Below are 55007 nucleotides of genomic sequence, written 5' to 3'. Positions count from 1 at the left end.
CCGTCCGTCAGGCCACCGCCGAGATCGTGCCAGTCGCCGCGCATGGCGAGTGCGGCGGCGCGGATCGAACCGCCGAAGTCGAAGGCGAAGACCTGAGCCCCGGCATAGCGGCGGAACTGCAAGGCCATCAGCGCCAGCAGCACCGATTTGCCCGCGCCAGTCGGACCAACCACCAGCGTGTGGCCGACATCGCCGACATGCAGGGAAAACCGGAACGGGGTCGAGCCTTCGGTCTTACCGAAAAGCAAGGGGGCGGCACCAAAGTGCTCGTCCCGTTCCGGCCCCGCCCACACGGCACTGAGGGGGATCATGTGGGCGAGATTGAGTGTGGAAATCGGTGGCTGCCGGACATTGGCATAGACATGCCCCGGCAGGCTGCCGAGCCAGGCGTCCACGGCGTTGATGGTCTCTACCATCGCGGTGAAGTCGCGGCCCTGGATGACCTTCTCGACCAGCCGCAGCTTTTCGTCGGCGGCGCGCGGATCGGCGTCCCACACCGTCACCGTCGCGGTGACATAGGCGATGCCGGCATAGTCGGCGCCGAGTTCCTGAAGCGCGAGATCGGTGTCCGCCGCCTTGTTCGATGCATCCGTGTCCACCAGCACGGATTGTTCGTTGGTCATCACCTCCTTCAGGATCGCGGCTATCGACTTGCGCTTGGCGAACCACTGACGGCGGATCTTGGTGAGCAGCCTCGTGACATCAGTCTTGTCGAGCAGGATCGCGCGGGTGGACCAGCGATAAGGAAAGGCGAGCCGGTTCAGCTCGTCGAGCAGGCCCGGCATCGTCGCGGTCGGAAAGCCGTTGATGGTGAGAACGCGCAAGTGCTGCGCTCCCAGCCGCGGTTCCAGCCCGCCGGTGAGCGGCTGATCGGCCAAGAGCGCGTCGAGATACATCGGCGTTTCGGGAACGCGGACGCGGTGACGGTGCGTGGAGACGCAGCCGTGCAGGTAGGTCAGTGTCTCGCCGTCATCGAGCCAGCGGCATTCGGGCATGAAGGCTTCGATGAGATGCAACAGCCGGTCGGTGCGATCAGCGAAGCCGGTAATCACCTCACGCGGGTCTATGCCGGTCTTCTCGCGGCCCTCGTAGAGCCAGATCTCGGCGCGCGCGGCGTCCTCGACCGGTGGCAGGTAGGTGAAGGTCAGGAAGTAGCTGGACTCGAAGTGCGCTCCCGCTTCCTCGAAATCCGCCTTGCGTTCGGCATCGACCAAGGCCGAGGCGGCATCTGGGAAACGATTCGTGGGATAGATGCCTGCCGCATGGCGTTGCGCTTCGACGAAGATCGCCCAGCCACTCCCGAGACGACGGAAGGCGTTGTTGAGGCGGCCAGCAACGGCGACCAGTTCGGCAGGCACGGCGGAGTCCAGATCCGGTCCACGGAAGCCTGCAGTGCGTTGGAAGCTGCCGTCCTTGTTGAGCACGATGCCGGTGCCGATCAGCGCGGCCCAAGGCAGAAAATCGGCGAGCCGTCGACTAGGGTTGCGATATTCGGCGAGGTTCATCATGGCCGTGTCCCCTCAGACCGAAAGATGCGCTGGGATGCGCAGATGGCGGCGTCCGACCTCGACAAAGAGCGGGTCGCGCTTGGCAGCCCACACCGCCGCGAAATGCCCGATCGCCCAGATGGCAATACTGACCAGCCAGAGGCGCAGGCCGAGACCGACCGCACCAGCCAGCGTGCCGTTCATGATCGCTATGGCGCGCGGCGCGCCGCCGAGCAGGATCGGTTCGGTCAGCGCCCGGTGAACCGGCACGGTGAAACCCGGCACTTCGCCGCTCTGGTCGCCGACACCCGCCATCAGACCAGCGCCCCGCCGCCAAACGAGAAGCCCCGCCGCCAAACGAGAAGAAGCTGAGAAAGAACGAACTGGCGGCAAACGCGATCGACAGGCCGAACACGATCTGGATCAGGCGGCGGAAGCCACCCGAGGTGTCGCCGAACGCGAGCGCCAAGCCCGTCGTGATGATGATGATCACGGCGATGATCTTGGCGACCGGACCTTCGATCGACTGAAGGATCTGCTGCAGCGGCTGTTCCCACGGCATCGACGAGCCGGAGGCATAGGCGGGTGCCGTCACCACCACGCTGAGCGCGACGACGGATATGGTCAGGGCGAGACGTTGGCGCGCGAGGCGTGCGACTTTGATCACGGAGTTTCTCCTTCCGGGTTGGTGCTGATCGCGTTCGATGCGCCGTCGACGGCGGGCACGACGCGGTAATCGCCGTCCGGGCAAAGGCCATCGACACGGGCGAGTTCGGTAAGCCGGCGCGCGGCACCACGGCCGGAAAGCACGGCCACGAGATCGATGGTCTCGGCGATCAGCGCGCGCGGGACGGTAATGACGGCCTCCTGGATGAGCTGTTCCATCCGTCTGAGCGCGCCGATGGCGCTGCCGGCGTGGATCGTGCCGATGCCGCCGGGATGCCCGGTGCCCCATGCCTTCAGGAGGTCGAGGGCTTCGGCGCCACGCACCTCGCCGATCGGGATGCGGTCAGGCCGCAGGCGCAGCGAGGAGCGGACGAGATCGGAGAGCGAGGCGACACCATCCTTCGTCCGCATGGCGACGAGGTTCGGCGCGGCGCATTGCAGCTCGCGCGTATCCTCGATGATGACGACGCGATCGGAAGTCTTCTCCACTTCGGCCAGCAGCGCGTTGGTCAGCGTCGTCTTGCCGGTGGACGTGCCTCCGGCAACGAGAATGTTGGCGCGGGAGGCAACGCCAATCCGAAGAGCATCGGCCTGTATGGCGGACATGATCCCGGCGGCGACGTAGTCGTCGAGCGTGAATACCGCGACGGCGGGTTTGCGGATGGCGAAGGCCGGTGCTGCGACTACCGGCGGCAACAGCCCCTCGAACCGCTCCCCCGTTTCGGGCAGTTCGGCGGACACACGCGGCGCGCCAGCATGGACCTCCGCGCCGACATGGTGCGCGACCAAGCGCACGATGCGCTCACCATCTGCCGGCGACAGATGCTCACCGGTATCCGACAGCCCTTCGGAAAGCCGATCGATCCAGATGCGCCCGTCCGGGTTCAGCATCACCTCGATGACGGAAGCATCTTCCAGAAGCCGGGCGATGGCGGGGCCAAGCGCCGTGCGCAGCATCCGCGCGCCGCGAGCCAAGCCTTCCGAATTGTGTCGCGAAACCGCCATCTGATCCCCGATCTCGCCGGGGAGAAGTCAGACGATCCCCAGACGGGGCCGATTAAAAGAGCCGGAAATTGGGCTGATTCAACAAGGATTTGGCGGTGTGCGGCTGCAGAGGGGAATCGGCGGCGAATAGGATGGAGAGCCAGGATGGTTCTCGCGAATCTATTCGCGCGCTAAAACGCCCAAGAGCCGGACTGTGGGCTGACGGGAGGTCGGGCACTCAGCGGGCAGACAACTTTCGGGAGCAGTATCAAATTTGCGCCCTCCTGTTCATATCTGGATCGTCTTCGGCTTTTTTCCTGGATACCTGGGTTTGGGTGGCGCAACGATCCGGCGGGGTGGCTCGAAACTCTCCTCGTCCTCGTCTGCACCATCCGGATGGGCCGCGTTTGACGATTGAACTGCGAGAACGAGCCCCTTGTCTCCCTGCAAGGCAGCTCTCAAATAAGGCGCGAGTACATCCGTCTGTAGAGCCGAGGTTCCGATCCATCCCCGGCCAACCATGTCGATGAAGTGCGTTGGGGTGAAGTGTCGCCGACCGAAGGTCTCCGAGTAGACGATTGTGCCGCCCTTCTTGCCTTTAACGACAGGCGTTTGCACCAGACGTTTCCAATAACCGAGTGGAACATAGATGCCAGGCACATGGCCCGTGGCATCGTGAGACAGAAGCTTGCTGCAAAACTTTAGAAAAAATGGGTCCGGACCGAATCGGTAGCCATCGCAGCTTTCGTCTGCTGCGACCGTCGCGAGCTTCGCCGCGGCGGCGTCCATTCGAGTTATCTCTTCGTTGAGCTGACCATCTGGCCTGTACCCACCCTCACCATCCACGCCCGCAAACATCTTGTATTGAACGAAGACAACCGACTTTAGGGTTTCGTTGACATAGATAAGATCAACACCAAGCTGCCTTTCCAACGGGAGCTTGTTCGCAAGAATTATAGTGAGCTTTGTATCGCCATTCGTGAATAGCTTGGCTGGATACCGTTGACGCTTGACGAATTTCCAATCCTCGTTCGCCTCGTCGAGGTCTTGAAGTATGACCAAATCCTCCATTGAGGTCACATCGTCATCCCCGTCAAAGATCGAGGTAAGGGCCGCCGGTGCGTTCTCATCAAGCTGAGGAGACGCTTTGAACTGCTCTTTCGGGATTCGAGCGATCTCTAGGGACGTGACCACCGCATCGCGTTGATACGCCCAATTTGCTTTGGCTTGTGTCGGAGTCGGATCCAATGGAGCCGGCCGACGATCGATTAAGCCCTCAGCGGCTCCACCGTCTACTCTGCGCAGAGCATCCATAATCAGCACGAAGGCGGCGGGCGAAACATGACCGCCGTCTAGTGCCTGCTTCGCGCGCCAGGCTTGCCGACCTTCGATTTTTGCCTTGAGCGTCGCGACCCGGACGGGCTTGGCAAACTGCGTGACGTTCCAGATGTCGAGCTTGTCCCTCCCAGACTCTGCTGGGTAGTAGACGACACTGCGAGCTACATGCGTCAGATAACCTTTCTTGACGCTGATGAAACACAGCATCCAACGCCGTCGCATCGCCGCCGGTATTTTAGGAACCGCTTGGCTGCACGTACCCTGAGCCGAGATATCGTCTTCAAGTTCTTCCAATCGCTCGGACGTGACCGAGAGAACGTACCCATGCTCAGGCACCCAAGGAAAGCGTGCTTCAAGATACTGATCTCCGGGCGAGGACAAAACTTGCTCCTTTTACGATTATTACAACTCACCGGCATAATAAGGGCCACATCCGATGGTAACAGGCAAAATAGCTTCGTCGCCTGATGAATCGGCTGGTCCTTGGTTTGAGGGCAGATGTCGGACACGTCTTCTCTGCGCCTATGTGAACATTGGATACGTCGATTATCCCAGCGAGAAAATAAGCATTTGACGTGATGCCACGGGCCAATACCCTCTGATCCCAGCCAGCAGAGTCGCAATAGAATAGACGAATGTCCGCTTCCAAAAGAGACCGATTCTGCGTTTAATAACAGGCCGGTCGCATAGATATCACGGCCGACACCTTACAGACTGCTATGCCGGCCGTGCTGACGACCGTCTGGAAGCTAAACTCCTTTCCATAGGGCCGTTTGCGGTGAAGTTCATTTGGAAGAAGCTACGTCCCGCGACAGCTCCTTCAGGAACCGATCCCCGGTCGCGAGCCGTCGGCCAAGCGTTTGCAGGAAGCCCTCGAACCGCTCTGCCCCTTTCGCCCTCGCCGAGGCCTGCGCGCTGTCGGGCAACGGCGGAGTGATGGTCAGCCAGAAGCGGATGAACAGCGAGAGCGTCTCTCCGACGATGGCGATGTCTTCGTCGACCCCATCGATCTGGCGGCCTATGCGATCCATGCGGCGGGCGAACACGGCCTCCAATCGCTCCGAAGCGTCGGCAGAGAGGAAGGAGGCAACGGCGGCTTCAATGACGGCGGATTTCGAGATGTTGCGTCGAAGCGCCAGCGCCTCGACCTTCTTCAGGAGGTCGGGGTCGAAATAGACATTCATGCGGGTCTTGTTCTGCATGGCGATCCTCACAATTCGAGGCCATCGGCCGGGTCCATCGTCGCCTGCCGGGCATTCGATGTGATCTGCTGGCGAAGACGGCTGGCCCGGGCGGCGTCCACATCGGGATCGTCATCGAGAACATCGAACTCGCTGAGGGGCGATCGTTCAGGCAGCGCGATCTCCTCATGCTCGGGCAATTCCGGCTCACGGCGAATACCGGCATTGGCCGGATCGACGCTCACACCATTCCCGTTGGCGGATGCTTCTCCAGCCGATGCCGCCGGGATCGCCAGCGCCGACCAATCATCCGCGGACAGTGCTGCCGGCGCAGTCGCTGTCGTCGCTTTCGGCGGCGGCAGGATGCGTTCGCGGAACCGGGCATCCCCGTAATAGCGGGCCTTCTTTGCCCGCACGGGCGGCACACCGGCGACCAGCAGCAATTCGTCGGCAGGCGGGAGTTGCATCACTTCGCCGGGCGTGAGCAGCGGTCTGGCCGTCTCCTGCCGCGAGACCATGAGATGGCCGAGCCAGGGTGACAACCGGTGGCCGGCATAGTTGGTGGAATCGCGCATCTCGGTCGCGGTGCCGAGGGCGTCAGACACGCGCTTGGCGGTGCGCTCATCGTTGGTGGCGAAGGCGACACGCACGTGGCAATTGTCGAGCACGCTGTTGTTCGCACCGTAGGCTTTCTCGATCTGGTTGAGGCTCTGCGCGATCAGGAAACTCTTGATGCCGTAACCGGCCATGAAGGCCAAGGCGCTCTCGAAGAAGTCGAGCCGCCCAAGCGCCGGAAACTCGTCCAGCATCAGCAGGAGGCGATGGCAGCTGACCGAGGTCTTCAGGTCTTCGGTCAGACGCCGCCCGACCTGATTGAGCAGCAGGCGGATCAGCGGCTTGGTGCGGTTGATGTCGGAGGGCGGGACGACGAGATAGAGGCTGACCGGCCTCTCCCCCGTTACCAGATCGGCGATGCGCCAGTCGCAGCGCGCCGTCACCTTCGCCACCACGGGATCGCGGTAGAGGCCGAGGAACGACATCGCGGTGGAGAGCACGCCAGACCGCTCGTTGTCGCTCTTGTTCAACAGCTCGCGCGCCGATGACGCAATGACCGGATGGACACCGGCCTCGCCCAGATGCGGCGTGCTCATCATGGCACGCAGCGTCGCCTCGACAGGTCGTTTCGGATCGGACAGGAAATTGGCAACGCCGGCGAGCGTCTTGTCGGCTTCGGCATAGAGAACATGCAGGATCGCGCCGACCAGCAGCGAATGGCTGGTCTTTTCCCAATGATTGCGCTTGTCGAGCGCACCTTCGGGATCGACGAGGATATCGGCGATGTTCTGCACGTCGCGGACTTCCTTGTCGCCGCGCCGCACCTCCAGCAGCGGATTATAGGCCGACGATCCCGGATCGGTCGGATCAAACAGCAGCACGCGGCCGTGCCGTGCGCGGAAACCGGCAGTCAGGCCCCAGTTCTCGCCCTTGATGTCGTGGATGATCGTGCTGCCCGGCCAGGTCAGCAGCGTCGGTACGACGAGGCCAACGCCCTTACCCGATCGCGTCGGGGCGAAGCACAGCACATGCTCCGGGCCGTCATGGCGCAGATAGTCGCCGTCGAGCCGACCGAGCAGCACGCCATCGGGGCCGAGCAATCCGGCAGCGCGGATTTCTTCTGGCTCCGCCCATCGCGCCGATCCGTAGGTCGCGACGTTCTTCGCCTCCCGCGCCCGGATCACCGACAGGGTGATGGCGACGATGATCGAGATGAAGCCGCCCGATACGGCAATGCAGGCGCCCTCAATGAAGATCGGTGGCGCATAGGCATCGTAGCAATACCACCACCAGAAGAAGATCGGCGGATAGTAGATCGGCCAGCCCGCCGCCACGAACCACGGCGCGCCGAGTTGGACCTGGAAGCCGAGACGCCACGCCGTCCACTCCGTCGCACACCAGATCGCGGTGAGCACGATCGTGAGAACGATGGCGACTTGTCCCCACAGGACGCGGCTTCCGGACATCGGCGCTCCAATCGGCAAAAGAGACGGAGCCGATCAGAGAATAGCCGTTCCAGCCGTGAGCAACATAAAATCCGATGTGTCGCACCACCGGATGCCATGGCGAATAAAAAGGACGCTCAGTGCCGCGCTGATCGCGCCTCGGTCGCCGCCTGTTCCAGTATCTTGCGATAGCCGGTCTTCGTCATCCAGCGAGCGCGATTGAGATGGCTTTGCCAGCAGAGGCGCGTGCGTTCCCCTTCAGTCCCGGGATCACGATGCAGCACGATACGAGCCACTTCGGTCCAGTCGGCCCCATCCATCTCGGCATCGAGCAGCCGCAGATACGTGACGAAGTGTCGTTCGTCGTAGACCGTGATCTCTGGCCCACTGGGAGCGAGATCGTCGACATCGGGATCGAGCTCGGGGCGTATCCGCATCGGATGGCCCTCCTTTCGACAGTACAGCGGCCGGCGAGGAATAGTTCAACAGCTCTTCAATTTTGAGACAAACAGCTTGGTGAACCACGGCTCTTTGCGGCAGCGGGCTGAAATGCATCGTTTGGCCGAGCGGATCTATAGCACGTTTCAGCACGAATCGGAATGATCGTTCCTGGAACGATCATTCCGACGCAGGCTCTCATTTCGCCATGGATCTCAAGGAGGTTATGGCGGTCAATCTGCGTCGGCTGCGCCATGACAAGCAAATGACGCAGGAAGAGCTGGCCGACCAGTCTGGCCTGAGCGCGCGCTATATCGGCGCGATCGAGCGCGCCGACGTTTCCGCCAGCGTTACGGTTCTTGGGCAGATTGCGGAGGCGCTTGGAATTGAGCCGGGCGAGCTTCTGAAGGAATTAGCCAGAGTGCGCTGACCTGCTCATCTCGGTGGCAAGATCGAGCAGATGAATGAGAGTCGGACCGCGATTGTGCGGTGACCAAACCGCGCTGAATCTCGCCCGATCCGGCTCATCGGCAATAGGCCGGAACAGGACGCCGGGAAACGGGACGTAAGACGCAGATTCGCTGGTGAGCGTGATCCCGTCACCGGCAGCAACTATGTGCATCAGCGTGTCACGACCGACATCGCACCGACGAATGCGCGGCGTCTTCTCTCGTTCGACGAGCCTGCGAACGATGTGGTCCAGAACTTGGGGACCGGCACCGGCTTGCCGGACCAAGAAGGTTTCAGGGGCAAGGTCACACCACACGAGACGCTCCGCTCTCGCCAACGGATGGTCCTGTGGCAACACGGCCATCAAGGTTTCCGACCATAGCTGCCGTGAATGGCAGTCGGGCACGTCTACGGTCCCAACTACGAAGGCGACGTCGAGCTTGGCCTCGCGGACCTGACGAGTGATTTCGTCAGCGCGACCTTCGAAAAAGGCGAGTTCGATCTTCGGGTGCTCGTCTCGATACCGGCGGCGCAGATCGGCCAGGAAGCCCGAAGCGATCGAGGAGAGAAGGCCTATTGACAGGTGACCAGTCGCGCCGTTCAGGACCGCCCCTGCAGTCTTGATTGCAAGATCGAGATGCCCGATACCCGCCGCTACTTCCGTGATGAAGTTGCGGCCCGCATCTGTCAGGCGAACCCCTCGGTGGCGGCGCTCGAACAGAACGACACCAAGATCCTCCTCCAACGTCTTGATCCTGGTACTTACGCTCGACTGGCTGACGTCAAGCGCATGCGCCGCATGGCGGAAATTCAGATACTCGGCAACAGAAAGCGTCTGAATCAGCGCCACGAGTGGGATGCGGCCTCTCAACAGTGCATTCTGTTGATCGAAGACATCCTGACCACTGTGCGCTCGGCGTCGCATCACACCTCCTATCCCGCTAAATATCTCGTCACGCGACGTCATTAGGATCGAGCTGCACTCAAAAAGTGGTTTGTCTACCAATCCTCAGATAAACGGGACGAGTTGAAAACGTCGTGTTTTAAAGAGGTTACGGGTGAAGACGAAGCAGCTGTCGAAACTCGGTTTTCGCTCTAGGTGCAGGATAGGTGCAGAGAACGCCGGCTAGAATCGGCGGCAAATGTGCGGGTGTGGTGAAACTGGTAGATGGCCGGTTTCATAATCCGGTTCCGAAAGGAGTGTCGGTTCGATTCCGGTCATTCCAGCCATTGCTTGAATTTTCTGCAAATCTCGCCGAACAGCAGGCTCGGCGGCGTGAAACCAGAGGGGGTGCATCCTCGTCGAGCGTATAGCCAGCTACCCGATCAGCCCATGAACTACGGCGGAGCGAGCCGCTGCGGACTCGCCCCGCGAGACCTGCTAGCTCTTCGCCGGCTTCAGCAGGTCGGACAGACCGACGCGGTGAAGCATCTCAGCGCGAAGTCGGTCAAGCACGGCGAACCCCACGTCGGCGCCATCCTGTGTCGGGTCAAAGTGGACCCGGAACGGCCGCTGGCCGAACGCCGTGTCGACCACCTCGACGATCTTGTCAGCGACGGGCTCGGGATCGGCGTCATCCGGGACGATTGCCGCGAAGGCCTTCTGCACCTGGTCTCCAAAGCCGGCATAGGGACCCGCTTCGTACTCGGCCAAGCGCGCCTCGTCTGCGGGACGCCCTGAATGCGCGAAGTGATTGGTGCCGCGCGTGAACGCCCCCGGCACGATGATCGAGGTTTCAATACCCCACCGTGCCAGTTCGCGAGAATACTGTACGGCCAGGGAATCCATCGCCGCCTTGGCCGCGAAATAGGGCGAGAGATAGGGCGGCGTTCCCCCGGCAGAACTCGAACTGGAGATCCAGACCAGAAGGCCCTCGCGGCGCGTCCTCATGTGCGGCAACACCGCGCGATTGACGCGCTGGGTGCCGAGCACGTTGACGTCATACTGCTGGGCGAACTGCTCGGGCGTGAAGGCCTCGGCCGGGCCGAACATCATGTGCCCGGCGTTGTGCACGACAACGTCGATGCGGCCGCTCTCAGCGATGATCTGATCAACGGCGGCATTGACCGATTGCTCGGACTGTACGTCGAGCTCGATCGGCCGGAGGTCACTGCCGGCGATCGCTGCCAGTGCGGCAGCATTCTCGGCGTTGCGGCCAGCGACGTCGCGCATTGAGGCGTAAACGGTGTGGCCGGCCCGGCCGAGCGCTTCGGCGGTCAGCCGGCCGAAGCCGCTGGAGGAGCCGGTAACGAGGATGATCTTCTGAGACATGGGGAAATCCTTTTCGTCGGTCCGCGGCACGGCGGACGCTGTGGGTTGAGAGGGTGATCAGATGATGCCGCCATTGGCGCGGATGACTTGGCCGTTGATCCAGGCGCCGTCCGGCCCAGCAAGGAAGGCGACCGCATTGGCGATGTCCTCGGGCTGACCAAGGCGTTCCAGCGGGGCGAGCTTCATCAGGTTGTCGACGACGCTTTGCGGCTTGCCGTCGAGGAACAGGGCGGTGGCGGTCGGACCGGGGGCGATGGCGTTGACGGTGATGTTGCGTCCGCGCAGCTCCTTCGCCAGCACGTGGGTCATGGCTTCGACGCCAGCCTTGGTCGCGGCATAGACCCCGTAGGTCGGCTGGTAGAGGCCGACGACACTGGACGAGAGGTTGACGATGCGTCCGCCTTCGCGTAGCCGCGTGGCGGCGAGCTTCATCGTGTTGCGCGGACCCTTGAGGTTGATGGCGATCTGGCTGTCGAACAGCGCGTCGTCACCCTCCGCGATGGTTGCCAGTTTCATGATGCCGGCGTTGTTCACCAGCACGTCGACTCCGCCGAAGGCCGCCTCGGCGGCGTCCCACATCCGGGCAACGGCGGCCGGGTCCGCCACGTCCGCCTGGGCCGTCAGGGCACGGCCGCCGGCATCCTCGATGCTCGCCGCCAGCTTCTCGGCCTCGGCGCTATTGCCGGCATAGTTGACAATGACAGTGAAGCCATCCTTCGCGAGGCGTGTGGCGATGGCCGCGCCGATGCCGCGCGAGGCGCCCGTCACGAGGGCAACCTTGGGGTTCGTCTGATCAGGCATTTCGTATCTCCTTCTGTGCCGTGAACGCGATGAGAGGAATATGCGCTCTGGCATGATCGGGATAATCAGGCTAATGTCGTCAGTTCTATTCAGTCAGAACGAACAATGACAAATGATGGATCGACTGGACGCTATGCGCCTCTTCATCCGGGTCGTGGAGCGGCGCAGCTTCACGGAGGCTGCCCACGACCTGCGCATCCCGCGGTCCACGGCCACGACCGTGATCAAGGCGATGGAGGATCGGCTGGGCGTCCGACTTCTCCAGCGAACGACCAGAACGGTGCGGCCGACGCTGGACGGTGAGGCCTGGTATCGCCGTTGCCTGGCGATCCTCGATGACATCGAGGACGCCGAGGGCGCCTTCGCCGGTGCGGAGCCCAAGGGCATGCTTCGGGTCGAGGTACAGGGCACGTTGGCCCGTCATTTCCTGATGCCGGGTTTGCCGGACTTCTTCGCCCGCTTTCCCGGCATCGAACTAACGATGAGCGAGCGCGACCGTTGGGTCGATCTGGTCCAGGAAGGCGTCGACTGCGCTTTGCGCTACGGCTCGCTGCCTGACAGCGATCTGGCCATGCGGCAGCTCGCGCTGCTTGATCGCGTCACCTGCGCCAGCCCTGACTACATCGAGCGCTTCGGGATGCCCAAACGGCCGGAGGATCTTGCCAACCATCGACTTGTCGGCATTCGGCGCCTGAGCACTGGGGCGCTGACGCCGATCGTGTTTCAGACGAAGAATGGCCCCAAAGCCATCGATATGGTTGCGCCCTTTTCAGTGACTGGTCCCGAAAGCTATCTGCTCGGTGTTCAGCTTGGGCTGGGCCTTGCCCAACTTCCCCGTTTTCATGTCGAAGAGGACCTCGCCAGTGGTGCGTTGGTCGAACTATTGAAGGACACGCCACCACTGCCGGAACCGGTCTCGCTGCTTTACCCACGCAGCCGGCAGCTATCCCCGCGTGTCCGTGTCTTCGTCGACTGGGCGGCTCACCAGTTCGCCACCCGGCAGCGGCCCCAATCATAGGAGCCGCTTGAAGGGATGAGCATCCTCGTCAAGCACTGCGGGGAAACGCCATCGGAAGGTCGTGGAGAATGCGAAGACGGGTAATGCGCCAGCCCTCTTCGGTCTTGCGCAGTTCGGGCCGGTAATAGCCGGATTCGATTGGCGTGATCGTCCCTTGCGCACCGAATGCGCCCGCCGGCCAGCCTGAAGATGGCTCCTTCGCGCCCTGCACAGAGAACACGATGAATTGGGCGTCAAGCGTGGCCCGTTCGCCATCGATCTCCACGATGGCGTCGTGGGTCGTGTGATGACTCCAGGCGCGAGGCGCATGAGGCGCCATCATATGGCGGACCGCGTCCGTGATCGCTTCGCGCCCTTCCAGAACCCCGAGCAGCGTTTCGCCGCCGTCCTTGTCATACAGGATCTCGACGCGGCCCTCTTCGGTAAACAGCCCGGCCATCGCCTCGGGATTCCGATGGTCTGCGGCTCGGACATAGCGAGCCATGACTTCGCGCACGGCTAAAGCATCAGACATGGTCTTTCTCCTTAATATGTGATAATAATCGTCACATATATCCTGAAGAACCAATATGCAACTCCTATTGTCTCATATTATCGACATGGTAGACCAATGAACGACGTTCGGTTTCCGACAGCCCTTCAAGCCATGCTAAGCTTGGCCCTGGCCAAGGCGAGCGGGGTGGAGAGATTGAGTTCCGCCAACCTCTCAGCGGGCACGGGTACGCATCCAACCCTTATGCGCCGACTGCTCGGCGACCTGGCGAATGCAGGACTACTAGTCTCGAGCAAGGGACGCGATGGCGGTGTCGCGCTCGCCCGGCCGGAATCTGAAATCACGCTGGCGGATATCCACGCGGCGGTCACCGGCGAAAAGGGGTTGTGGCGGCCGCGCGAGGATATCCCGCATCGCTGCATCGTCAGCAAACACATGACGAACTATTTCGGGAAAGTGGACGCGGAAGCCGCCGCTGCCGCCCACGCCATTCTTGAGCGCCGGACGTTGGCCATGGCGCTTGCCGAAATCCGGGAGATGGAAGCGGCCGGCTAGAGGCTCCGGAGAACCTCGTCGCAGAAATCGATAAACGCGCGAACCTTGGCCGGCGGATGCTGACGGGAGGGATGGTAGGCGTAAAGGGGAAACCGTTCTCCATGCCACTCCGGAAACAGATCAATCAGATCACCGGTAGCCAAGCGCCCACCGACGCCCCAGCCGATCACCTGCGCAATGCCGGTGCCGGCCAGACATTCCTCCAGCATGGACTTGGGGTCCGTGAAGGTCAGCGGGCCGCTCGTCGGCACCTCGATCGTCTCGTCACCGCGGACAAACTCCCAGTCGAAGGGCTTCCCCGACGCCGGATCGAGGAACTGCAGGCAACGATGCCGGATCAGCTCCGACGGATGCGCGGGGGCGCCGTGCCGATCGAGATAGGCGGGCGCCACCACAGTGAGGATCGGGGCCTCGATCAGCTTGCGGGAGACGAGCGTTGCGCCGCGTGGTTGACCGAAGCGAATGGCCAGATCGATGCCGTCGGCGACCAGGTCGCCGATGTGCTCGCGGGTTACGAACTCCACCGTCAGATCGGGGTAGCGCTCGCAGAAAGTCCCGAGCCGCCCGGCGAGCACCAGCGGCAGGAAGAAGGGATCGATATCGACCCGCAGCCGCCCCCGCACAGCCGAGGCCGCGCCCGCTGCCGCCATCGCTGCGTCCTCGATGGCGTCGAGATGAGGCTTGGCCTCCTCGAAGAAGCGCCGGCCCTCGTCGGTCAGCGTGACCGAGCGTGTCGTTCGATCGAGCAGACGAACGCCGAGTCGTGCTTCCAATCGGCTGATCGAGCGGCTGACGCCGGAGTCGGTAATGCCGATCAATTCGGCAGCTTTAACGAAGCTGCCGCCCTCGACCACCGCCGCCAGCACGCTGACACCGGACAAGATTCGCCCATCGAACGCCATGCGGACTGATACTCCAACATATCCATTTCTGACTTTTGATCAGGAATCATCTGACACAATCGCACTTAATTCAAGGGCGGAAGCGCGCGATATCAGTTGCGAGCCCAAGGCTGGAATTAAGAAAGGAATGGATCATGAGTACGCAAGGCAATCTCCGCACCCTTTTCAAGGGCGGTGCAATTATCACGATGGACAGGACCGTCGCCGCGCCGCCGGTTGGAGACGTACTGGTCGAGAACGGACGTATCGCCGGCATCGGCGCGAACCTTCAGGTGGCAGACGCCGAAGTCATCGACGCCCGCGGAGGCATCGTCATGCCCGGCCTCGTCGACGCTCACCACCACATGTGGCTCGGCGTGATGCGCCGCATGATGCCAAACGTCGACGATCTCTTCGCCTATATCGACGTCGTCGCAGAGCAGATGGGATCCCATTATCGCCCGCTCGACATGTATCTCAGCACCAGGCTGACGGCGCTCGCCTGCCTCGATGCCGGCATCACCACGGTGATCGACGCCTGCCATTCGTCGCGCAGCCCGGAGCATACCGATGCGGCGCTCGACGCGCTCGACGACAGCGGCATCCGCGCCCTGCACATGGTCGGCGCCGCGATGGACAAGAAGGCTTCATCCGCGCACATTCCCGGCGATCTCCAGCGCCTCGCCGACAACTGGAACCAGGGCAACGGTCTGGTGCGGGTAGGCCTGTTCGGCCAGCTCAACATCAACTGGTGGCGGGCGGCTCGCGCGCTCGACATGCGCATCCTCACGGAGTTCATCGGCGATCTGGCCAAGCTCGGGCCGGAGTTCGACGAGCCGGGTCTGCTTGGAACCCACAACATCTTCAACCACTGCACGCGCCTGCCGGAAGAAACCTGGAAGCGTCTTGCTGCCGCTGGGGTGAACGTGACCGTCAATCCGCGCTCAGATGCATTGTTCGGCTTCGACGACGAGGGCTTCGCCTGGCAGCAGGCGATCGATCACGGTCTCACGCCCGCGCTCGGCATCGATCTCGACACCGCCTTCGGCAGCGACCTGTTCGGCGAAATGCATGCGCTCTTCGGCCAGCAGCGCTCTGCTATGCGCTATCGCAGGTTCCGCGGCGAGGAGAATGTGCCGGCGCCGATCACAGTCCAGGCCGTGCTCGATGCCGCGACCGTCAACGGCGCCCGCGCTGCCGGCCTTGAGGACCGCATCAGCACGCTGGCGGTCGGCCGCGAAGCGGACGTGATCATGGTCCGAACCGAGGATGTCGCAGTCTTCCCGGTCACCGATCCGGTCGGAACCATCGTCCAGGCAGTGGAGCGCGCGAATGTCGACACAGTCATGGTCGCAGGCGAGATCCGCAAGCGCGGCGGCAAGCTGGTCGGCGTTGATCTGCCGAAGCTACGGGCTGAGGTCACCGGCTCGCTCGACTATCTGCTCGAGGCCAGCGGCTATCAGCCAGAAGGCTCTCGCAAGCGCGCGATGGCAGCTGCCTGAACTGCCATGGGCGCCGCCTCGCGACCGGGGCGACGCCCCCTGATCCCAACTCATCTTATGGAGGCTGTCATGTCAGCACTCGCCGTCAATGGCGCGCGCCGCCCCGATGCCGCGCCGCAATATCTTTCCCGCCCCGCTCCGGGCATCATCGCAGCACTCTTTTGCGGCTATCTCGCCGTCGGCCTGCCGCTCCCGGTCATTCCGCTCTTCGTCCACGGTAAACTCGGCTTCTCGACCTTCGTCGTCGGACTGGTAATCGGGATCCAGTTTCTGGCGACCGTGCTGACACGCGGTTATGCCGGCCGCCTCACCGACCAATATGGGGGCAAGCGCTCGGCGTTGCAGGGCGCGGCGGTTAGCGCGCTTGCAGGCCTGCTCTATCTCGTTGCGGCCATGCCCGGTCTTTCCCCCACGGTCAGCCTGGCGATCATCATCGTGGGCCGGCTCGCGACCGGTCTCGGCGAGAGCCAGTTCGTAACTGGCTGCGTGTCCTGGTCGATCGCCTCGGTCGGACTCGAGAGCGCAGGCATGTCGATGTCCTGGACCGGCATCGCCATGTTCGCCGCCCTCGCCATCGGCGCGCCGGTCGGCATGCTGCTCTACCAGAGCTACGGCCTGGAGGCCGCGATGATCGCCTGCGTCGTCGCGCCGCTTCTGGCCGCCGCCATCGCGCTTCGCGAGACCTCCTACGCCACGCCTGCCGGTCCCCGACTGCCCTTTTACAAGGTCATCGGTCAGATCTGGCGTGAGGGAATCGGCCTGATGCTGCAGGGCGTCGGCCTCTCCGGCCTTACGGCCTTCGCCTCGCTCTATTTCGCGGCGCGTCATTGGGGCAATGCCGGGCTGGTCATGACCGCGTTTGGCGTGGGCTTCATCTTCGTGCGGGTCGTCCTCGGGACGCTTCCCGATCGGGTGAGCGGCTATCGTGTCGCGCTTTGGTCTCTGGTGATCGAAGCCATCGGCCAGACGATGATCTGGCTCGCTCCGAATGATGTCGTGGCGCTTGCCGGTGCCCTGGTGACGGGGCTTGGCTGCGCGCTCATTTTCCCGGCCCTCGGTGTTGAAGCCCTGAAGCGCGTGCTCCCTGCCAATCGCGGCAGCGCCATGGGCGCCTTCGTCGCCTTCCTCGACATCGCCTACGGCATCTCAGGGCCGGTTGCAGGCGTGATTGCGGGACAGTTTGGCTACGCCGCGGTCTACCTCTTCGGCGCGGGCTGCGCATTGGCGGGGGCGGCGCTCGTCGTCACCGCCCGCGGCCCGCAATCCTGAAACACTCTTTAGAAAAGGAGAAATTCATGTCACGCATTTTCATTTCCGGCTCTTCGACGGGCCTCGGACTGATGGCAGCAGAGTTGCTCGTCAGCCAGGGCCACCAGGTCGTCCTGCATGCTCGCAACAGCGATCGGGCGAAGGATGCCCGCAAGGCCCTGCCGGCGGCTGAGGCGATTGTCGCTGGCGACGTCGCGACCATTGTTGGCGCCAAGGAGGTGGCCGCGCAGGTCAACAAGCTCGGCACATTCGATGCCGTGATCCACAACGCCGCCGTGGGCTACCGCGAGGCGCACCGCCTCACCGCCGATGGCCTGCCTCATGTCTTCGCGATCAACACGCTGTCGGCCTACATCCTGACCGCCCTGATCGAGCGCCCGAAGCGGCTCGTCTATCTGTCGTCGGGGATGCACCACCATGCCGACGCCAACCTTGACGACATCCTGTGGAAGAAGCGGCGCTGGAACGGCTCGGAAGCCTATGCCGAGAGCAAGCTGCACGATGCCATGCTGGCCTTCGCGGTCGCGCGGCGTTGGCCGAGTGTTCTCTCCAATTCTCTAGAACCCGGCTGGGTACCGACCAAGATGGGCGGCCCTGGCGCGCCAGATGACATGGACCAGGCCCACCTGACGCAGGCCTGGCTCGCTGCCGGTGATGCCCCCAAGGCCGATGTGACGGGCCAGTATTTCTACCACAAGAAGCGCAGGGAACCGAACCCGCAAGCGTATGATCCAAAGTTACAGGATCGCTTGATCGAGATCTGCGCCGGGATTTCCGGCGTTGCCCTGCCTGAAGCATAAAGGAGCAGACACATGACACGAACCTGGCTTGTTACCGGCGCATCGCGCGGCTTCGGCAGGGCTTTGTGCGAAGCTGTTCTGACGTCGGGCGACAATGTTGTTGCTACGGCGCGCAATCCCGACCAACTCGCTGACCTTGCGCACGGTCACGGTTCACGGGTGCGAACCGCAGCGCTCGACGTCACCGATGCGGTCGCGGCCGAGGCGGCGGTGCAGCTTGCCGTCTCGGCGTTCGGACAACTCGACGTGCTAGTCAATAATGCCGGCTACGGCGACATCGGCTCGGTCGAGGATACGTCGCTCGACAGCTTTCGGCGTCAAATCGAGGCGAACCTGTTCGGAACCATCATCGTGACTAAGGCTGCCATTCCGCTTATGCGCGAACAGCGTAGTGGACATATCGTCCAGTTCTCATCGGTCGGCGGAAGGATCGGTGCGCCGGGGCGGGCCGCCTATTCCGCCGCCAAGTGGGGCATCGAGGGGTTCTCCGAGGCACTAGCGCGGGAAATGGCCCTGATCGGCGTGCGCGTTACCATTGTGGAGCCCGGCGGGTTCAGGACCGATTTCGCCGGATCGTCCACGACCCTCAATCCGGGCAGGGTCGAATATGATGCCGTCGTCGGCGCCACGGCGAGAATGCAGCAGGCCTACAACGGCAAACAGCCAGGAGATCCGCGCAAGGGCGCGCTGGCGATCTTGCAAGTGGTCGCGTCAGACGACCCGCCGCTTCATCTCGCTCTCGGAAAGGATGCCGTCGCAGTGATCGGACAGGCCGAGCAAGCCCGGCTAGCCGAGTTGGACAGATGGAAGGATCTGAGCACATCGACCGACTTCACCTGACGTCGGTGCCTGCAAATGCGTCAGGCCACCGTGGCACTTGCGGCGGCCTGATGCGCCGCCTTCCATGCTTTCACATAGTCGATGAAGGCTCTGAACGCCGCCGAGGGATGGCGTTGGCGCGGATAGTAGAGCGCCTCGCCCTCGAACGGTGGCGTCCAGTCGGCGAGTACCTGGACAAGTCGCCCATCGGCAAGAAACGGCTCGGCTTCGCGGCGTTCGACATAGGCGAGACCGAGACCGGATACGGCTGCCTTGGCGGCGAGGTCCGTGGTCCCGAGGATAAGTCGGCCGGCGACATCGACTTCCGGCACGCGGCTGTCTTTGCCGAATTCCCAGGCCATGATAGTGCCGCTCGGCAGCCGGGCGCGGATGCATTCATGGGCGAGGAGATCGCCGGGGGTCTCGGGGACGCCCCGTGCGTCGAGATAAGCCGGTGCGCCCACGACGACCAAAGCCTCCTCGATTCCGAGCGGCAGGGCGATCATATCCTGCGGCGCGATTGTCCCCAGGCGCAGGCCGGCGTCGAAGCCTTCGGCGATGATGTCGACCAGCCGGCCCTCGGTGACGAGATCGATGCGGATATCCGGATAGTCCGCCATGAAGCCGGCAATGATCGGCAGCAGCCGGTCGGCACCCCAGGTCGAAGCGTTGAGGCGAACGAGCCCTGCCGGTCGATCCCGTAGCTCATGCACGCCCTCGATCGCTTCTGTGATCTCGGCCAGTGCCGGGCGCACCCGCGCGAGGAACGCCTCACCGGCCTCGGTCAGCGAAACGCTGCGGGTGCTGCGCGCAAGCAGGCGAATGCCAAGCCGCTTTTCCAGATTGGCGATCAGGTGGCTGACCGACGACGGCGACATATTCAATTCCCTCGCCGCGGCGCGGAAGCTGCGGTGGGCGGCGACAGTACTGACGACGGTCAGGGCACGGAGCCCCAAATCCTCCATTGTCCAGATTCCTTCACTACGGTGTCCAAGATTGGGCGGATTATCTGAATTATCATTCCCACATATATGTAGCTCACGTCAACAAAGGAGCTACCCATGTCCCAGACTGTTCTGATCACCGGCACATCGTCCGGCTTTGGCAAAGCCGCCGGCCGCCGCTTTGCCAGCGAGGGCTGGAATGTCATCGCCACCATGCGCAATCCCGAGGCCGGTCAGGCGTTGGCCGGGCTCGAAAACGTTCTGGTGACGCGCCTCGACGTCGAGGATCGCGCCAGCATCGACAGCGCGATCACGGCCGGCATCGCCCGCTTTGGCAGGATCGATGTCGTCCTGAACAATGCCGGCTACGGCCTGTTCGGCATCTTCGAGGGCGTATCGCGCGAAGCGGTCCAGCAGCAGTTCGACGTCAATGTCTTCGGCGCGATGGACGTGGTGCGGGCGGTCCTGCCGCACCTGCGCGCCAACCGCGCCGGCACGATCATCAATGTCAGTTCGGGTGCCGGCGCGATCGGCTTCCCGATGGCCTCTGTCTACAGCGCCTCGAAGTTCGCTCTCGAGGGCTGGTCGGAGGCGCTTTCCTATGAACTGGGGTCGCTCGGGATCAAGGTGAAGATCATCGAGCCGGGCGGCGCGCCGCAAACCAACTTCATGGCACGCATGGGCGGTGAGACCGCGACGGTCGAGCCTATCAGCGACTATGTGCCATTCCTTGACCAGATCGGTCAGGTTTATGGCGGCATGGCTGAAGCAGCCGACGCCGACGCGGTCGAGAAGGTGATCGCGGCAATCCATGAGGCCGCGACCGACGGCACGGACCGGCTGCGCTACGCGCCGACCAACGACATCGCTCCGCTGCTAACGGCCCGGCGCGGTTCTTCCGAGGACGAATACCGCGCACTGACGCGCGGCATGTTCGTCGCCAGCCAAGCCTGAGGAGAGATCATCATGACGCAACGCGCATGGTTCATTACCGGTGTCAGCAGCGGCCTCGGCCGGCTGATGACCGAGCAGTTGCTCGCTCGCGGCGAGCGCGTCGCCGGCACGCTCCGCATGCCCGGAGCGCTGGATGATCTCAAGGCCACCCATGGCGACCGGCTGTGGCTAGCCCAACTCGACGTGACCGACACGCTGGCAGTCCGCTCCACCGTGAATCGCGCTTTCGCCGATCTCGGCCGGATCGACGTCATAGTCAACAATGCCGGCTATGGCGTGCTCGGTGCGGCGGAGGAAGTGACTGATGCACAGATAGATCATCAGATCGCCACCAATCTGGTCGGGTCGATCCAGGTGGCGCGCGCCGCCATCCCGCATCTGCGCGCGCAGGGCGGCGGCCGGATCATCCAGATATCGACGATGGGCGGACAGGCAACCTTCCCTGGTGGCAGCCTCTACCATATGTCGAAATGGGGCATCGAAGGCTTCATGGATGCAATCCGTCATGAACTGGCGCCCTTCGGCATCGCTGTCACCATTGTCGAGCCCGGCAGCACAGGCACGGGGTTTGGCAAGGCGCTGGTGATTGCCGACCCGCTCGAGGCCTATGCCGAGACGCCGGTCGAGCAGATTCGATCGTTCTTCGGCAGCGGCAACTACAAGTCGCCGGGCGACGCTCAAAAGGTCGCCGCGGCGATCGTCGCCACTGCGGACCAGCCATCCCCGCCTCTGCGCCTGGCGCTCGGCAGCGACGCTTATGGCGCCATGCACCGTGCGCTCAGCGAAAGGCTTGCGGAATTGGAGGGGCAGAAGGACACCGCGGCTTCGACTGACGCGCAGTAGAGCACGGTCGCTCTCCCTCAAGCCCCGACTTCATTTCTCTTCCAGGCGGTCGACCTGTTTTCCGATACGTCGGCCGCCTCCATGTCAATGCGAGACAAGACAAGGGATCTGGTTGCCATTGATATGTGCCCCAGAGTCTCCCTCGACGCTGGCACCAACCGGGAGGGCGGCAAGGCGATGATCATGCAGATACTCGGCGGCATACCGATCGGCCGACCAACACGCCCCGAGGAGGTCGCCGAACTGGTCGGCTTCCTGTGCTCGCCGCGCGCCGGTGCGATAACCGGCACGGACTACGTGATCGACAGCGGTACAGTGCCGGTCGCCTGAGCCACAGCTACCTTGGCCCTGGGATCGGACTTGTATGCCGCCGGATGCGATCAGTAGCCCAGCGGCAGATCTTAAGTTGGAATAGCCTCGGACCGTACCGCCGTCGCAAGATCATAGCCCCAATCCTCTTTGTCGCCCCAGGTGCCACGACACCGCCCCGCCGAGGATGATGCCCGATACCTCGCGACCAAGCTGGCGGTCGATGACCGTCCGCCATGGGACGAGCGTGAACTCATGGCTTTTCTCGACGATGGCGAACTTACCGCTGGATAGCTGCGTGGTCCCGGTGAGGGTGCCGGTGACGGTTTCACCGTCGGCAGCGGCACGGAACGGCAGCGATTTCTTGGCCGCCAGCTCCTCGCCCGCGCGGGCGACTTCGCGCTCCTGAAGCGTGGCGATCAAGTTGCGCCGATAGGCGACCCTACCGTCCGGCTGACGAGCGGCATCGCCATGCTCGATATGATGGTTGCGCCGGCGATCCATCGCCTCGCGCACCTGTTCGCCGAACCCTGACGCTGACAGATCCGACTCGCCCGCGCCCGTTAGCCGCCGGTCGAGCCAGGTCGCACCGTCCGATCCGATCTGGCGCTCGAGGTCGAAAGTCGAGAGGATGCGGATATTGGCGCTGCCGTTCCGCTCCGCATCATGCGCAACGGCGCGCGCCTCGAAATCTGCCGGGATGCGCCATTGATCGGCGTCGATGCGCTCCGCGATCCCGGCCCGCCGCAACGCTTCCAGGCGACGGACATGGGCATCGACGAAGCCCTCATAGTCCCCACCCGGCACACGACCGTCGAACCGAGCCTGCTCCAGATGACGGCTCGGCCGATAAATGCCATCTTCGGCCATGCCGGCAATGGCACGATCCGATGGGCGGCCGGTGCTCTCCGCCGGCCCGATCTCTATGATGCTGCCTATGCGGGCGTCCTCGACGCGCTCCGGATCGATGCCGTCGACCACCAGCGTCAGGGTCTCACCCAGTTCGTCGGAGAGATGCTTGTCGATGACGCGGCCGACGATCGGCGCCGCGGGGGCGCCGTCGTGAATCTCAAAACTCATCGGGTCGCGCTCGGCACCCTCGGCCCGGAGCGCCTTCTGCATGGTGCGGATGATGTCGCCGCGTTCACCCATCTCGCGCAGGGCCGGCTCCAGCCGCTCGCTCAACTCCCAGACGCCAGACGCATGTTCGGTGGCGAGGCCCATGTCGCCGAGCTTGCCGAGACGGCGCAGGCGCACGGTTCGGTCGGATTGACTACGCGCATCGTCCGGCTCACGGCGCAGGTCGAGCAAGCGGTTCTCTGCCTCGGCGATCATCGCCTGGTCGATGCGGGTAAGCCGGTCCTGATCGATCTCAGCCATGAGCTTGCGGCGCTGCTCGATCTCGGTGACGGGGCCGAGTTCCAGCGTCGCCAGTTCGCTCGCCCGCTCGCGGATGCCATTGGCGAGATAGTCGCCATTGATGACGAGATCCTCGCCGAGCGCATCGCGGCCGTTGATGATGACGTGGACATGGGGATGGCCGGTGTTGTGGTGATTGACCGCCACCCAATCGAGCTTGGTCCCAAGGTCGGCTTCGAGCCTTCCCATCAGCTCGCGGGTATAGCCGTTCAGGTCGGCGAGATCGGCCGCGTCTTCCGGCGAGACGATGAAGCGGAATTGGTGGCGATCGTCTTTGCCACGATCGAGGAAAGCGTCGCCATCAGCGCGATCCTCCGTCGCGGAATAGAGCCGACCGCGCTCACCATCGCGCGATGTGCCGTCGCGCTGGATATAGCGCAGATGCGCGGCGGCCTTTCCGCTCTTGCCCGCGCCCCGGACAGAACGGGATTTGACGATGACGCGGCGGCTGCCGGGCTGGCGATGGCTCCAACCGTTCGACAGGTTGCGGGCGCACACGAAGGCCGCGCCGCGACCGCGCTGCACGCCCCGGCCGGAGGCGACGAAGCTCTTTCCCTTGGTGGCGCGACCGGAACCACCGCTCTTCGCCGATCGGCTCCGGCCAGAGGCTGCCTGTTGCTGGCGCGAGACCTTCCGCACCTTGCTGAGGAAGCTCTTGGCCTGTCCGGCTTTCCCGCCATTGGATCGGACGCGGCCGGGCTTTGGCCGAAAATGATCGTCGTCTTCCCTCATGGCAGCCGATCCACCCGAAACCGTCGATTTCGGCCAAGGGTGCCGCGAGTAATGCCTGAAATGCGGGCTTTTCCACGCCTCGCGGCACTATGACGGCCCGACGACGGTGCCGCCCCAAACAGTGTGCAGACAAGGGCTTGCCCCCCGGATCGGACCCATGGGGTGCCGTCCGCTTTAATCTTGCCCTCCGCCCTTTGCCCCCTTCGTGCCCCTCCTGCTGATGGATGAGACCGTTGCCAGCCCCATCCGCTGCACACTGAAGTCTCCCGCCGGGCGGACGCGATCACGAGCCTCATGGCTGTCGTCCCGCATCCGCTCGCGCAACGAACAGACCGCCCGACTGCGGCACGATGGCGGACAGGTCGCGCACGGTGACCGCCTTCGGAGTGTCGTCCTTGTGCTCGTCGGACTGCACGGGAGGGACCGTCGCCTTGCTCAATGGCTGCCTGGTGAAAAGCGGAGCACGGGTCCAGGAGAGCGGATCGGCCGACGCAATCATGACCGCGCCAGGGGTCTCGCTACCGCCGATGATCGGCGCGAGGGCGGCGACATAAGCGCGGGTTTCCGGTGGAAGTGGGTGACCCTTCAGCGCCTCCTCGTAGCGCCCGGGACCGGCGTTGTACGCCGCTATCCACTCCGGCGATCCATAGCGATCGAACAGTTCGCGGATATAGGCCGCGCCCGCCACGATGTTGTCGTGCGGGTCGTAAGGATCGTCACCCAGACGGTAGCGCACGCGCAGCTCGGCCCAGGTCTCCGGCATGATCTGCATCAGCCCGATCGCCCCCTTCGGCGAGGTGGCACGTGGATCACCGTCGCTTTCGGCGCGCATCACCGCGCGGATCCAGGTGGCGGGAAGCTCGAAGCGCTGTGCCGCCTCGGCGATGTGATCGCCATAGGGATCGCGCGATGACGGTTGGACGACAGGCAGAGCCTGCGCCAGCGCAATCACAGGAATCGTACTGCCGGACAGCAAGCCTGCGAGCAGGATGATCACCAATCGCGCGGGCGCACTCTCTCCACTGCGACACCAGCCTGCCAGCGTGCTCGCTGCGGTCAAGGGTCCACGCACTGCGCCGATCTTCGATCGCCCTTGACCTCCGCTGCGCGCGCCGGCCGACCGGTCGTCGAGCGGGGCGAAGGGATGAGACGGCTTTTTCGCAAACAAAGGGATGACCGATCGTAAGGAGATCGCGCTCGCGCGCAGGCTGACGGATCGCATGATGTCATTCCCGCTCACCGCGCTTGGGCGCGCGGTTCCAATGCAGCGACCAGGACGCGCCACTATCGTCGTTCCGAAATAGGTTGGCGCGGATCGGCTGCGGCAAGCCGGGATCATCGATGACAAGCGCGATGTAATCCCCCGCCCGTTCGCCGGTACGCTTCCAGCCCGCCCCGATCTCCGGTCCTTCCTCGTTGCCGTGGTGGATGCGGTAGTCCGGCGCGTTCTCAGCATCGGACGGCTCCGCCGGAACGATGGTGATCTCGCGGAAGAGCGTGAAGGTATGGACGCGCCCGACGAAGCCGGTGGTCTCGCGCGTGAACTCGCCAATCTGCGGCATTAGAATCTCCGTGAGCTGCGGTGGAATGAACGGTGGTGCGGTATTCACCGCGTCAGAGCGCGCCAGACGAAGTGGCCATCGCCCTCCTCATCGGTGTAGATCGGCGTCGCCGTGCCGATGACGGCATGTGCCGGGATCAGGCCGAAGTAGCGACCGTCCAGACTGTCGGGAACGTCCGGGTTCATCAGGAAGAGATCGCCTTGCGCGATGTTCCGGCAGCCCTGCCAGACCGGCAGATCGCGGCCCGTGCGGTCGCGATCGAGCGCGTCACCGAGCGGCACATGATCGACCGTGATGGTGCGCCCGGTGCGACAGACTTCGTGTCCCGGCAGGGCCATGACGCGCTTCAACAGCAGCACGCCGCGGCCGATGTAGCCGCGCTCCACCATGAAGTCGGCGAGCGGCTTGTCGGGCAGGAGCGCGACGAGATTGCCCACCTCCAGCTCCGGCGTCGGGGAGAGAGAATAAAGGCCGATCGGAACACTCGCGGATGCGTTCCAGACGAGGCGCAGTGGCGTGGGAATGAACGATGCGATGGCAACGCCCATCACGGAGAAATACGTCACCATGACGTAGCCGAACCGGGTCATGGTCCGGCCCTCCGGCGCAGCAGGAACGCCTGGTGATGATTGACGGTGTAGGCGCGCGGCTCGTGTCCGACGGTCAATCGGTTGTGGACGTGCCGCCAGTGATCGGGCGACGCCTCGGTCGGATCAACGCCGATCGCCTCTATGGCATCGATGTGCTGAAGGACGCGCTCGACCTTGGGCCAGCCTTCGATTCTGAGCAGGATCTCGCCGCCGGGACGCACGAAAGGCAGCGTCTGGCAGGGTTCGCCCAGCGCCACCGCGCGCACGATGTCGATCCGCGACGTGATCGTGCCGAAGTCGTTCGACGCCCACCGCACGAAGGCGAAGACGCTGCCGGGTCGGTAGAAGAAAACACGACGACTGCGGTCGAGCACCTGTTCGCGCACCTTGTCGCCGAACCTGATCCAGTTCTCGAGCCGCTTCTCGATGTGCGTCAGTTCGACTTGCGTGAAAGCGTCGGCGGACTGGGTGCGCGGTGCGACACCGCCATGGGAATGGGAAGCGGTGGCGCCGGTCATGGGCGATCTCCATCGTTGGTCGGCGGGAATTCGCGCGCGAGCAGATCGCGCAGCATGTCGGCCACGGTGATGCCGCGCTGAAAGGCGACGATCTTGATGCGGCCACGCAAGGCCGGCGTGATGTCGATGGTCAGCCGCGCAGTGAAGCGCGCCGCCTCGTCGGTAGGCGGCGCGTCGGCCGCCTTGATCCAGCTTTCCGGGTCGGCGGGCCGGGCCGCAAAGCGGCGACGGATCGGGTGCGCGCTCATGGCAGTACCCTTCCCGTGATCAGCCGTCCGATCTCGGCAGCGAGTGCCACGATCTCGCGCGCGGCCGGACTGTCGGGATCGATTTCGGAGGCGAGCCGGCCGGACTGTGCGGCATCGGCGAAGACGACGCGCTGACCGATGGTGGTTGCCAGCACTGGCGGGTCATGATCGGCGAGCGTCTCAGCGGTCTCGCGGGCGATGATGGTGCGCGCGCCGCAGCGGTTGAGCACGAAGCGCGCCGCCAAGGCAGGTCGGTAGATGCGCGCTTCGGCGAGAAGCGCCAGCATCTCGGCCGAGGCCCAGCCGTCGAACGGCGATGGCTGCACCGGGATCAACACCAGGTCGGTGGCCAGCAAAGCCGAGCGCATCAGCCCGGCGATACGTGGCGGTCCGTCAATGACGATGTGATCGGCATCGCGCGCCAGCTCGGGCGCTTCCCGGTGCAAGGTATCGCGCGCCAGGCCGACGACGCCGAACAGCCGGACGCCGTTCTCACGCGCACGCTGTTGCGACCAGTCCAACGCCGAACCCTGCGGGTCCGCATCGATCAGGGTCACGCGCTTGCCTCTCCCGGCCCATTCGCCGGCGAGATGCAACGCCAGCGTCGTCTTGCCGACGCCGCCTTTCTGGTTGAGGAGCGCGACGATCATGGCCCCCGCCTTCCGGCGGCACCGGCACCACCACCGCGTTTCCCGCGCGCCAACAAAGAAGAGTTAGATTCTCTGTTAGACTCTAGGTTAGCGGTCGAATTTCGTGTTTCGGACCAGAGCGATAACTGCGATCCGTGCGCCCGATCTGCCGACAGGCCTGCGCCTGATGTGCCGATACCGTTTGCGCTTGATCTGCCGATGCCGTTCACAGGCTCATCCACAGGCACTGTGAATTGTTGGACGGGCCGTATGCGGAGCAGTTCTCGCCGCCCCTCACGTTCGATCGACAGGCGATATCCGGGCAAGGGCTGACGGAGAGCGGTCCGGCGCAGATCGAGCGCGAAATCGGAGATGCGCGCGAGGCTGCCGGATTTGGCGTGGAGATGGCCGATCTCGAACAGCCAGCCGTGTCGCTGATGGCCGGCGTGTTTGCGCGCGACGCGATAGAGCCAGCGCTCGATGCCGCCGGTCAGCCGGAAATAGTCCGGGTCGATGGTCAGCACCAACGAGCGGTCGACGACGCCGTTGTAGAACCACTCGGGTAAGACGAACTCCATGCCCTCGACGCGGCCCTCGCGCGTCGTCATCTCCTCCCATTCATTGATCCAGGAGAATTGTCGACGGCGCCATTGCGCGCCGTTGCGGATCGTTGTGGCGATGACGGTCGATTGCAGCCGTGCCAGCGAGGCCTTCAGGAGAAGATACTGATGGTTTCCGGTCGAACGGCCGACACCCCGTAGGAGTTGATAGGGCGTGAAACGAAAGAAGCGCGACGTGCGCAGGCCGTGGTTCTCGGCCGAGACGATCTGTGAGGCGGCCCAGATCAGCACATCGGCATCCCAGATCGTCGCCATGCCGTGCTCGGGCATTCCCAGCACCTGCACCTCGACATCGGCAGCCTTGTAAAGGATCGGCTTGATGCGCGGCGTCTTTGACAACGAGAAGAACGGCCGTTCCATGAGATCGCGCTGATCGCGCGGGCTCGCATCGCCGGTGGCGACCACGAAGGGATCGAGCCGCTGACGCTCGCTCCGGTGCTTACCGTCTTGTCGAGAAGCACCGCTCATTCAGCGCGCTCCCGCTCGGCGGGCGTCAGAGGTCGTGCCGGAAAGACCCGGCCGGCATTCTGATCCGTGGTGGACTTGCGTGCGCCGATGGCCGTCCAGGCCTGCAGGTCTTCGAGCGCATAGATGACGCGACCGCCGATTTTGCGATAGGTCGGGCCAGTGCCGTAGGTGCGGTGCTTCTCCAGCGTCCTGAGCGAGATGCCGAGGAAACGCGCCGCGTCGGGAGTGCGCAGGAAACGCGGCGGCAACCCCGTCTTCGGGTCGAGCATGATCAGGCCTCCGGGTCGGTTCGGATGGCTGCCGGTGACGGCAGCGGGTCATGGCGAACCGTGGCGGAGGAACGGCGACTTGCAGCGTGCCGGAATCAGGGGGTGGCGATTTCGGCACCCGCGGAGACGCGAATGGCGATGATCGCGTGGCAACGTTCAGCGGGACCGCAGACGCGTGGGATAATGCAGCAGTTCACGGTATCCACCGCGCCTGTAGTGGTTGCCATCGGCAACCAGACGGCGCGCCTGGTTCTTGCGGGGATCGCTTTCCCAATCGGTCTTGTTGCCGCGAAAGCCAAGCAGGGTTTCTGCGAGCTTGCGATAGCTGGCACCATCGGTGCGACCGTCGAGGGCGCGCAGGATCAGGATGTGCCGGTCTCGGGTTTGCGCGGGTAGCGCGTGATGGCGCTCGCCGATCGCTCGCCCTGTCAGCGTTCGCCAGAAGCGCAACACCGCTTCGGCGCGATGCTCCAGCAAGGCGTCGAGCGGCAGGAGGACGACATAGGCCGTCTTGGCACCGGGCGGCGGATTGGTGAGCCAGAACTGGTGCTCCGCCCCCACCGGCCGCCAGAGACCGTGCCACGTCCCATCCTCCGCCACGCGAGCATCGAGACCCGACAACGTCGGCAGGCCGATCGTCATGGCGGGATCGTCCACGCTCCTAGGAATAGGTTGAAGCTCAAAGGCGTCAGGCTGCAGCGACGGCACCCAGAACAGCGCGGCCCGGTCGGCGGAGAGAGTCGGGTCTGTCGGGAAATCGCAACCCCCAGCGTTCCGAGAACGCCGTCTGCTCATCGCTGTCGAGGCGTGGCAATCGCCTCACACGATGAAAGTCGCGGCGATAATCCTCATCGCGACGAAGATACTCCCAGGCAAAGCCGGCGGCAGAAATGCTCTTGGCATGTGCATAAGCGGCCGGCGAGCGCCAATCTGTACTCGGCATGGCGTCACCTCTCGTCCAGCATTTACTCGTTGCCGGAAGGGGGAAGTGTTCGCGATGCACCGCCTCAGGCTGAAGTCGTTGTTGTCCGATATGTTGATCGCGTTAGGCGATCATTATTTGAAGATAATTCGGATCAGTTTTGAGGTTCCTTCGCGAGCCGGGCCATGCCCGGCGAGCTGCGTATTTCCTACTCAGTGGAAACCCGCTGATCCGCAAAGATGGATCGGCGCGAAATCTGATCCACGCTTCTGCGGAAAGCCGGGAAGCCGGGTTTCCGACTCCACGGCTTTGCTGGTGTCAGACACCCTTCAGCCATTGCATTCCCTCGGCCAACGTCCACAGAACGCGGTTCAACCCGACGTTCTGGTCGATGCCGTTGATCGGTCGTGTCCGGCTGCGGCGGATGCGTCCATCCGCAGTCTGCCGTCGCCCGTCCAGCCCGCCCCGGATGAGGTTTTCCTGAATGACGTTGAAGGTCTGCCACAGGTTTTGTCCGGCGTCCTCGCGGCGGCGCGGGACGATGATCTGATCCGGGCGAACCGGGCTTTCCTCCTCGCCATAACGCGCAACGAGGCTCGCCTCGGCCAGCACCTGCTGCTCATCCCGCGAGAGCCGGATGTCCTTCATCGTCTCGGCGGACTCGATGAGGCGTGGGAAATCTTCCGCCACCGTATAGACGCCTTCGATAATCCGGTCCTGAATGCCGCCCTTATGGGGGACGCGGACTTCCTCGAACCGCTCTCCAGCAATCATGCTGTTGGTGCAGACGAACCGCAGCACGCCGGCGAACATCTGATAGGCGCTGGTCCCGTCGTGGCTGTTGACGATGATGACTTCCGCCGCTTCGGGCTTGCCGATCCCGTCATCCCGGCGCAGGCGCAGCATGTGCTTGGCGTGGCCATGACGAGTACCGTCACGGGGAACCGACTGCAGCGCGAAGAACGGGAACCAGCCCTCCCGGCGCAGTCCTTCCACGATCTCGATGGTAGGGACGTAAACGTAACGCTCCGACCGGCTGTCATGCGCTTCGCGGGCGAACACTGAGGGGACGTGACGAAAAAGAGCTTCGTTGTCGAGGGCTTCGCGTCCGCTGATCTGGTGAGAGTTGCGGCCGAACCGGGTGGCGAGATGATGATACATGGTCTGTCTCCCTTGGGGCTGGGTTGGAGCGCAGCGCTGCGCTGCAACCCTGGCCGTCGCCGAGACCGGGGTAGCAAGGTGCAAGGGCGGCGGGGCCGGAGGGGGATCACCCGGTCTGCACGGAACGAAGTGAAGGAAGGCCGGGGACACCGGCCCAGACGAGCGCCAGCGATCCCTTGCAGCGCGCGGGGGCGGAGCCCCAAGCACTTCCACGTTAGCGATCGAAGCCGAATGGCGGAAACGCGTAAGGCGTGGTTCCGGCGCAGCCAAGAGCGCGGCCCAAAGGGAAACGCAAATATTCCCGAGCTTCGCGACTATTGGCAAAACGCCTGAGCGCTCCCCATATTCCCATGTCGTAAATGGGGGGTATTTTCGTGACCGACTATCTCGTTACTTATGACTTAAAGGAAGGCGCTTCCAATCAATGGGCAGAGTTCGTCAAACAGGCCGAGCTGGTCGGATTGGTGTATGTATTTCAGGGGACATCAAAGCTCTTTCGGCTGGCTAATACAACGTTGTGGGGTGTCTTTGCCGACACCGATGCCGTCACGGCTGCCTTCGACAAGGCCCTGACCGCAACTGAAAAGGTGATCGGTCGCAAGATCACGTTGGAAAAACGGTTCATCACGGCGATTTCTGACTGGTCAATCAGGTCGGACGAGAACAAGGCCCCGGACAGCCGTTGGACGAAGACGACGAAGTTCGAGACATGCCGGGCGCATCAGAAGAATGATCCGTTCTTTGCTTATTGACGTGGAATGGCGGTGAGCTGGAGGAGGAAAAGCGGTGAAGGTGACGACGACGACCGCCTACGTCGATCTCGACGGCGACTATGGCACCGTCGAGGGTGTGGAAGTGACTTGCGACAGGTGCGGCCATTCCGAAGAAAGTTTCGGCACTGGCGAAAGCTCCCTCAAGCGATGCGCCTATCTGTTGCGCGAAAACTGTCCGCGCGGTGAGGCCAACTATTACCAGGTGGACGCCTAAGCGCTATGACTAGGGCACCCACCGTCTTCCACCTGCCTCGGGCTTCGCAGGTCGTGACGAAGCCCCGCACGCGGCGGGGCTTCGGACGGTGACTGGTCTCAGTCGCCGTTGCGGCGGGACCAGATGAGGTTGTGAGCCTCGCCGCCCTCGTCATCAACCAGGCTGGCGTAGATCGGGGCCGGGAAGCTCGGATCGTCCAGCTTGACCGAGAGATAGTCGCGGCCGGTCTCTCGGGCGGTTTTCTTCCACGCCGCGCCGAACTCGGTGGTGCCAGCGAAGATCCGATAGTCCGGGCCGCGCCCGCTATCGCCCTCGGTGGGGACGAACTTAGCCTTGACGTTGAGGGTCAGGGTCTTGACCGTGCCGGTGATGTCGCCGTTCGCGGTCTTGGTGAAGGTGCCGATGGTCGCCATTGTCGTGTCTCCGTTGCTCGGGCCGCGCCTATCGCGACCTCGATGGCGGTCGTGCGACCGGGGACGATCAGCCCGCACCTGAAAGGCTGGAACGAAGTGGAAGGCGCCCGACGACGGCATTTTTGCCTCGCGATGCAAAGCGCGCTCGCGCGCGGCGGAAAAAAGCTGGTGACGGACGTTGCGGGAGGATGATCGAGGCAGAGCCGGTCTTCGGTCAGACCCATTCCATTCGAGGGCGCCGTGGGCGCGGCTCGACGAAACGATGGAGATACGATGATGCGAGCCGGCTGCCCGTCACCGGGTGAGACCAACCGACGGGATCACTGGCATCGTTGGCCCTGTCCCCGAGACGGCTGGCTGTCCCGACCAAGATGGTGAAAGTTGCGGCCACGGCTTGTGGATCGTCGGCATTCCAGACTGAACGGCTGTACGTACCGCTCCCTTCGGGCTTCGTTGTCGAACGACGAAGCCGGATGAACCGCTCCGGCACAATCCGCTGTTCCGGGCGGTGGCCAAGCTGCGAGAGTGCCACAACCCGGTCCTACCGTCATGTCGACTGAGGTGAACGCCACCACCAATCGGTCGAATGCAGCCCTCGTGCGCCACGCCGCAACTCAGCGTTAGCGATCGAAGCCAAATGGCAGAAACACGCCTCAAACGTGGCTCCGGCGCAATCCAGATTGGAGCCCGTGAAGAGACCCATCACCACTCGCCCTGCTTGCAAAGCATCCTCCGCAGCCCCAAATTATCACAAATAGGGGGAGGCGCTGGACGATGCCAACTTACAATTTAATCATAACCGACGTGACCAGGTACGGTAACCTATTTTGCGTTGCGGGATGGGACATGAACAGCGGCCGAATGATCCGCCCTGAACCGCCAACCGCTAACTCGGCTGCGGAGGCATCGCGCTTCTGGACAGATCAGAACGCAGGCCCAGGCACTTTTTTTGCGGTAGGCAACGTCGTGCGATTCGATGCAGCAATAGCACCGGCAGACTTCGCATTCCCACATGCGACAGAGGATCGTATCTTCATTGCTGGAAACAACAGCGCGATCCTTGGTCAGTTGACCGCTGCGCAAATCGCTCAGACTGTTGCGGCGGGTGTATCCGCATCGATCGACGAAGCCTTTGGCGGCCAGCTACATAGAGCCCATTCTGGCAAAGCCCATGTCGTCGCCGGCACGCAGACATCCTCGTTGGATGCCATTGAAATCCAACCAGACTCCATTTCCTTTTACGAGGACAATCCTTCACCCGGGAAACGGCGGCTGCGAGCGCTGATCGACGAGAATGGCGTCGAGTATGATTTTTCCGTGCCCGCGGATGCAGCGAGAAGCCGCTTCCTCACTGATGGAATCGTAGCGCTAGAAGCTGATGTGGCAGCAAGTCAAAGAATTCACGTTCGCCTCGGTCTCTGTCGCCCGTTCGCAGAGATGCCAAATTCTTGTTATGCACAAGTAAATGGGCTCTATTTTCTATGATGACGTCACTTTTCAGTAAATCCCATTACCCTCCAAGAAGCATATGTCCTCAAGCGGGAGTGCTGGCCTAGAGCCCCCGTCGCTGGTAATATCAATAGGCATTGCGATGGAGATCGTATCGGACGAGCGGTCGTAGCATGGAGGAGGCCAAGTTTGGCGGATACGGCTGTAGAGATTCTGACGATTGGGCATTCGACGCTTCCCTACGAGCGCTTTTTGGCGCTTCTCCAGCGGGCGTCGGTGACGGCGGTTGCCGATGTCAGGACCGCTCCATTTTCTAGGCACTTCCCGCACTTTAATCGAGAGACGCTGCGGGATGAACTGCGCCAGGACAATGTAGCCTATGTATTTCTCGGCGAAGAGCTGGGAGGTCGGCCCAAGGCCCAACGTTTCTTCTGCAACGGCGTTGCAGACTATGAAAAAATGGCGAGGACGAAGGATTTTGAGCGAGGGTTGGAGCGCGTTATTGAAGGTGCGAAAAAATACCGAATCGCAATGATGTGCTCAGAACATGATCCGCTAGATTGCCACCGTTGTCTTCTGGTTGGGCGGGCGCTGCATGAACGTGGAATAGTCGTCCGCCATATTTTGAGTAGCGGAGAGATTATCGACCACCGGCAGATTGAAGAAAAACTGATGGAAATGTCGGGCAAAAGCGACGTTGATCTTTTCGAGCCACCAGCAAGGAGGCTCGCTGCCGCCTATCGCGACAGGGCTTTGAAGGTTGCGTTTTCGGAAAAGCCCGATAACGCCCGAAAATCGGCGACCGCGGAGTAAGCGCCTTGAACATTGTTGACTTGGCGACGATCGGCTTCACTAAAACGACAGCGGCCGCATTTTTCGATCGGTTGAAGAATGCGGGCGTCAAAAAGGTGATCGACGTCCGACTACACAATACTTCGCAGCTTGCCGGCTTCGCCAAGGCAGACGATCTGGCATACTTTCTGAAGGAGATTTGCGGTGCGCAATATGTGCATCAACCTCTTCTCGCGCCGACAGACGACATTCTGAAGGCTTTCAAACGCGACCGGGGCGATTGGACGATCTATGAAAACTCTTTCATGCGACTGATGGAACAGCGCAAGATCGAAGATCGATTTAAGCCCGAGATGTTTCAAGGCGGGTGCTTACTATGCTCTGAGGACAAACCGCATCATTGTCATCGCCGGCTAGTCTGTGAGTATCTGAACAGCAAGTGGGATGGTTCGCTTAAAGTTAGGCATCTTTGAACCTCGTCTAGGTAGTCGCTTTCGGATTCGTCGTCCAGCGCGACCTGATATGGAGATCGCGCAGAGAAACTGGTAATGCCGCTAGCAAAATAGCAAAAGAATACGTGCTAGCATCCGGAAGCTACGGCTCCGCGCGTGATACCTCGGGCAAGAGTACGGTCATCGCAACAATCTCCTGAGCTCAATGCCGCGTTCATCGCTGTCGGTAGCGCGGCGCTGACTCGCGTGCGATGGCATTTTTCAAGTCACAGCGAGAAAGGCCGGAACCGCTCGCGCAATCCCGGCCACTCCTCACTCAGCAGCTTGGGCAAGGGCCTCCGCGTCCGATCCGGCAACTCGCGACGCAGGCCTTGCAGTGCGCAGTACGGGCGGCAGCCAGCCGGTTCCGGCGAGAAGCTGTTCGGCAGCCTGCGCCATCTCTGCCTTTTTCAAACCCGCGATCCGCTCGGCGGCCTCATCACCGACACCTTCCCGCACGGCGTTAAGAATGTGCGCCTTGGTCACGCGGCCGAGGTAGCTCTGCACGGTCGGGGTTCAGTGTGCCGTCATGTCGAGCGTGACCGCGCTCGCCAGCTTTTCCGCTGTCGCGCGGGCATTAGGCTTCTGCTCCCACGGGACCCGAACGGCATTGACGGTCAGCGCGGCGCAATGGGCAAGCAAGGCCATGACGCTCGCATGGTCCAGCCCGGCGACGAAGCCCCACAGGTCCGCCACGTCGCGCGGCATGTCCGACGCCCATTCAGCATGACGATCCGCCAGCGCCTTGGCGGCGGGTGAGTCCTCGATGCCGTCCGCGTGGGAGGCGAGAAAGGCGCTGGTCAAACGGATTTCGAGGCACGACGCTTCCCCGCCGCGATAGAAGATCTGCGCTGCCAGCGCATGGACCACGGCGACAAGCGCCATGTCCGGCTGCTCGCCAAGGGCGAGACGCAGACCAAGGGTACGATGGGCGGTCAGGTCGCGGATGAGAAGGTCCGACAGCGGCTTACCCGCATCCCCGGCGTCCTCGTCGTCCGGCTGGAGTTCGGCGTCCTCGCCGTCTCCCTCGCCGACGATTTCGCCATCCTCCGTGATAGTAGTCCCCTCCACGTCCTCCGGTCTCGGGGCCTCGTCTTCGGCACGGATGAAGCCGCGTTCGATGCGGGCCGCGCCGTCGTGGTTCAGGATGACGAACACGCCACCGCGCGCGATCTCGTCGACGTCGTAGGCGTGACGCTTGGCGTCGATCCGTTCGATCTCCGCTTCAAGCTGCCCCAACCGCCGGTCCGCGTCATCCGGCAGTTCTTCGTAACCCTCGTATTCCGATGACAGGCGGTCGTAGTCCTCCTGCGCCGCGCCATAGGCCGCAGCGTTTTCCTCCGACAGGTCCACCGGATGCGGATAGGTCCGGCGCATCCCATGCGCATGGGGGAAGTCGATGTGAACGGAAGCCCACTTCCATCCCTCGACTGCCTGCACCTCGGCCGCGATGCCTTCCAGCTTGTCGATGACCAACCTGTCCAGCAGCGTGGCGTCCTCGAAATAACCGCCACGATCCTCAGTGAAGAGGTCGCGGATGATGGTGCCGCCCGCCTCGGCATAGGCACCCGAGCCGACGAAGATTGCGCGCCGGTCGGTCGCCGCGACATTCATTCTGGTCAGGTCGCGCCGAATGATCGAAGGCTCGCGGTTCCAAGACAGGCTCTCGTAGACCTGCACCTGCCGGTCATGGTCTTCGGTGATGGCGAAGGCCATCAACTGGTCCAGCGACAAGCCGCCGTCCCGATAGACCTGCATCAGCTTCGGGCTGACGGCACCAAGGCGAAGCCGCTGTCTGACGACATGAGCGGTCACGCCGAACCGGGCGGCGATTTCCTCCGCGCCCCATCCGCGATTATCTGCCAGTTCGCGGAAGCGCTCGAACTGGTCGGCGGGGTGCATCGCCTCGCGGGTGACGTTCTCGTCGAGGCTGATCTCTGTCGCATCGTTCTCGGTATCCATAACGCAGCGGATCGGCTCGGACTTCTTGATCTGCTTGCGCTTCACGCGCAGCATCTGCGCCAGCCTGCGGCCTTCGCCGATGGTGACGAAATAGAAGCCGGTCGGCTCGCCGTCCGCGTTCGTTTCCGGCTCTACCACCAGGTTTTGCAGCATCCCCTTGGCGGCGATGCTGGCCGCCAGCGCCTCGATATGGGCGTCACTGTGCGGGGTCTTGCGGGCGTTGCGGGGCGACTTCTTCAGCTTGTTCAACGGCACGAACAGCACCGCGCCGTTCTCGACGGAGGAGGCTTCGGAAATCGTGGCGGTCGTTTCGATGGTGTCGGTCACGGTCTTGATCCTTTGGCTTGGGTTGGAGCGCAGCGCTGCGCTGCAACCCTGGCCGTCGCCGAGACCGGGGGGGTGCAAGGTGCAAGGGCGGCCGGGACGGAGGGGGATCGCCCGGCCTGCACAAGCGGATCGAACCTATGGGCGAGTCTGAAACAGGCACCCGCGCGGAAGGCCGGGGAAACCGTCCCGGCCGAGCGTCAGCGGTCCCTTGCACCGCGCCAGGGGGCCGCGCCCCCAAGCAACCCGCCCGGACGAGCGAAGGCGAGCGCCGGGAAGATGACTGGATCAGGATGTGCAAAGCCGTAGAACCTGAAAGCCGAGCATCCTGATCGCCGTCTTTCCTCATGAGCACGACGAAGCGCCCCGCCCGAAGGCGGGGCGCGGTTGCGATCGTCAGTCGGTGACGATCCTGCCGGATTGGCGGGCGCGCTGAGTGTACCAGCTCAAGGGATGCTCAGCCCTGAAGTGGAGGTCACGCTCAACCGGAAGCCGGAGCCGTCCGCGCACCGTGCGGATTTCGGCAAGGCTGACATAGCCGAGTTCGGGTTCGCCAAGACCGAGATCACAGAGGCCGAACAGACGGTCGGGGTCTTCGGGATCGGCCTCGGTGAGAAGCCAGGTGGCGCCGGCGTCCGGTGTGAAGAGCTTGACGACGGGACGCGGATCGATGTCCTCGCCAGAGGCGCTGCGAGCACCATTGGCGAGAAGCCGAGAAAGGAGTTCGTTGGTAATGAGCGCTGCGGCCATGTCGGCCTCCATTCGATGTCACCCTCCGATCGAGGGCGAGGAGGCGTTCGGCCGGCGCAATCGAGCGACGCGGTCAGGCCCTACTCGGTCTGGTGCGGGCCGGGCTTGACCGCGCCGCGGCGGCGGCCAGCGTTACCGGAACTCGTCGAGAGGGAAATATCGAAGGCCACAGGCAGCGCACACTCGAAGAAACGACAAACCCGGACCTCCGGTAGCAAGGGTCGTGGAGTCGCCCGCGCTCACCTTCCGTTTCTTTCGCGATGGCCGCCGATTTCCGCACGCCCATCTCTGGGGTCTTTAATACGCTGACAGTGCGCGTCACCTTGGTCGCAGTCATTCCACTGCGATCGAGGGCGATCGACATGAAACGCGAACACATGATTTCTCAAGAAGATCGGACCTTGGCCTCCGACACCGTGCAGCCACCCGCCAACGAGCCTGCCGAGAACGGCGCCAAGCGGTTTCAACCGCCCGCCGATCTGCTCAAGCGCGTGATCCGTCGCCCGGAGCTTCGCAAAATCGTGCCGCTCGCCGACACGACGATCTACGAGATGGAGCAGCGCGGCGAGTTTCCCAAGCGCTTCTTCCTGACGCCCCGCTGCGTGGTGTGGGATTTGGCCGAGGTCGAAGCCTGGCTCGACGAAAGACGACGCGCATCGGATGCAGATATCGTGCGCAGGGCACCGGCACCGGATGTTCGCCGACGGCGGGCACGACCGATCCGGCCTCCAACTCAGCATCAGTGAACGGAGCTACATTTTCCTGCCGGTCACTCAGCGAAAATTGGCCAGCCAGATCTACGTCTGGCAGGCACCAGGATGGGACTTGGTCGGCGCTTCAACAGCGGACGTTCGACTTCGCGTGCCATTTCGGCCGTGGCCGGCGTCTTGTGCACGTCCCGAAAGCGGACATCCCGGCATCGCGGCGGGGTGGCAAATCGGCGCCAACGGGAGATCCCACTTACCCGACAATCTGCTCCACGAAGTCTGCGAACGCCCGCGCCTTGGCGCTTGCGAGGCGGCCTGTCGGGAAGATCGCCCAGAGGTCGATGTTCGGAAGCTCCCAGTCCTCAAGCACTCGTGTGACCTCACCGCTCCGCAGTTCCGGCGAGAACATCCAGTCCGAGGAGACGGCCAGCCCCATGTCTGCCTTGACTGCCGCGCGAATGCCCTCGGCTGCGCTGAACTGAACCCGCCCGGAGACCGCGACAGACGCTTCGGTTCCATCCCTGCGGAAGGTCCAGCTCCTGCTGAGCTGGGTATAGACCACCGCCTGATGCGCGGCGATATCTGCAGGCACCTGCGGCACGCCGTGTTTTTCAAGATAGGCAGGTGTCGCGACCACCGACCGCTGACCGGTTGCAAGACGTCGCGCGACGGCAGAAGAGTCGGCGAGTTCGCCCATGCGCAGCGCGATGTCGATGCCCTCGGACACGAGATCGATCACCCGGTCGTCGAGTACCACGTCCACTTCCAGTTCCGGGTGCTCCTCCAGAAATTCCGGCAGGCGCGGAATGATCATCAGCCTCGCGAAAGTCGTCGCCGCGCACACGCGAAGGCGCCCCGACAGCCCGGCGCCAGCGCCCTTCGCCTCCAGCTCGGCCTCATCCGCTTCGTGGATTGCTGCCTTGGCACGTTCGTAAAAACGAATACCGGCGTCGGTCGGCGACAGGCCGTGGGTCGACCGGATGAGCAGACGGACCTGAAGGCGGTCCTCCAACTGCGCGATCGTCTTCGAGATCGCCGGCTGACCGACGCCGATCTGCCGAGCAGCCTGCGAGAACGATCCGGTTTCCACCACCCGCACGAATGCGGTCATCGCCTGTAATCGATCCATTGCCCATTCCCTTCGGGAATAAGCAATATAGCTTCAGGCTGCCTGCCGCAAGCATCTCGGAATGGTCATAACTGTCTCCAACGAACACGATCCGATGGAGACGAACGATGATCGAAGTCCATGCCTTTGCCACCCCCAACAGCGTCAAGGTGCCGATCGCGCTGGAGGAACTCGGCCTTCCCTACGAACTGAAGGCAGTGAACGTCCGCAAGGGCGAACAGAAGGAAGAGGCGTTTGTCACGCTCAATTCAAATGGCAAGGTGCCTGTCGTGGTGGATGATGGCTTCGTCCTGACGGAAAGTGCCGCGATCCTTGTTTACCTTGCGGAAAAGACTGGGAAGCTCCTGCCCACCGAAGGCGCGGCGCGCGCCCGCGTCTTCGAACAGCTCTTCTTCCACGCCTCCGCCCTGAGCCCCGCCTTCGGCAATGCTGGCTTTTTCAAACGTTCCTCGCCGGAGCCGCAGCCGATCGCCGAAGCGCGCTTCACGACCGAGGCTGAACGCATTCTCGGCCTCCTAGATACGAAGCTTGCCGATCAGGCCTTCATGGCCGGTGAGGCCTTCACCATCGCCGACATCGCCCATTTCGGCTGGCTGTGGCGTCGGCAATTCCCGGGCCTGACGCTCGACGGGCGCTCCAACATTTCCCGCTGGTACGAGACCGTGGCTGCACGCCCCGCCGTCCAGCGCGCAATCACCCGCGTCGAGGCGCTGGTCGAGCCCCCCGCTTCGGCGGCCTGACCCATGCGCTTCCTGTCCCGCTTCCTCTTCAACCCCGACCACAAAACCCGGACACACAGGAGTATCCCTATGTCCCGCTTCGATACCTACAAGAACAACTTCCCGAATGCCCGCCTGACCCGCTCTGCGAGCGGCGTCCTCGAAATCGCCTTCCACACCGATGGCGGCAAGCTCGTCTTCAACGGCCACACCCATGAGCAGTTCGTCGAGCTCTTCCATCAGGTCGGCTCCGACACCGATAATCGCGTCGTCATCCTGACCGGCTCGGGCGACGCCTTCATGGATGCGATCAGCCCCGAAGGCTTCGATTTCTTCTCGCCCATCGGCTACGACAAGATCCTGCGCGAGGGCAAAAAGGTCCTCATGAACATCCTCGACATCGAAGTGCCGATGATCACCGCTCTGAACGGGCCTGTCCTGCTGCATTCCGAATATGCGCTGCTGACGGACATCATCCTCGCCACGCCGGAAACGGTCTTCCAGGACAAGCCGCATTTCGACTTCGGCATCGTACCCGGCGACGGCGTCAACCTGCTGTGGCCGGAAGTCATCGGCAGTGTCCGCGGTCGTTACTTCATCCTGACCCGTCAGGTGCTGGATGCCAAGACCGCCCAGGATTGGGGCGTCGTCAACGAGATCGTGCCGGCCGACAAGCTGCTCTCCCGTGCCCGTGAGATCGCCGAAGGACTCGCAGCGCTTCCGCCGCTCACCAGCCGCTACACCCGCATTGCACTGACGCAGAAGCTGCGCCGGATCATCGATGAAGGTGTCGGCTATGGCCTGGCGCTGGAAGGCATCAGCGCCGCCGAAGTGGCCCGCTCGATGGCTGCAAACGCCTGATCACTCCCATCCATCGCCGGGCCTCCAGCGTGAGGCCTGAGGCCCGGCACGTCCCCCGTTCAGAATAGAGGAGCAAATCCATGGCACTCCAATCCAAGCTCGATGCCTTCAAGGCCGATTTCGAAGCCGGTAAGCCGCCTTACAACGTACCCTATTCGGTCATCGAAACCATGCACCGCGCCACCGCCGAGCTGATTGCTTCGGGTGCAGCTCAAAAAGCCTTGAAGGCGGGCGACATGCTACCGGCCTTCAGCCTCGCTGATCCCGACGGCAACACAGTTTCCTCGACCGATCTCCTCGCCCGGGGACCGCTGGTCATCAGCTTCTACCGCGGTGTCTGGTGTCCCTATTGCAATATGGAGCTCCAGGCCCTCGAGGAGGCGCTGCCGAAATTCCGGGAGTCGGGTGCAAGTCTGGTAGCGATCTCGCCGCAGAACCCGGTCAACAGCCGCAAGTCGGTCCGGCAGAACAACCTGACCTTCCCGATCCTGTCGGACCCGCACAACGACGTGGCTGCTGCCTTCGGCCTGCGCTTTGAAATGCAGGATTACCTGGTCGAGCTCTACAAGTCGCTGAAGAACGACCTTCCGGCCTTCAACGGCGATCCGAGCTGGACGCTTCCGATGCCAGCCCGCTACGTCGTCGGTCAGGACGGCACAATCCTCTACGCCGAGGTCAACCCCGACTACACCCGCCGTCCCGAACCCGAAGACATGCTCCCGGCCCTCCGCCTCGCGGCAAGCCGCGCCTCCTAATCCAATTAGCCCATGACGGCCCTGCTTCCTCGGAGGCGGTGCCAGAGGATCTGTCCAATGAAAAGAACATTCCTGATCACCGGCGCCAGCAAGGGCATCGGTCTCGCCCTGGCCCACCGTCTTGCCGCCCGCGACCACAGCGTCATCGGCATTGCTCGCAACCTGACCGAAACATTTCCAGGCCCGCTCCATGCGCTCGACCTTTCCGATCGCGCCGCCAACGAGGAGCTGGCCATGATCGTCAAGGGAAGCAATATTCATGGTGTGATCAACAATGTCGGACTGGTCAGGGCGGCGCCGCTCGGCGACATCGCTGTTGAAACCCTCGAAGAGGTGATGCGCGTCAGTCTGCATCCAGCCCTAGTGGCCGTACAGGCCGCATTGCCCGCGATGCGCAGCCGTGGCTGGGGGCGTGTCGTCAATATCTCCAGCCTCACCGTTCTCGGCAGCGTTGAACGCACGAGCTACGCGGCCGCCAAGGCCGCACTGACCAGCTTTACAAGGAGCTGGGCGCTTGAACTTGCTGCAACCGGAATCACGGTCAACGCCGTTTCGCCCGGTCCGACCGAAACGGACCTGTTCCGGGCGAACAATCCGGTCGGAAGCGAAGGCGAAGCCCGCTACCTCTCCGGCGTTCCCATGAGACGGTTCGGTCGCCCTGATGAACTGGCGGCTGCGATCGAATTTCTGCTCTCGGACGATGCCGCCTTCATCACCGGGCAGACGCTGCACGTCGATGGTGGGGCATCGATCGGGAAGTCTTCACTGTAGGACGATTGCAATCAGTCCAACGCCTGCTCTGGATCGGTCTCGGAGAATAGCACACAGCAGTTCCACGACCGTTCTCATCCTCTAAACTCAGAAGCGGTCCGCTTCCGCCATAACCGGACGTAACAGTCTGGCGGGGAAAACCCCAAGAAGCCGGGCGCTCCGAACTTGACCCGATTCTCAATTGCCGCCCACACTCTCCGCCGGACGGAAATTGAATACCGCCTAGCCACATGGCTTATGCATTGAGCGCACCGGCTCGAAGTCAGCCTTCCCCTCGACCGCCCAGAAACACCATCGACGGCGGCAACAACGCCGGCACGCGTTTCTCTCCGTTCACGCAGGCATCGATCATGTCGGCCCATTCCTGGAGCATGTGGCGGCGCTGCGGTTCGTATTCTGCCTTGTTGTAGACGCCACGTGACGAGCGCCCGTCCTCGTGGGCGAGGCACTTCTCGATCCAGTCGCTGTTGAAGCCCAGCTCGTTCAGGAGCGTCGAGCCGGTCCGGCGCAGGTCGTGGACCGTGAAGGGCTCCAACGGCAACCCCTCCTTCTTTGCCCGCGCCACGACAGCCGTGGTCACTCGATTAAAGGTCGCCCGCGACATGGGGGCGTCGGCGTCGTAGCGGGACGGCAGCAGGAAGCGCGAGTTTCCGGCGCAGGTCTTAAGCGCAATCAGGATGTCGAGCGACTGTTGCGACAGATAGACGTTGTGGGCCTTCGACCGTTTCATGCGCTCCTTCGGAATGGTCCAGACGGCGTTCTCGAAATCGACTTCGTCCCAGACCGCGTCCTGCAGTTCGCTCTTGCGCACCATGGTGAGCAGGATCAGACGCAGGCCGAGACGGATGGTCGGCAGGGTCGGCACGTGCTCGATCTGCTGCAGCATGATCTTGATCTCGGCCGGCGACAGCGCGCGATCCTTCGGTTGGAAGGTCGCGATCGAGGCCGGCCCGACCTCGTCGGCCGGATTCGGCACCTTCTCCCCATGCAGGATGGCGAAGGCGAAGATCTGTTTGACGATGTCGCGGGCGTGTATGGCGGTCGCCGGCGCGCCGCGCTCCTTCACCTTGGCGCAGAGCTGGCGCAGATCATCCGGCGTCACCTCGGTCAGAAGGCGGTTCTTCCAGGCGGGGAGAATGTCGCGATCGAGGATCGCCTTGCGCATCGAGCGGGTGCTTTCCGCCATGCGCGCTTCCTTGATCCATAAGGCGCTCACCGCACCGAAACTGCGCTCCATGGCCTTGCGCCGCTTGTCACGCTGTTTCTCGTGCGCGGGAGAAAGCCCCTCCGCCACGTGCTTGCGGGCGGCGATGCAGCGCTCGCGGGCTTCGGCCAGCGTGAGGCCATCGGCGCCATAACGGCCGATCGTCAGCGTCTCCCGGCGACCGTTCAAACGGTAGTCGTACCGGAAGGTGATTTGGCCTGTCGTGGCGACGGAAACGTACATACCGTCACGGTCGGCCACCTTGTATAATTTATCTTTTGGTTTCAGCCTCTTGATGGCCATATCGGTGAGCATGGGGACGGCCTCGTTGACGATCCAAAGCGCCTTTTCGAGCCCCAATTTTACCGTCAAATTCGATACCGTCAATCAACGCGAATAATCGTTATAAAACAGTGCACTAACTTGGATTTCCGTGGGCTGCTTCCGTTTTTGGCCTGACGGTAGGGCAAAAATCCGGCTGACGGCGAAAAACGCATACCGTCGCGCGCACCGTCAGAGCCCATCGCTTGAAGGCGATAGGCTCCGATAGTGAACGCTTGACTTTTTGTTTGATTTCAGCTAGTTATGATGATGTTGCGATAGTTCGCGAAACGCCGCGAACCACATCATTTCATTCCCACTCGATGGTCCCTGGCGGCTTCGAGGTGATGTCGTACACCACGCGGTTGACGCCACGAACCTCGTTGATGATGCGGCTGGACAGGCGCGAGAGGAACTGGTGGTCGAAGTGGTAATAGTCGGCGGTCATGCCATCGGTCGAGGTCACGGCGCGGACGGCCAGCGCGTAATCATAGGTGCGGCCATCGCCCATCACGCCGACGGTGCGCACCGGCAGCAGGACGGCAAAGGCCTGCCAGATGACGTCATACAGACCGGCGTTGCGGATTTCTTCCAGATAGATGGCGTCGGCCTTGCGCAGGATGTCCAGCTTTTCGCGGGTGATTTCCTGGCCCGGAATGCGGATGGCGAGGCCCGGACCGGGGAACGGGTGGCGGCCGACCATCTCGTCCGGCAGACCGAGTTCGCGGCCGAGGGCGCGGACTTCGTCCTTGAACAGCTCGCGCAGCGGCTCGACGAGCTTCATGTTCATGCGCTCGGGCAGGCCGCCGACGTTGTGGTGGCTTTTGATGGTGACGCTGGGGCCGCCGGTGAACGAGACGGACTCGATCACGTCGGGGTACAGGGTACCCTGCGCGAGGAAGTCAGCGCCGCCGATCTTCTGAGCTTCGGCTTCAAAGACGTCGATGAAGGTCTTGCCGATGATCTTGCGCTTTTCTTCCGGGTCGGTCTTCCCGGCCAGCAGGCCGAGGAACAGGTCGGAGGCATCAACGTGGACCAGATTGATCTTGAACTGGTCACGGAACACGCGGGTCACCTGCTCGGACTCGCCCTGACGCATCAGGCCGTGGTCAACGTAGACGCAGGTCAGCTGGTCGCCGATGGCTTCGTGGATCAGCGCGGCAACCACCGAGCTGTCAACGCCGCCGGACAGGCCGCAGATCACCCGGCCCGAGCCCACCTGAGCACGGATCTTGGCGATTTCGGTTTCGCGGAAGGCGTCCATGGTCCAGTCGCCGACGCAGCCGCAGATGCTGTGGGTAAAGGTCTTCAGCAACTGGGCGCCGTGCGGGGTGTGGACCACTTCGGGGTGGAACTGCACGCCATAGAACTTGCGCTCGTCGTCGGCGACGGCGGCATAGGGGGCGCCTTCGGACTGGGCGACGACGCTGAACCCGGCGGGCAGCGCGGTCACGCGGTCACCGTGGCTCATCCACACCTGTTCGCGGGCTCCAACAGCCCAGGTGCCTTCGAACAGGGCGCAGGCGGCGTTCACATCGACAAAGGCGCGGCCAAATTCGCGGTGATCAGAGCTTTCCACCACCCCGCCCAACTGGGCAACCATCGTCTGCTGGCCATAGCAAATCCCCAGCACCGGCAGGCCCATGCCGAACAGGCCCTGCGGCGCGCGCGGGGTGTCGGTGCCGGTCACGGATGCCGGGCCACCGGACAGGATCACGCCCTTGGGGTCAAAGGCGCGGATGGTGTCTTCGGTGACTTTGTTGAAGGGGTGGATTTCGCAGTAAACGCCAGTCTCACGCACACGGCGGGCAATCAACTGGGTGACCTGCGACCCGAAATCGACAATCAGAATGCGGTCGGTCATTGGCTTTCTCCGCGCTTGTCCTCAGCCTGATGAACTGGGGGCCTCAAGGATCGGCTGGGGCTAGAGCAGTGAGCGCAAAAGTGGTCCCGGTTTTGCGCGCGATCACTGCGACAGATAAAAAGGTCAGACCAGCGTGCCTGCGTCAGGTTTAACGCACGCTGGTCCAAGTACGAGTGAAGGCGCCGGACAATACCGCAGAGTTTGTCTGTCGACCAGCCTTTAATGGCCGCTCTGTCTGCCTCGGCTCGTGCGGGGCTGGCATGTGGGGATTGCACGGCGGCCAGCGGTGGTCCGGGGGTAACTTTCCGAGGGAACAGAACGCAATACTGCTATATTCCGCACACGCGCAGAGTATTTCCGTGATTTAATTGTGGATAAAGAAAGACCGGCGGGGTTGAGGATTTCAAGACATGACACTGTCCAGCATGCGTATTGTCGTCCGTCTGTGGATTCCGGTGGCGATTCTGGTGACCACGGTGGTGGTTGTCAGTCTGCTGGGGGCCAATGCCCTGTGGCATAACCTGAACGTGGAACGGATGGACAAGGTGAAGGCGGCAACCATGATCGCCCTGACCACCACGCAACATTTTTATGCCCGTCAGCAGGATGGCTCGCTGACCGAAGCCCAGGCGCAGGCGGCTGCCAAGGCGGTGTTGCGGGCGGTACGTTATGATCAGGACGAGAACGTCTTTGTCTATGACCTGCAAGGCGTCAATCTGGTGCACGGCAAGAAACCGGAACTGGAAGGCAAGAACCTGTCCGGCCTGACCGATCCCAACGGCCTGCCGGTGATCCGCAAGTTGATCGAGGCGGCACAGCAGGGCGGCGGGTTCCTCGAATATGGCTGGGCACGGACCTCGGGGGCTGCACCGACCGACAAGATTGCCTATAGCGTCGAATTCAAGCCATGGGGCTGGATGATCGGCACTGGCGTTTACATTGATGACATGGTGTCCAGCTATCACCGTGAACTGATGCTGTTCGTCGGTGCTGCCGCCGGGCTGGTGCTGCTGGCGGGTGGGGTGGCGCTGGCAGTGGGGCGGTCGATCACCGGCCCGCTGGCCACGCTGACCGGCACGATGGAGCAGGTGGCACAGGGTAACCTGTCTACCCCCATCGACGGCACCGACCGCAAGGACGAGGTGGGAGCGATGGCGCGGGCGCTGGAAGTGTTCCGCTCGACCGCCAGCGACCGCCAGCGGCTGGAACAACAACAGGCGGCAATGGAAAGCCAGACCGAGCAAAACCGCAAACAGGCGATGCTGGCGATGGCGGCGGACTTTGAACATACCGTCGGCGGCATTATCCGGACGCTGACCCAGACCGCCCACAGCATGCAGGGTACCGCTCAGGGGCTGGAACAGGCCGCGGATCAGGCCAATTGCATGTGTGCCTCGGTCAATTCGGCGTCGTCGGAATCGACGGCCAGTGTTGAAACGGTGGCCAGTGCCTCGGAAGAACTGGCGGCCTCGATTGCAGAAATTTCCCGCCGTCTGGGGGAGGCCAATGCCATTGCAGCGCAGGCTGTGGATAACGCCGATCAGGCCAACGTCATGGTCAATGACCTGAGTGTGGCCGCCGAGCGGATCAGTACGGTGGTCAAGCTGATCACCGACATTGCCGAACAAACCAACCTGCTGGCCTTGAATGCCACCATCGAGGCGGCACGCGCCGGGGATGCCGGCAAGGGCTTTGCGGTGGTGGCCAACGAGGTCAAGCAACTGGCGTCGCAGACCGCCCGCGCGACCGACGAGATCACTGCCCAGATCGGCAGCGTTCAACAGGAAACCCGCGGCGTGGTGCAGGTCATCGCCGGGATTGCCGACGTGATCCGCCAGATCGAGCAAATCGCGGGCGACATTGCTTCGGCGGTGGATCAACAGGGGGCTGCAACGCGGGAAATCTCGCGCAATGTACAGGAAGCCTCGACCGGAACCGGTGAAGTCTCGCGCGGGATTCAGGGGGTGTCGCAGGCAGTGGAGGTGGTCGATGACGCAGCCCACAGCATGACCTCTTCGGCCAATGCGCTGGCCGACATGGCCGACCAGTTACAGGGGCAGGTCCGCTCGCTGTTGACGCAGGTCCGTGCCTGAGATTGCCCCGAGCATCGTTGTTCCGGGCCGTGGCGATTGGTCCCAAGGCTGGACTCCCAACAGGTGGGAGGCCAGCCTTTGATCTTGGCCTTTGGTCCATAATGCCGGAAAGCACTGGTCCTGATGGCCCATAGGGCTGGTTGAGGACGGAGAGCGTGCGCATGCCAAAAATAACATAACTATCTGTAAATAAACAATTTCAATGATTTCAATTATATGCGCTCAGACTAATTAAAAGTGTATTGCCTGGGCCGGATACATCCTTAAGTCTTTTTATTCATAGACATGCATCGGCTTGCCCCATAAAAGACGCCATAAAATTTATGGCCTTAATAAAACTGTCATGGGGGGCATTTCGATGCTTGGCAAAGTGCGCATTTCTACCCGCCTGTGGTTTCCGGTCCTCATCCTTGCCTTGAATGTGGTGGTGGTCGGCCTGCTGGGGGCAAATGCCCTGTGGGACAGTTTGCTGAACGAACGCATCAACAAGATTCGCTCCCTGACGGCGGTGGCGGTCAGCACCATCCAGCATTATCAGGACCTTGCGGCCAAGGGGTCGCTGACGCAGGCCGAGGCGCAGGACGCTGCACGCAATGCGGTGCGGGCCATGCATTATGATGGCAGCGAATACCTGTTCATTGTGGACCAGAGCGGGCTGATGCTGGCCCATGGCCAGAATGCCTCGCTGGAGGGCAAGCCCTTACTGGGGCTGAAAGATCCCAATGGCGTGTTGATCAATCAGGAACTGATCAATCAGGCCAAACAGGGTGGCGGCTTTGTGCGGTACCAGTGGGCCAAGACCCAAGGCGCAAAGCCCAGCGACAAAATCGCCTATGGGGCACCGTTTGCGCCATGGGGCTGGGTGGTTGCCACCGGTGTCTACATGGATGACATGAATGCAGGTTTTGCTGAAGCCGTCTCGATGTTTGGCGGGATTTCTGTGGTTCTGATGCTGGTTGCCGGCAGCATTGCCTTTGTGATCGGCGGCTCGATCACCAAACCGCTGGGGGCTTTGACCCGGGCGATGCGGCGGGTGGCCGATGGTGATTTGCACACCACCATCAACGGTCTGGACCGCCATGACGAAGTCGGTGAAATGGCCCGGGCGCTGGAGGTCTTTCAGGCCAATGCCGCCGAACGCCAGCGGCTGGAACGGGAACATGCCGATCATGAAGCGCAGCAGGAACAGTTGCGGCGGCAGGCGATGCTGGACATGGCGGACCACTTTGAAGACAAGGTTGGCTCGCTGGTGCATGTGCTGAGTGATACGGCGCATTCCATGCAAGGGCTGGCGGAAGGACTGGAAAAGTCGACCGAAGACGCTGATGCGCTGTGCGGCACCATCGACAGCGCCTCGACCGAAGCCTCGACCAGCGTCGAAGCGGTGGCGGGAGCCTCGGAAGAGCTGGCGGCATCAATGGGGGAAATTGCCCGCCGTCTGGCCGAAGCCAACAGCATCGCCAGTGACGCCGTGGGCAATGCCGATGCGGCCAACCAGATGGTCGCCGACCTGAACGTGTCCGCCGAACAGATTGGCCGGGTGGTCGGGCTGATTACCGATATCGCCAGCCAGACCAACCTGCTGGCTCTGAACGCCACCATCGAATCGGCGCGTGCGGGCGAAGCGGGCAAGGGTTTTGCGGTGGTCGCCAACGAGGTCAAGACGCTGGCCAACCAGACGGCGAGGGCCACCGAAGACATTTCCCAGCAGATCGCCAACGTGCAATTGCAGACCCGTGGGGCGGTGAATGCCATTCAGGGGATCGTGGCGATCATTGGTCGTATTGACGAGATTGCCACCAACATTGCCGCTGCGGTCGAGGAGCAGGGAGCGGCAACGCAGGAAATCGCCCGCAACGTGGCCGAGGCGGCACGGGGTACCGTTGATGTCTCACGCGGGGTCAGTGGGGTCAGCCGCGCTGTTGAAGACGCCGACAAGGCCGCTCACGATGTGTCGCGCTCTGCCAATGACGTGGCCGGGATTGCACGCCAGTTGCGCGGTGAAATGGTCACCATGCTGGCACAGGTGCGCGCCTGATCCGGTTGGCAGGATGGTCGGCACAGGACACGACAAACAGAAAACAGGGCCATGGGGCGCTGCTCCACACCTCGCCGGGGCCTTAAGGCCCCGGACCCCATTCTTTTCCATCAACTGTTCTGTGGCGTCACATTGAACGCACGCTGTTTAGTGGTGATCGTCGTGGGGCAGGTGCTCGCGCAGGCGCGGCAGCAGCTCGACGAAGTTGCAGGGGCGGAACCGGCTGTCGAGCTGGGTTGACAGGATATCGTCCCAGCCATCCTTGCAGGCACCGGTTGAGCCGGGCAGGGCAAAGATATAGGTGCCATCGGCAACACCAGCCATGGCGCGGCTCTGGATGGTCGAGGTGCCGATCTTCTGGTAACTCAGCCAGCGGAACAGCTCGCCAAAGCCGGGGATGTCCTTCTCGATCACCTGCTGCAGCGCTTCGGGGGTGACGTCGCGCCCGGTGACGCCGGTGCCGCCGGTGGAAATCACCACATCAACCTCGCGGTCGGCAATCCATGTCCGCAACTGGGCGGCGATCAGATCAGCATCATCGGTGATGATCGCCCGATCGGCCAGAATGTGCCCGGCATCGGTCAGGCGCTGCACCAGCGTATCGCCGGAGCGGTCGTTTTCCAGCGTCCGTGTATCGGAAACGGTCAGCACGGCAATGCGTACCGGAATGAACTCACGCTCGCCACTGATCTGGCTCATGCTCTGCCTCTTTGTTGAGGGCGGTGCATCATGCCGGGTCAGGCCACGGTGCTAGAGCAAATCCCGAGCAGATGGACGCATCTGCGACGACGTATTTGCTAGAAACACAAGATGTTAGAGCGTTTGACCCGATTCAGAGAAAACGGAAAACGCTCTAGCGCGTGACGGCAGACCCGGACGGCGCAGCCGCCATACCGACGTTGTCCTGAGGGACATAGCGCGGCCAGTCACCGGCTGCAACTGAATCCAGACTGGGGGCATGCTGTCCCAGACGATCATAGTACAGCCACATGTTGGCCATCACCTGTTCGACATAGGCGCGGGTTTCGCGCATCGGGATGCTTTCGATGAACAGCAGCGGGTCGTTGGCGGCCTGCGGGTTGCCCGAACGGGTGGCCAGCACGTCTTTCCATTTCTTCAGATTGCCGGGACCGGCGTTATAGGCGGCGGCGGCATAGAACAGGTTGCCTTCGACATCGCCCGAGGTCAGCAGGTGTTCCAGATAGCGCTGCCCAAGGGCCAGATTGCGTTCCGGCGACATCAAATCCTTGCGGCCAAGGTCGCTGCCGGTCTTGCGGGCGATCAGGTCGGCGGTGGCGGGCATCACCTGCATCAGGCCACGGGCCCCGGCACCGGACTGGGCCGACGGATCAAAGGCTGATTCCTGACGGACAAAGGCGAAAATCAGCGCCCGGTCAAGGCGCCAGCCATCCTGCGGACTCCAGGTCGGAACCGGATAGCGGGCGTTGGCGATGGCTCCGGCGACGGCATCGGCGACCGCTTCCCCGCCCGCCGAGCGGCTGCGGATGGCCGACAGGTACAGCGCCAGACCGGACATGCCCGACAGGTCGGCCATGCGCAGGATGGCGTCCCGCTGGTCGCCGCTGGCCGACCGGTACAGGCCGCGCAGTTCCTGTTCGGCTTCGGCGGTTTTGCCGACCTGGGCCAGCGCCAGCGCACGGCGGCCCTCGTTGGCCCGTTGCAGGGCGGCGGTCTCGCTGGTGCTCAGGGCGCTGGCTTCCCACTGGATGCGCGACGACAACCCGAGGGCGCGGCGGGCCAGCAAGCCATAAAAGGTGCGTGGATGGTCGGCGGCCAGACGCAGATAGCTACCCATCTGATCCGGGCGATGGTCGCGCAGGGCGGCACGGGCGGCCCAATAGGCGCCGGCAGCGGTCAGCCACGGGCTGGTGCGCGGGGCCTGTGCCAGCCGCTCGAACCACTGGCGGGCTTCGTCGAGGTTGCCCTGACGCCACAGGGCCAGCCCACCGGCCCACAGGCCCTGTCCGACGCCATCGCCCGAGCTGTTGACGGCCTGACGGGCCAGCTCGAGGGCCTGACCGTCATTGCCTTCGATGAACAGCACATAGGCGAGGTACGACCGCATGCGGTCAAGGTCGAGGCGGGCCATGTCCTGACCGGGCGAGGCCGCCTGCACCAGACGCAGGGCGTTATAGGTGCTGCCGCTGCGGATTTCCTGATGGAACCGCTGCCACAGCTTTGCGGCGCGGGCCTTGTCGCCAGACGAGCTGTAGCTGCCTTCCAGACCGCTGCTTTCGGCGTGGACATCGCCCGCGCCACCGCTGCCGGTCAGGCCGTCCCAGGTGGGAGTCGGCAGTGACAGGGCACGGCCCTTGTTGCCTTTGACGCCCTTGACGCGCTGTTCGGCCAGCTTGCGGATGGACTCGGCCTGCGGCAGGTCGCGGTACTGGGTCAGCCAGTCACGCAGCTCTTCATAGCTGGCGCGGGTGGCCGGGTGCAGATAGCGTTGCGACAGCACATAGCCCATCAGGCTGCGGTCTTGCAGGCGCGACAGCAGACGGTCGGCCTCGCTCCACGAGCCACGCTCCTGGGCACGGAAAATCTGGCGATAGGTGTCTTCGTCGCTGGCGCTCAGAACGCTGCCGCTCCGGGCGGTTTGGGTCGCTGGAGCATAGGCCGCTTGCCGGGTCTGTTCAGATGACCCTGTCCGGTCCTCGGGGGTGTCGAACAGCGAGGGGAATTCAAAGCGTCCGGTGGTGGGCTGAGCCTGCGCGGCCAGCGGTGCCAGCGTCACGGCCAAGGCAAAAGCCGCCACAGAGCGACGGATCTTACGGGAGTATCCCACATCACGGGTGTCAACGCCGGTACGGCGCCGGAGGAGGTCCAGCGTCATAGTCTCATTCCCCATTTTGCAGGCTCCCCCCAGAATGGTGCGGTCGGGACCGCACCGGCATCCGCGGTCATCAATGCCGCAGCCGGAAGCCTCATCTTCACCAGAGCGTGATCAAATTTTTGTTGGATTGGTTATACGGATGCAGATCGTTCTGCTCAACCCATAAAAGCCCGTTTAGGCCATTAGGGCCACGGTTTTATGCGGGTTTGCGGGGGGGTAACAGGGGTAAATCGGGGGGAAATCAGCCCGGATGAACCCCTAACCCGCGCAATTTCTTCAGAATTTCCAGCAAGTCCCGCCATGCCAGCCGTTTTTGTCCGGGTTGTCGCAAAAGAAAGGCCGGATGCAGGGTGGCAAGGGCGGGAATCGGGTGCGACAGACCGGGACTTTCATAGGCGCGCCACTTGCCGCGCTGCCGCATGATGCCCTCCGGGCGGGCGAACAATGCCTTGGTTGGCAGGCCGCCGAGCAGCAGGATCACCCTGGGCTGGACCAGTTCAATGTGGCGGGTCAGGAACGGCAGGCAGGTGGCGACTTCCTGATCGGTCGGGGTGCGGTTGCCGGGCGGACGCCATGGCAGGACGTTGGTGATGTAATAGCGGCTGCGGTCATAACCGATGCTGGCCATCATTTTGGCCAGCAACTGGCCGCTTTCCCCCACAAACGGCACGCCTTGCCGGTCTTCGTCGCGACCGGGAGCCTCACCGATCAGCATCAGGGGAGCGGCCGGGTTGCCATCGGCAAAAACGGTGGTCGAGGCAGTGACTTTCAAGGCGCAGCCATCAAAGGCTTCCACGGCGGCGCGCAGCTCGGTCAGGGTCTTGCAGCCTGCCGCGACGTGGGCCGCTGTTTCCCGTGCCTGAGCCGGGGCGGCAGCCAGACCGACCGAGGTCGGGCGCACCAGCCCGTCGGATGCCTGCGCGGTCGGCCTGCCCCCGGCTTGCATCGGGGGGCGGGTCTGCCCGGCGATCCGTTCGGCCTGCCGGGCTTCACGGGCGGCCTGTGCCGCCTGAACGACCTGCTGTGACAGGAGATAGCGGTCCAGCGGTTCGTCGCCAATGACCTCATCCACCCCGGCATCAAGATACCACTGCAGCAAAGCAGGCAGGGATAACGGGTCAGAGGCGGCTAAAGAGGTCATGGTCATCAACATATCCGGCAGTGTTCGGGCGCACCGTAGCACGCAACGCTTTTCCTTTATAGCCTCTCCCCCTATTCTAGCGCCTTCGCACATGCGGCCAGGGGCAACACAAGACCGCACCGGAGGAGTTATGGAACGGGAATTCATGGAATTTGATGTCGTGATCGTTGGTGGCGGCCCGTCGGGGCTGTCAACGGCGATCCGGCTGATGCAAAAAGCCCAGGCCGACGGGCAGGAACT

The 55007-nt window shown here is 63.0% G+C and carries 58 protein-coding genes and 2 pseudogenes (1 of these 60 running past the window's edge); 23 read left to right on the top strand and 37 right to left on the bottom strand.

Annotated features, from left to right (window positions below; translation table 11 throughout):
* From trbE to BW995_RS17860, 8 genes and pseudogenes are all read right to left on the bottom strand, one after another.
* On the bottom strand, positions 1-1508 hold the 5' portion of the coding sequence (gene trbE / locus BW995_RS17895) for a conjugal transfer protein TrbE (protein ID WP_076401793.1). 931 nt of this gene lie to the left of the window's left edge; the window shows 1508 of its 2439 coding nt (coding positions 1-1508); the start codon lies at positions 1506-1508; its stop codon lies off the left edge, out of view.
* 12 nt (positions 1509-1520) lie between these two features.
* Positions 1521-1802 (bottom strand): VirB3 family type IV secretion system protein, encoded by a 282-nt coding sequence (locus tag BW995_RS17890; RefSeq protein ID WP_076401792.1) that lies wholly within the window; start codon positions 1800-1802, stop codon positions 1521-1523.
* Between the two features lie 64 nt (positions 1803-1866).
* Positions 1867-2154 (bottom strand): annotated as a pseudogene (locus BW995_RS17885) (TrbC/VirB2 family protein); the annotation flags it as partial.
* Positions 2151-3158: a P-type conjugative transfer ATPase TrbB gene (trbB, locus tag BW995_RS17880; RefSeq protein WP_076401791.1), complete on the bottom strand. Its 1008-nt coding sequence runs from the start codon at positions 3156-3158 to the stop codon at positions 2151-2153. The gene trbB and the pseudogene BW995_RS17885, both read right to left, overlap by 4 nt.
* 267 nt (positions 3159-3425) lie before the next feature.
* Positions 3426-4856 (bottom strand): hypothetical protein, encoded by a 1431-nt coding sequence (locus BW995_RS17875; RefSeq protein ID WP_076401790.1) that lies wholly within the window; start codon positions 4854-4856, stop codon positions 3426-3428.
* Positions 4857-5260: 404 nt separating this feature from the next.
* A complete protein-coding gene (locus BW995_RS17870) occupies positions 5261-5677 on the bottom strand; it encodes a ribbon-helix-helix domain-containing protein (RefSeq protein WP_076401789.1) in 417 nt (138 codons plus the stop codon).
* Between the two features lie 8 nt (positions 5678-5685).
* Positions 5686-7677 carry a conjugal transfer protein TraG gene (locus BW995_RS17865; protein ID WP_076401788.1) on the bottom strand — a complete coding sequence of 664 codons (1992 nt, stop codon included), beginning with the start codon at positions 7675-7677 and terminating at the stop codon, positions 5686-5688.
* Positions 7678-7793: 116 nt separating this feature from the next.
* Positions 7794-8093, bottom strand: a complete 300-nt coding sequence (locus BW995_RS17860) for a DNA -binding domain-containing protein (protein ID WP_076401787.1) — start codon at positions 8091-8093, stop codon at positions 7794-7796.
* 209 nt (positions 8094-8302) lie between these two features.
* Between BW995_RS17860 and BW995_RS17855 the strand changes: the two genes are divergently transcribed.
* Positions 8303-8524, top strand: coding sequence for a helix-turn-helix domain-containing protein (locus tag BW995_RS17855; protein WP_076401786.1), 222 nt, complete (start codon positions 8303-8305; stop codon positions 8522-8524).
* On the opposite strand, the gene BW995_RS17850 is transcribed toward BW995_RS17855, so the two are convergent.
* From BW995_RS17850 to BW995_RS17840, 3 genes are all read right to left on the bottom strand, one after another.
* On the bottom strand, positions 8507-9469 hold the full coding sequence (locus tag BW995_RS17850; protein WP_084194961.1) for a LysR family transcriptional regulator: 963 nt from the start codon (positions 9467-9469) through the stop codon (positions 8507-8509). The two genes, BW995_RS17855 and BW995_RS17850, sit on opposite strands and share 18 nt — an antisense overlap.
* Before the next feature lie 456 nt (positions 9470-9925).
* Positions 9926-10816, bottom strand: coding sequence for an SDR family oxidoreductase (locus tag BW995_RS17845; protein ID WP_076401785.1), 891 nt, complete (start codon positions 10814-10816; stop codon positions 9926-9928).
* A gap of 57 nt (positions 10817-10873) precedes the next feature.
* Positions 10874-11617: an SDR family oxidoreductase gene (locus BW995_RS17840; protein WP_076401784.1), complete on the bottom strand. Its 744-nt coding sequence runs from the start codon at positions 11615-11617 to the stop codon at positions 10874-10876.
* 112 nt (positions 11618-11729) lie between these two features.
* On the opposite strand from BW995_RS17840, the gene BW995_RS17835 reads away from it, so the two are divergent.
* Positions 11730-12635 (top strand): LysR family transcriptional regulator, encoded by a 906-nt coding sequence (locus tag BW995_RS17835; RefSeq protein WP_322099132.1) that lies wholly within the window; start codon positions 11730-11732, stop codon positions 12633-12635.
* A 28-nt stretch (positions 12636-12663) separates the two neighbouring features.
* On the opposite strand, the gene BW995_RS17830 is transcribed toward BW995_RS17835, so the two are convergent.
* Positions 12664-13149 carry a nuclear transport factor 2 family protein gene (locus tag BW995_RS17830; RefSeq protein WP_076401783.1) on the bottom strand — a complete coding sequence of 162 codons (486 nt, stop codon included), beginning with the start codon at positions 13147-13149 and terminating at the stop codon, positions 12664-12666.
* Positions 13150-13245: 96 nt separating this feature from the next.
* On the opposite strand from BW995_RS17830, the gene BW995_RS17825 reads away from it, so the two are divergent.
* Positions 13246-13683: an RrF2 family transcriptional regulator gene (locus BW995_RS17825; protein WP_076401782.1), complete on the top strand. Its 438-nt coding sequence runs from the start codon at positions 13246-13248 to the stop codon at positions 13681-13683.
* On the opposite strand, the gene BW995_RS17820 is transcribed toward BW995_RS17825, so the two are convergent.
* Positions 13680-14585, bottom strand: a complete 906-nt coding sequence (locus BW995_RS17820) for a LysR family transcriptional regulator (RefSeq protein ID WP_076401781.1) — start codon at positions 14583-14585, stop codon at positions 13680-13682. The genes BW995_RS17825 and BW995_RS17820 overlap by 4 nt on opposite strands.
* 134 nt (positions 14586-14719) lie before the next feature.
* Between BW995_RS17820 and BW995_RS17815 the strand changes: the two genes are divergently transcribed.
* The 4 genes from BW995_RS17815 to BW995_RS17800 all read left to right on the top strand — a co-directional run bounded on the left by BW995_RS17815 (position 14720) and on the right by BW995_RS17800 (position 18975).
* Positions 14720-16066, top strand: coding sequence for an amidohydrolase family protein (locus tag BW995_RS17815; protein WP_076401780.1), 1347 nt, complete (start codon positions 14720-14722; stop codon positions 16064-16066).
* Positions 16067-16135: 69 nt separating this feature from the next.
* On the top strand, positions 16136-17335 hold the full coding sequence (locus BW995_RS17810; protein WP_084194960.1) for an arabinose transporter: 1200 nt from the start codon (positions 16136-16138) through the stop codon (positions 17333-17335).
* Positions 17336-17361: 26 nt separating this feature from the next.
* A complete protein-coding gene (locus BW995_RS17805; RefSeq protein WP_076401779.1) occupies positions 17362-18135 on the top strand; it encodes an SDR family NAD(P)-dependent oxidoreductase in 774 nt (257 codons plus the stop codon).
* 12 nt (positions 18136-18147) lie between these two features.
* Positions 18148-18975 (top strand): oxidoreductase, encoded by an 828-nt coding sequence (locus BW995_RS17800; protein WP_076401778.1) that lies wholly within the window; start codon positions 18148-18150, stop codon positions 18973-18975.
* A gap of 20 nt (positions 18976-18995) precedes the next feature.
* On the opposite strand, the gene BW995_RS17795 is transcribed toward BW995_RS17800, so the two are convergent.
* Positions 18996-19919: a LysR family transcriptional regulator gene (locus BW995_RS17795; protein WP_076401777.1), complete on the bottom strand. Its 924-nt coding sequence runs from the start codon at positions 19917-19919 to the stop codon at positions 18996-18998.
* Positions 19920-20015: 96 nt separating this feature from the next.
* On the opposite strand from BW995_RS17795, the gene BW995_RS17790 reads away from it, so the two are divergent.
* The 3 genes from BW995_RS17790 (at position 20016) to BW995_RS21160 (ending at position 22025) form a co-directional block, all read left to right on the top strand.
* On the top strand, positions 20016-20852 hold the full coding sequence (locus BW995_RS17790) for an SDR family oxidoreductase (RefSeq protein WP_076401776.1): 837 nt from the start codon (positions 20016-20018) through the stop codon (positions 20850-20852).
* 12 nt (positions 20853-20864) lie between these two features.
* Positions 20865-21695: an SDR family oxidoreductase gene (locus BW995_RS17785; RefSeq protein WP_076401775.1), complete on the top strand. Its 831-nt coding sequence runs from the start codon at positions 20865-20867 to the stop codon at positions 21693-21695.
* Between the two features lie 81 nt (positions 21696-21776).
* Positions 21777-22025 (top strand): SDR family oxidoreductase, encoded by a 249-nt coding sequence (locus BW995_RS21160; RefSeq protein ID WP_084194959.1) that lies wholly within the window; start codon positions 21777-21779, stop codon positions 22023-22025.
* Positions 22026-22136: 111 nt separating this feature from the next.
* Here BW995_RS21160 and BW995_RS21390 read toward each other — a convergent pair whose 3' ends face one another.
* The 13 genes and pseudogenes from BW995_RS21390 to BW995_RS17720 all read right to left on the bottom strand — a co-directional run bounded on the left by BW995_RS21390 (position 22137) and on the right by BW995_RS17720 (position 31142).
* Complete coding sequence (locus BW995_RS21390) at positions 22137-23339, bottom strand: DUF3363 domain-containing protein (protein ID WP_407656333.1); 1203 nt, start codon at positions 23337-23339, stop codon at positions 22137-22139.
* 180 nt (positions 23340-23519) lie between these two features.
* Positions 23520-24155: pseudogene (locus BW995_RS21385) on the bottom strand (relaxase/mobilization nuclease RlxS); the annotation flags it as partial.
* Between the two features lie 292 nt (positions 24156-24447).
* The gene (locus BW995_RS17770) at positions 24448-25377 is read right to left on the bottom strand and encodes a lytic transglycosylase domain-containing protein (protein WP_084194958.1); all 930 of its coding nucleotides are present in this window, start codon (positions 25375-25377) and stop codon (positions 24448-24450) included.
* A 4-nt stretch (positions 25378-25381) separates the two neighbouring features.
* Positions 25382-25717 carry a DUF736 domain-containing protein gene (locus BW995_RS17765; RefSeq protein WP_076401773.1) on the bottom strand — a complete coding sequence of 112 codons (336 nt, stop codon included), beginning with the start codon at positions 25715-25717 and terminating at the stop codon, positions 25382-25384.
* 44 nt (positions 25718-25761) lie between these two features.
* A complete protein-coding gene (locus BW995_RS17760; RefSeq protein ID WP_076401772.1) occupies positions 25762-26307 on the bottom strand; it encodes a S26 family signal peptidase in 546 nt (181 codons plus the stop codon).
* Positions 26304-26825, bottom strand: a complete 522-nt coding sequence (locus tag BW995_RS17755) for a DUF2840 domain-containing protein (RefSeq protein ID WP_076401771.1) — start codon at positions 26823-26825, stop codon at positions 26304-26306. The genes BW995_RS17760 and BW995_RS17755 overlap by 4 nt, the downstream gene beginning before the upstream one ends.
* Positions 26822-27073: a hypothetical protein gene (locus BW995_RS17750; RefSeq protein ID WP_076401770.1), complete on the bottom strand. Its 252-nt coding sequence runs from the start codon at positions 27071-27073 to the stop codon at positions 26822-26824. Before BW995_RS17750 ends, BW995_RS17755 begins: the two co-directional genes overlap by 4 nt.
* On the bottom strand, positions 27070-27723 hold the full coding sequence (gene parA, locus BW995_RS17745) for a ParA family partition ATPase (RefSeq protein ID WP_076401769.1): 654 nt from the start codon (positions 27721-27723) through the stop codon (positions 27070-27072). Before parA ends, BW995_RS17750 begins: the two co-directional genes overlap by 4 nt.
* The gene (locus BW995_RS17740; protein WP_076401768.1) at positions 27720-28790 is read right to left on the bottom strand and encodes a replication initiator protein A; all 1071 of its coding nucleotides are present in this window, start codon (positions 28788-28790) and stop codon (positions 27720-27722) included. The genes parA and BW995_RS17740 overlap by 4 nt, the downstream gene beginning before the upstream one ends.
* A complete protein-coding gene (locus BW995_RS17735) occupies positions 28787-29059 on the bottom strand; it encodes a helix-turn-helix transcriptional regulator (protein WP_076401767.1) in 273 nt (90 codons plus the stop codon). Before BW995_RS17735 ends, BW995_RS17740 begins: the two co-directional genes overlap by 4 nt.
* 156 nt (positions 29060-29215) lie before the next feature.
* Positions 29216-29716: a DUF2285 domain-containing protein gene (locus tag BW995_RS17730; protein ID WP_245821525.1), complete on the bottom strand. Its 501-nt coding sequence runs from the start codon at positions 29714-29716 to the stop codon at positions 29216-29218.
* A 31-nt stretch (positions 29717-29747) separates the two neighbouring features.
* Positions 29748-30002: a transcriptional regulator domain-containing protein gene (locus BW995_RS21155; protein ID WP_076401765.1), complete on the bottom strand. Its 255-nt coding sequence runs from the start codon at positions 30000-30002 to the stop codon at positions 29748-29750.
* Between the two features lie 297 nt (positions 30003-30299).
* The gene (locus BW995_RS17720) at positions 30300-31142 is read right to left on the bottom strand and encodes a DUF932 domain-containing protein (protein ID WP_076401764.1); all 843 of its coding nucleotides are present in this window, start codon (positions 31140-31142) and stop codon (positions 30300-30302) included.
* A gap of 374 nt (positions 31143-31516) precedes the next feature.
* Here BW995_RS17720 and BW995_RS17715 point away from each other — a divergent pair, with 374 nt between their 5' ends.
* Entirely contained in the window at positions 31517-31894 is a 378-nt protein-coding gene (locus BW995_RS17715) for a hypothetical protein (protein ID WP_139332997.1), read from the top strand.
* A 34-nt stretch (positions 31895-31928) separates the two neighbouring features.
* Positions 31929-32129, top strand: a complete 201-nt coding sequence (locus BW995_RS17710; protein ID WP_076401762.1) for a hypothetical protein — start codon at positions 31929-31931, stop codon at positions 32127-32129.
* Between the two features lie 98 nt (positions 32130-32227).
* Here BW995_RS17710 and BW995_RS17705 read toward each other — a convergent pair whose 3' ends face one another.
* Positions 32228-32542 (bottom strand): DUF736 domain-containing protein, encoded by a 315-nt coding sequence (locus tag BW995_RS17705; RefSeq protein ID WP_076401761.1) that lies wholly within the window; start codon positions 32540-32542, stop codon positions 32228-32230.
* A 774-nt stretch (positions 32543-33316) separates the two neighbouring features.
* On the opposite strand from BW995_RS17705, the gene BW995_RS17700 reads away from it, so the two are divergent.
* The 3 genes from BW995_RS17700 to BW995_RS17690 all read left to right on the top strand — a co-directional run bounded on the left by BW995_RS17700 (position 33317) and on the right by BW995_RS17690 (position 35256).
* Positions 33317-34027 (top strand): dual OB domain-containing protein, encoded by a 711-nt coding sequence (locus BW995_RS17700; protein ID WP_407656332.1) that lies wholly within the window; start codon positions 33317-33319, stop codon positions 34025-34027.
* Positions 34028-34180: 153 nt separating this feature from the next.
* Positions 34181-34804 (top strand): DUF488 domain-containing protein, encoded by a 624-nt coding sequence (locus tag BW995_RS17695; RefSeq protein WP_076401759.1) that lies wholly within the window; start codon positions 34181-34183, stop codon positions 34802-34804.
* Between the two features lie 5 nt (positions 34805-34809).
* On the top strand, positions 34810-35256 hold the full coding sequence (locus BW995_RS17690; protein WP_217696132.1) for a DUF488 domain-containing protein: 447 nt from the start codon (positions 34810-34812) through the stop codon (positions 35254-35256).
* A gap of 291 nt (positions 35257-35547) precedes the next feature.
* On the opposite strand, the gene BW995_RS21000 is transcribed toward BW995_RS17690, so the two are convergent.
* The 3 genes from BW995_RS21000 to BW995_RS17680 form a co-directional block, all read right to left on the bottom strand.
* On the bottom strand, positions 35548-35781 hold the full coding sequence (locus tag BW995_RS21000; protein WP_217696131.1) for a hypothetical protein: 234 nt from the start codon (positions 35779-35781) through the stop codon (positions 35548-35550).
* 9 nt (positions 35782-35790) lie between these two features.
* Positions 35791-37563, bottom strand: coding sequence for a ParB/RepB/Spo0J family partition protein (locus BW995_RS17685; protein WP_217696130.1), 1773 nt, complete (start codon positions 37561-37563; stop codon positions 35791-35793).
* A 393-nt stretch (positions 37564-37956) separates the two neighbouring features.
* A complete protein-coding gene (locus BW995_RS17680) occupies positions 37957-38310 on the bottom strand; it encodes a DUF2958 domain-containing protein (protein ID WP_076401867.1) in 354 nt (117 codons plus the stop codon).
* A gap of 362 nt (positions 38311-38672) precedes the next feature.
* On the opposite strand from BW995_RS17680, the gene BW995_RS17675 reads away from it, so the two are divergent.
* Positions 38673-39056: a helix-turn-helix transcriptional regulator gene (locus tag BW995_RS17675; protein WP_245821524.1), complete on the top strand. Its 384-nt coding sequence runs from the start codon at positions 38673-38675 to the stop codon at positions 39054-39056.
* Between the two features lie 214 nt (positions 39057-39270).
* Here BW995_RS17675 and BW995_RS17670 read toward each other — a convergent pair whose 3' ends face one another.
* Entirely contained in the window at positions 39271-40128 is an 858-nt protein-coding gene (locus BW995_RS17670) for a LysR substrate-binding domain-containing protein (protein WP_456152106.1), read from the bottom strand.
* 125 nt (positions 40129-40253) lie between these two features.
* Between BW995_RS17670 and BW995_RS17665 the strand changes: the two genes are divergently transcribed.
* The 4 genes from BW995_RS17665 to BW995_RS17650 all read left to right on the top strand — a co-directional run bounded on the left by BW995_RS17665 (position 40254) and on the right by BW995_RS17650 (position 43252).
* On the top strand, positions 40254-40886 hold the full coding sequence (locus tag BW995_RS17665; RefSeq protein ID WP_076401757.1) for a glutathione S-transferase family protein: 633 nt from the start codon (positions 40254-40256) through the stop codon (positions 40884-40886).
* Positions 40887-40955: 69 nt separating this feature from the next.
* On the top strand, positions 40956-41726 hold the full coding sequence (locus BW995_RS17660; protein WP_076401756.1) for an enoyl-CoA hydratase/isomerase family protein: 771 nt from the start codon (positions 40956-40958) through the stop codon (positions 41724-41726).
* An 80-nt stretch (positions 41727-41806) separates the two neighbouring features.
* Entirely contained in the window at positions 41807-42481 is a 675-nt protein-coding gene (locus BW995_RS17655) for a peroxiredoxin-like family protein (protein WP_076401755.1), read from the top strand.
* 57 nt (positions 42482-42538) lie between these two features.
* Complete coding sequence (locus BW995_RS17650) at positions 42539-43252, top strand: SDR family oxidoreductase (RefSeq protein ID WP_076401754.1); 714 nt, start codon at positions 42539-42541, stop codon at positions 43250-43252.
* 262 nt (positions 43253-43514) lie between these two features.
* On the opposite strand, the gene BW995_RS17645 is transcribed toward BW995_RS17650, so the two are convergent.
* Positions 43515-44771 carry a tyrosine-type recombinase/integrase gene (locus tag BW995_RS17645; protein WP_076401753.1) on the bottom strand — a complete coding sequence of 419 codons (1257 nt, stop codon included), beginning with the start codon at positions 44769-44771 and terminating at the stop codon, positions 43515-43517.
* Between the two features lie 316 nt (positions 44772-45087).
* A complete protein-coding gene (gene guaA, locus BW995_RS17640; RefSeq protein ID WP_076401752.1) occupies positions 45088-46641 on the bottom strand; it encodes a glutamine-hydrolyzing GMP synthase in 1554 nt (517 codons plus the stop codon).
* Positions 46642-47051: 410 nt separating this feature from the next.
* Here guaA and BW995_RS17635 point away from each other — a divergent pair, with 410 nt between their 5' ends.
* Both BW995_RS17635 and BW995_RS17630 read left to right on the top strand, forming a co-directional pair.
* A complete protein-coding gene (locus tag BW995_RS17635; protein ID WP_076401751.1) occupies positions 47052-48734 on the top strand; it encodes a methyl-accepting chemotaxis protein in 1683 nt (560 codons plus the stop codon).
* A 358-nt stretch (positions 48735-49092) separates the two neighbouring features.
* On the top strand, positions 49093-50772 hold the full coding sequence (locus BW995_RS17630) for a methyl-accepting chemotaxis protein (RefSeq protein ID WP_076401865.1): 1680 nt from the start codon (positions 49093-49095) through the stop codon (positions 50770-50772).
* Positions 50773-50919: 147 nt separating this feature from the next.
* Here the strand turns inward: BW995_RS17630 and moaB are convergent, their stop codons facing one another.
* The 3 genes from moaB to BW995_RS17615 form a co-directional block, all read right to left on the bottom strand.
* Positions 50920-51471 (bottom strand): molybdenum cofactor biosynthesis protein B, encoded by a 552-nt coding sequence (gene moaB, locus BW995_RS17625; RefSeq protein ID WP_076401750.1) that lies wholly within the window; start codon positions 51469-51471, stop codon positions 50920-50922.
* 154 nt (positions 51472-51625) lie between these two features.
* Complete coding sequence (locus tag BW995_RS17620; protein ID WP_139332995.1) at positions 51626-53641, bottom strand: lytic transglycosylase domain-containing protein; 2016 nt, start codon at positions 53639-53641, stop codon at positions 51626-51628.
* Between the two features lie 226 nt (positions 53642-53867).
* Entirely contained in the window at positions 53868-54773 is a 906-nt protein-coding gene (locus tag BW995_RS17615) for a uracil-DNA glycosylase (protein ID WP_322099131.1), read from the bottom strand.
* A 124-nt stretch (positions 54774-54897) separates the two neighbouring features.
* Between BW995_RS17615 and BW995_RS20860 the strand changes: the two genes are divergently transcribed.
* Positions 54898-55007: FAD/NAD(P)-binding protein (locus tag BW995_RS20860; protein WP_175617117.1), on the top strand; the 110-nt coding region annotated here is incomplete at its 3' end.

This window comes from Insolitispirillum peregrinum (assembly GCF_900156605.1).
GTDB lineage: Bacteria > Pseudomonadota > Alphaproteobacteria > Rhodospirillales > Rhodospirillaceae > Insolitispirillum > Insolitispirillum peregrinum.
The sequence above is the reverse complement of the archived record's forward strand: the minus strand, read 5'-3'. Positions and strand labels throughout refer to the sequence as shown.

Bases quoted from the DNA above. Each gene is read 5' to 3' on its own strand.
- BW995_RS17890 (WP_076401792.1), bottom strand. From the start codon at position 1,802: ATGGCGGGTGTCGGCGACCAGAGCGGCGAAGTGCCGGGTTTCACCGTG.
- trbB (WP_076401791.1), bottom strand. From the start codon at position 3,158: ATGGCGGTTTCGCGACACAATTCGGAAGGCTTGGCTCGCGGCGCGCGG.
- BW995_RS17870 (WP_076401789.1), bottom strand. From the start codon at position 5,677: ATGCAGAACAAGACCCGCATGAATGTCTATTTCGACCCCGACCTCCTG.
- BW995_RS17865 (WP_076401788.1), bottom strand. From the start codon at position 7,677: ATGTCCGGAAGCCGCGTCCTGTGGGGACAAGTCGCCATCGTTCTCACG.
- BW995_RS17860 (WP_076401787.1), bottom strand. From the start codon at position 8,093: ATGCGGATACGCCCCGAGCTCGATCCCGATGTCGACGATCTCGCTCCC.
- BW995_RS17855 (WP_076401786.1), top strand. From the start codon at position 8,303: ATGGATCTCAAGGAGGTTATGGCGGTCAATCTGCGTCGGCTGCGCCAT.
- BW995_RS17850 (WP_084194961.1), bottom strand. From the start codon at position 9,469: ATGCGACGCCGAGCGCACAGTGGTCAGGATGTCTTCGATCAACAGAAT.
- BW995_RS17845 (WP_076401785.1), bottom strand. From the start codon at position 10,816: ATGTCTCAGAAGATCATCCTCGTTACCGGCTCCTCCAGCGGCTTCGGC.
- BW995_RS17840 (WP_076401784.1), bottom strand. From the start codon at position 11,617: ATGCCTGATCAGACGAACCCCAAGGTTGCCCTCGTGACGGGCGCCTCG.
- BW995_RS17835 (WP_322099132.1), top strand. From the start codon at position 11,730: ATGATGGATCGACTGGACGCTATGCGCCTCTTCATCCGGGTCGTGGAG.
- BW995_RS17830 (WP_076401783.1), bottom strand. From the start codon at position 13,149: ATGTCTGATGCTTTAGCCGTGCGCGAAGTCATGGCTCGCTATGTCCGA.
- BW995_RS17825 (WP_076401782.1), top strand. From the start codon at position 13,246: ATGAACGACGTTCGGTTTCCGACAGCCCTTCAAGCCATGCTAAGCTTG.
- BW995_RS17820 (WP_076401781.1), bottom strand. From the start codon at position 14,585: ATGGCGTTCGATGGGCGAATCTTGTCCGGTGTCAGCGTGCTGGCGGCG.
- BW995_RS17815 (WP_076401780.1), top strand. From the start codon at position 14,720: ATGAGTACGCAAGGCAATCTCCGCACCCTTTTCAAGGGCGGTGCAATT.
- BW995_RS17810 (WP_084194960.1), top strand. From the start codon at position 16,136: ATGTCAGCACTCGCCGTCAATGGCGCGCGCCGCCCCGATGCCGCGCCG.
- BW995_RS17805 (WP_076401779.1), top strand. From the start codon at position 17,362: ATGTCACGCATTTTCATTTCCGGCTCTTCGACGGGCCTCGGACTGATG.
- BW995_RS17800 (WP_076401778.1), top strand. From the start codon at position 18,148: ATGACACGAACCTGGCTTGTTACCGGCGCATCGCGCGGCTTCGGCAGG.
- BW995_RS17795 (WP_076401777.1), bottom strand. From the start codon at position 19,919: ATGGAGGATTTGGGGCTCCGTGCCCTGACCGTCGTCAGTACTGTCGCC.
- BW995_RS17790 (WP_076401776.1), top strand. From the start codon at position 20,016: ATGTCCCAGACTGTTCTGATCACCGGCACATCGTCCGGCTTTGGCAAA.
- BW995_RS17785 (WP_076401775.1), top strand. From the start codon at position 20,865: ATGACGCAACGCGCATGGTTCATTACCGGTGTCAGCAGCGGCCTCGGC.
- BW995_RS21160 (WP_084194959.1), top strand. From the start codon at position 21,777: ATGTCAATGCGAGACAAGACAAGGGATCTGGTTGCCATTGATATGTGC.
- BW995_RS21390 (WP_407656333.1), bottom strand. From the start codon at position 23,339: ATGATCGCCGAGGCAGAGAACCGCTTGCTCGACCTGCGCCGTGAGCCG.
- BW995_RS17770 (WP_084194958.1), bottom strand. From the start codon at position 25,377: ATGCGATCCGTCAGCCTGCGCGCGAGCGCGATCTCCTTACGATCGGTC.
- BW995_RS17765 (WP_076401773.1), bottom strand. From the start codon at position 25,717: ATGCCGCAGATTGGCGAGTTCACGCGCGAGACCACCGGCTTCGTCGGG.
- BW995_RS17760 (WP_076401772.1), bottom strand. From the start codon at position 26,307: ATGACCCGGTTCGGCTACGTCATGGTGACGTATTTCTCCGTGATGGGC.
- BW995_RS17755 (WP_076401771.1), bottom strand. From the start codon at position 26,825: ATGACCGGCGCCACCGCTTCCCATTCCCATGGCGGTGTCGCACCGCGC.
- BW995_RS17750 (WP_076401770.1), bottom strand. From the start codon at position 27,073: ATGAGCGCGCACCCGATCCGTCGCCGCTTTGCGGCCCGGCCCGCCGAC.
- parA (WP_076401769.1), bottom strand. From the start codon at position 27,723: ATGATCGTCGCGCTCCTCAACCAGAAAGGCGGCGTCGGCAAGACGACG.
- BW995_RS17740 (WP_076401768.1), bottom strand. From the start codon at position 28,790: ATGAGCGGTGCTTCTCGACAAGACGGTAAGCACCGGAGCGAGCGTCAG.
- BW995_RS17735 (WP_076401767.1), bottom strand. From the start codon at position 29,059: ATGCTCGACCCGAAGACGGGGTTGCCGCCGCGTTTCCTGCGCACTCCC.
- BW995_RS21155 (WP_076401765.1), bottom strand. From the start codon at position 30,002: ATGCCGAGTACAGATTGGCGCTCGCCGGCCGCTTATGCACATGCCAAG.
- BW995_RS17720 (WP_076401764.1), bottom strand. From the start codon at position 31,142: ATGTATCATCATCTCGCCACCCGGTTCGGCCGCAACTCTCACCAGATC.
- BW995_RS17705 (WP_076401761.1), bottom strand. From the start codon at position 32,542: ATGGCGACCATCGGCACCTTCACCAAGACCGCGAACGGCGACATCACC.
- BW995_RS17700 (WP_407656332.1), top strand. From the start codon at position 33,317: ATGCCAACTTACAATTTAATCATAACCGACGTGACCAGGTACGGTAAC.
- BW995_RS17680 (WP_076401867.1), bottom strand. From the start codon at position 38,310: ATGGCCGCAGCGCTCATTACCAACGAACTCCTTTCTCGGCTTCTCGCC.
- BW995_RS17675 (WP_245821524.1), top strand. From the start codon at position 38,673: ATGAAACGCGAACACATGATTTCTCAAGAAGATCGGACCTTGGCCTCC.
- BW995_RS17670 (WP_456152106.1), bottom strand. From the start codon at position 40,128: ATGACCGCATTCGTGCGGGTGGTGGAAACCGGATCGTTCTCGCAGGCT.
- BW995_RS17665 (WP_076401757.1), top strand. From the start codon at position 40,254: ATGATCGAAGTCCATGCCTTTGCCACCCCCAACAGCGTCAAGGTGCCG.
- BW995_RS17660 (WP_076401756.1), top strand. From the start codon at position 40,956: ATGTCCCGCTTCGATACCTACAAGAACAACTTCCCGAATGCCCGCCTG.
- BW995_RS17655 (WP_076401755.1), top strand. From the start codon at position 41,807: ATGGCACTCCAATCCAAGCTCGATGCCTTCAAGGCCGATTTCGAAGCC.
- BW995_RS17650 (WP_076401754.1), top strand. From the start codon at position 42,539: ATGAAAAGAACATTCCTGATCACCGGCGCCAGCAAGGGCATCGGTCTC.
- BW995_RS17645 (WP_076401753.1), bottom strand. From the start codon at position 44,771: ATGCTCACCGATATGGCCATCAAGAGGCTGAAACCAAAAGATAAATTA.
- guaA (WP_076401752.1), bottom strand. From the start codon at position 46,641: ATGACCGACCGCATTCTGATTGTCGATTTCGGGTCGCAGGTCACCCAG.
- BW995_RS17635 (WP_076401751.1), top strand. From the start codon at position 47,052: ATGACACTGTCCAGCATGCGTATTGTCGTCCGTCTGTGGATTCCGGTG.
- BW995_RS17630 (WP_076401865.1), top strand. From the start codon at position 49,093: ATGCTTGGCAAAGTGCGCATTTCTACCCGCCTGTGGTTTCCGGTCCTC.
- moaB (WP_076401750.1), bottom strand. From the start codon at position 51,471: ATGAGCCAGATCAGTGGCGAGCGTGAGTTCATTCCGGTACGCATTGCC.
- BW995_RS17620 (WP_139332995.1), bottom strand. From the start codon at position 53,641: ATGGGGAATGAGACTATGACGCTGGACCTCCTCCGGCGCCGTACCGGC.
- BW995_RS17615 (WP_322099131.1), bottom strand. From the start codon at position 54,773: ATGACCATGACCTCTTTAGCCGCCTCTGACCCGTTATCCCTGCCTGCT.